The 57,671-nt window shown below is 33.7% G+C and carries 55 protein-coding genes (2 of these 55 cut by a window edge); 21 read left to right on the forward strand and 34 right to left on the reverse strand.

The window, feature by feature from the left end:
* The 10 genes from BLV35_RS17325 to BLV35_RS17370 form a co-directional block, all read left to right on the forward strand.
* Positions 1 to 1,022: the 3' portion of an AAA family ATPase gene (locus tag BLV35_RS17325; RefSeq protein ID WP_091093195.1), read on the forward strand. The gene continues 1,270 nt to the left of window position 1, outside the view; only the last 1,022 of its 2,292 coding nucleotides appear in the window; the start codon falls outside the window, past its left edge; the stop codon is at positions 1,020 to 1,022.
* A gap of 187 nt (positions 1,023 to 1,209) precedes the next feature.
* Positions 1,210 to 3,030: an ATP-binding protein gene (locus BLV35_RS17330; protein WP_091093197.1), complete on the forward strand. Its 1,821-nt coding sequence runs from the start codon at positions 1,210 to 1,212 to the stop codon at positions 3,028 to 3,030.
* A 343-nt stretch (positions 3,031 to 3,373) separates the two neighbouring features.
* Positions 3,374 to 3,832 carry a hypothetical protein gene (locus tag BLV35_RS17335; protein ID WP_091093200.1) on the forward strand — a complete coding sequence of 153 codons (459 nt, stop codon included), beginning with the start codon at positions 3,374 to 3,376 and terminating at the stop codon, positions 3,830 to 3,832.
* A gap of 220 nt (positions 3,833 to 4,052) precedes the next feature.
* Positions 4,053 to 5,264, forward strand: coding sequence for a site-specific integrase (locus BLV35_RS17340; RefSeq protein ID WP_091093203.1), 1,212 nt, complete (start codon positions 4,053 to 4,055; stop codon positions 5,262 to 5,264).
* Between the two features lie 566 nt (positions 5,265 to 5,830).
* On the forward strand, positions 5,831 to 6,205 hold the full coding sequence (locus BLV35_RS17345; RefSeq protein WP_091093206.1) for a hypothetical protein: 375 nt from the start codon (positions 5,831 to 5,833) through the stop codon (positions 6,203 to 6,205).
* A 39-nt stretch (positions 6,206 to 6,244) separates the two neighbouring features.
* Positions 6,245 to 10,630: a DEAD/DEAH box helicase gene (locus BLV35_RS17350; RefSeq protein WP_091093208.1), complete on the forward strand. Its 4,386-nt coding sequence runs from the start codon at positions 6,245 to 6,247 to the stop codon at positions 10,628 to 10,630.
* On the forward strand, positions 10,630 to 11,250 hold the full coding sequence (locus tag BLV35_RS17355) for an alpha-ketoglutarate-dependent dioxygenase AlkB (RefSeq protein ID WP_091093211.1): 621 nt from the start codon (positions 10,630 to 10,632) through the stop codon (positions 11,248 to 11,250). Before BLV35_RS17350 ends, BLV35_RS17355 begins: the two co-directional genes overlap by 1 nt.
* A 182-nt stretch (positions 11,251 to 11,432) precedes the next feature.
* Complete coding sequence (locus BLV35_RS17360; protein ID WP_091093214.1) at positions 11,433 to 11,984, forward strand: hypothetical protein; 552 nt, start codon at positions 11,433 to 11,435, stop codon at positions 11,982 to 11,984.
* Positions 11,985 to 13,139: 1,155 nt separating this feature from the next.
* Positions 13,140 to 13,565, forward strand: coding sequence for a DUF6943 family protein (locus tag BLV35_RS17365; RefSeq protein ID WP_091093216.1), 426 nt, complete (start codon positions 13,140 to 13,142; stop codon positions 13,563 to 13,565).
* Positions 13,566 to 13,588: 23 nt separating this feature from the next.
* Positions 13,589 to 13,768: a hypothetical protein gene (locus BLV35_RS17370; RefSeq protein ID WP_091093365.1), complete on the forward strand. Its 180-nt coding sequence runs from the start codon at positions 13,589 to 13,591 to the stop codon at positions 13,766 to 13,768.
* A 73-nt stretch (positions 13,769 to 13,841) separates the two neighbouring features.
* Here the strand turns inward: BLV35_RS17370 and BLV35_RS17375 are convergent, their stop codons facing one another.
* Genes BLV35_RS17375 through BLV35_RS17390 form a run of 4 tightly spaced genes read right to left on the reverse strand, consistent with a single transcriptional unit; the run spans position 13,842 to position 15,415 of the window.
* The gene (locus BLV35_RS17375; RefSeq protein WP_091093219.1) at positions 13,842 to 14,018 is read right to left on the reverse strand and encodes a hypothetical protein; all 177 of its coding nucleotides are present in this window, start codon (positions 14,016 to 14,018) and stop codon (positions 13,842 to 13,844) included.
* Positions 14,008 to 14,232: a hypothetical protein gene (locus tag BLV35_RS17380; protein ID WP_091093221.1), complete on the reverse strand. Its 225-nt coding sequence runs from the start codon at positions 14,230 to 14,232 to the stop codon at positions 14,008 to 14,010. Before BLV35_RS17380 ends, BLV35_RS17375 begins: the two co-directional genes overlap by 11 nt.
* A gap of 3 nt (positions 14,233 to 14,235) precedes the next feature.
* On the reverse strand, positions 14,236 to 14,658 hold the full coding sequence (locus BLV35_RS17385; protein ID WP_091093224.1) for a DUF5675 family protein: 423 nt from the start codon (positions 14,656 to 14,658) through the stop codon (positions 14,236 to 14,238).
* 1 nt (position 14,659) lies between these two features.
* Positions 14,660 to 15,415 (reverse strand): hypothetical protein, encoded by a 756-nt coding sequence (locus tag BLV35_RS17390; protein WP_091093226.1) that lies wholly within the window; start codon positions 15,413 to 15,415, stop codon positions 14,660 to 14,662.
* A gap of 71 nt (positions 15,416 to 15,486) precedes the next feature.
* Between BLV35_RS17390 and BLV35_RS19595 the strand changes: the two genes are divergently transcribed.
* Positions 15,487 to 15,930 carry a hypothetical protein gene (locus tag BLV35_RS19595; protein ID WP_245712098.1) on the forward strand — a complete coding sequence of 148 codons (444 nt, stop codon included), beginning with the start codon at positions 15,487 to 15,489 and terminating at the stop codon, positions 15,928 to 15,930.
* 498 nt (positions 15,931 to 16,428) lie between these two features.
* Entirely contained in the window at positions 16,429 to 17,643 is a 1,215-nt protein-coding gene (locus BLV35_RS17400) for a site-specific integrase (RefSeq protein ID WP_091093228.1), read from the forward strand.
* 195 nt (positions 17,644 to 17,838) lie between these two features.
* Here the strand turns inward: BLV35_RS17400 and BLV35_RS17405 are convergent, their stop codons facing one another.
* From BLV35_RS17405 to BLV35_RS17495, 19 genes are all read right to left on the reverse strand, one after another.
* Positions 17,839 to 18,129, reverse strand: coding sequence for a helix-turn-helix domain-containing protein (locus tag BLV35_RS17405; protein ID WP_091093231.1), 291 nt, complete (start codon positions 18,127 to 18,129; stop codon positions 17,839 to 17,841).
* 74 nt (positions 18,130 to 18,203) lie between these two features.
* Entirely contained in the window at positions 18,204 to 18,641 is a 438-nt protein-coding gene (locus BLV35_RS17410) for a hypothetical protein (protein ID WP_091093233.1), read from the reverse strand.
* Positions 18,642 to 18,669: 28 nt separating this feature from the next.
* The gene (locus BLV35_RS17415) at positions 18,670 to 18,966 is read right to left on the reverse strand and encodes a hypothetical protein (RefSeq protein ID WP_016988480.1); all 297 of its coding nucleotides are present in this window, start codon (positions 18,964 to 18,966) and stop codon (positions 18,670 to 18,672) included.
* A gap of 6 nt (positions 18,967 to 18,972) precedes the next feature.
* Complete coding sequence (locus BLV35_RS17420; protein WP_091093236.1) at positions 18,973 to 19,776, reverse strand: hypothetical protein; 804 nt, start codon at positions 19,774 to 19,776, stop codon at positions 18,973 to 18,975.
* Between the two features lie 26 nt (positions 19,777 to 19,802).
* Positions 19,803 to 20,648 carry a conjugative transposon protein TraN gene (gene traN / locus BLV35_RS17425; protein ID WP_091093239.1) on the reverse strand — a complete coding sequence of 282 codons (846 nt, stop codon included), beginning with the start codon at positions 20,646 to 20,648 and terminating at the stop codon, positions 19,803 to 19,805.
* Positions 20,649 to 20,666: 18 nt separating this feature from the next.
* A complete protein-coding gene (gene traM, locus BLV35_RS17430; protein WP_091093242.1) occupies positions 20,667 to 21,977 on the reverse strand; it encodes a conjugative transposon protein TraM in 1,311 nt (436 codons plus the stop codon).
* A 1-nt stretch (position 21,978) separates the two neighbouring features.
* Complete coding sequence (locus tag BLV35_RS17435; protein WP_016988476.1) at positions 21,979 to 22,476, reverse strand: hypothetical protein; 498 nt, start codon at positions 22,474 to 22,476, stop codon at positions 21,979 to 21,981.
* A 13-nt stretch (positions 22,477 to 22,489) separates the two neighbouring features.
* Complete coding sequence (traK, locus tag BLV35_RS17440; protein ID WP_029596577.1) at positions 22,490 to 23,110, reverse strand: conjugative transposon protein TraK; 621 nt, start codon at positions 23,108 to 23,110, stop codon at positions 22,490 to 22,492.
* Positions 23,111 to 23,128: 18 nt separating this feature from the next.
* Complete coding sequence (gene traJ, locus BLV35_RS17445; protein ID WP_016988474.1) at positions 23,129 to 24,325, reverse strand: conjugative transposon protein TraJ; 1,197 nt, start codon at positions 24,323 to 24,325, stop codon at positions 23,129 to 23,131.
* A 12-nt stretch (positions 24,326 to 24,337) separates the two neighbouring features.
* Complete coding sequence (locus BLV35_RS17450) at positions 24,338 to 24,973, reverse strand: hypothetical protein (RefSeq protein ID WP_091093245.1); 636 nt, start codon at positions 24,971 to 24,973, stop codon at positions 24,338 to 24,340.
* Positions 24,973 to 25,599, reverse strand: a complete 627-nt coding sequence (locus tag BLV35_RS17455; protein WP_091093247.1) for a hypothetical protein — start codon at positions 25,597 to 25,599, stop codon at positions 24,973 to 24,975. Before BLV35_RS17455 ends, BLV35_RS17450 begins: the two co-directional genes overlap by 1 nt.
* 12 nt (positions 25,600 to 25,611) lie before the next feature.
* A complete protein-coding gene (locus tag BLV35_RS17460; protein ID WP_016988471.1) occupies positions 25,612 to 26,301 on the reverse strand; it encodes a hypothetical protein in 690 nt (229 codons plus the stop codon).
* Positions 26,302 to 26,356: 55 nt separating this feature from the next.
* Entirely contained in the window at positions 26,357 to 28,831 is a 2,475-nt protein-coding gene (locus BLV35_RS17465; RefSeq protein WP_091093249.1) for a TraG family conjugative transposon ATPase, read from the reverse strand.
* Between the two features lie 33 nt (positions 28,832 to 28,864).
* A complete protein-coding gene (locus BLV35_RS17470; RefSeq protein WP_091093251.1) occupies positions 28,865 to 29,188 on the reverse strand; it encodes a DUF4133 domain-containing protein in 324 nt (107 codons plus the stop codon).
* Positions 29,189 to 29,200: 12 nt separating this feature from the next.
* A complete protein-coding gene (locus tag BLV35_RS17475; protein WP_091093254.1) occupies positions 29,201 to 29,539 on the reverse strand; it encodes a DUF4134 domain-containing protein in 339 nt (112 codons plus the stop codon).
* Between the two features lie 135 nt (positions 29,540 to 29,674).
* A complete protein-coding gene (locus BLV35_RS17480) occupies positions 29,675 to 30,148 on the reverse strand; it encodes a hypothetical protein (protein ID WP_091093256.1) in 474 nt (157 codons plus the stop codon).
* Between the two features lie 178 nt (positions 30,149 to 30,326).
* Positions 30,327 to 31,529, reverse strand: a complete 1,203-nt coding sequence (locus BLV35_RS17485; protein WP_091093259.1) for a hypothetical protein — start codon at positions 31,527 to 31,529, stop codon at positions 30,327 to 30,329.
* A 50-nt stretch (positions 31,530 to 31,579) separates the two neighbouring features.
* Positions 31,580 to 32,452, reverse strand: coding sequence for a helix-turn-helix domain-containing protein (locus BLV35_RS17490; RefSeq protein WP_245712099.1), 873 nt, complete (start codon positions 32,450 to 32,452; stop codon positions 31,580 to 31,582).
* 317 nt (positions 32,453 to 32,769) lie between these two features.
* On the reverse strand, positions 32,770 to 33,465 hold the full coding sequence (locus tag BLV35_RS17495; RefSeq protein WP_091093264.1) for a hypothetical protein: 696 nt from the start codon (positions 33,463 to 33,465) through the stop codon (positions 32,770 to 32,772).
* Positions 33,466 to 33,800: 335 nt separating this feature from the next.
* Between BLV35_RS17495 and BLV35_RS17500 the strand changes: the two genes are divergently transcribed.
* From BLV35_RS17500 to BLV35_RS17510, 3 genes are all read left to right on the forward strand, one after another.
* Positions 33,801 to 35,480: an AraC family transcriptional regulator gene (locus tag BLV35_RS17500; protein ID WP_091093266.1), complete on the forward strand. Its 1,680-nt coding sequence runs from the start codon at positions 33,801 to 33,803 to the stop codon at positions 35,478 to 35,480.
* Positions 35,481 to 35,568: 88 nt separating this feature from the next.
* Complete coding sequence (locus BLV35_RS17505; protein WP_091093269.1) at positions 35,569 to 35,745, forward strand: histone H1; 177 nt, start codon at positions 35,569 to 35,571, stop codon at positions 35,743 to 35,745.
* Between the two features lie 174 nt (positions 35,746 to 35,919).
* Positions 35,920 to 37,116, forward strand: coding sequence for an IS256 family transposase (locus BLV35_RS17510; protein WP_091093271.1), 1,197 nt, complete (start codon positions 35,920 to 35,922; stop codon positions 37,114 to 37,116).
* Positions 37,117 to 37,163: 47 nt separating this feature from the next.
* On the opposite strand, the gene BLV35_RS19795 is transcribed toward BLV35_RS17510, so the two are convergent.
* From BLV35_RS19795 to BLV35_RS17530, 4 genes are all read right to left on the reverse strand, one after another.
* Complete coding sequence (locus tag BLV35_RS19795; protein ID WP_143031882.1) at positions 37,164 to 37,460, reverse strand: YqaE/Pmp3 family membrane protein; 297 nt, start codon at positions 37,458 to 37,460, stop codon at positions 37,164 to 37,166.
* Positions 37,461 to 37,720: 260 nt separating this feature from the next.
* Positions 37,721 to 38,650 (reverse strand): hypothetical protein, encoded by a 930-nt coding sequence (locus tag BLV35_RS17520; RefSeq protein ID WP_091093274.1) that lies wholly within the window; start codon positions 38,648 to 38,650, stop codon positions 37,721 to 37,723.
* 178 nt (positions 38,651 to 38,828) lie between these two features.
* Positions 38,829 to 39,428, reverse strand: coding sequence for an HD domain-containing protein (locus BLV35_RS17525; protein WP_091093277.1), 600 nt, complete (start codon positions 39,426 to 39,428; stop codon positions 38,829 to 38,831).
* A 209-nt stretch (positions 39,429 to 39,637) separates the two neighbouring features.
* Positions 39,638 to 40,621 (reverse strand): putative phage abortive infection protein, encoded by a 984-nt coding sequence (locus BLV35_RS17530; RefSeq protein WP_091093279.1) that lies wholly within the window; start codon positions 40,619 to 40,621, stop codon positions 39,638 to 39,640.
* A gap of 590 nt (positions 40,622 to 41,211) precedes the next feature.
* Here BLV35_RS17530 and BLV35_RS17535 point away from each other — a divergent pair.
* On the forward strand, positions 41,212 to 41,604 hold the full coding sequence (locus BLV35_RS17535; RefSeq protein WP_074722218.1) for a hypothetical protein: 393 nt from the start codon (positions 41,212 to 41,214) through the stop codon (positions 41,602 to 41,604).
* A gap of 732 nt (positions 41,605 to 42,336) precedes the next feature.
* Here the strand turns inward: BLV35_RS17535 and BLV35_RS17545 are convergent.
* From BLV35_RS17545 to BLV35_RS17560, 4 genes are all read right to left on the reverse strand, one after another.
* Entirely contained in the window at positions 42,337 to 43,476 is a 1,140-nt protein-coding gene (locus BLV35_RS17545) for an HNH endonuclease signature motif containing protein (RefSeq protein ID WP_091093282.1), read from the reverse strand.
* Positions 43,477 to 43,537: 61 nt separating this feature from the next.
* Positions 43,538 to 44,566: a reverse transcriptase family protein gene (locus tag BLV35_RS17550; protein WP_091093285.1), complete on the reverse strand. Its 1,029-nt coding sequence runs from the start codon at positions 44,564 to 44,566 to the stop codon at positions 43,538 to 43,540.
* Between the two features lie 90 nt (positions 44,567 to 44,656).
* Positions 44,657 to 45,388 (reverse strand): DUF3800 domain-containing protein, encoded by a 732-nt coding sequence (locus BLV35_RS17555; protein WP_091093287.1) that lies wholly within the window; start codon positions 45,386 to 45,388, stop codon positions 44,657 to 44,659.
* A 269-nt stretch (positions 45,389 to 45,657) separates the two neighbouring features.
* Positions 45,658 to 45,879 (reverse strand): helix-turn-helix domain-containing protein, encoded by a 222-nt coding sequence (locus BLV35_RS17560; protein WP_091093290.1) that lies wholly within the window; start codon positions 45,877 to 45,879, stop codon positions 45,658 to 45,660.
* A gap of 558 nt (positions 45,880 to 46,437) precedes the next feature.
* Between BLV35_RS17560 and BLV35_RS17565 the strand changes: the two genes are divergently transcribed.
* The 3 genes from BLV35_RS17565 to BLV35_RS17575 are packed head-to-tail and all read left to right on the forward strand — an operon-like array spanning position 46,438 to position 53,527.
* Entirely contained in the window at positions 46,438 to 49,470 is a 3,033-nt protein-coding gene (locus BLV35_RS17565; protein WP_091093292.1) for a SusC/RagA family TonB-linked outer membrane protein, read from the forward strand.
* A gap of 16 nt (positions 49,471 to 49,486) precedes the next feature.
* The gene (locus tag BLV35_RS17570; protein ID WP_091093295.1) at positions 49,487 to 50,884 is read left to right on the forward strand and encodes a RagB/SusD family nutrient uptake outer membrane protein; all 1,398 of its coding nucleotides are present in this window, start codon (positions 49,487 to 49,489) and stop codon (positions 50,882 to 50,884) included.
* 3 nt (positions 50,885 to 50,887) lie between these two features.
* A complete protein-coding gene (locus BLV35_RS17575) occupies positions 50,888 to 53,527 on the forward strand; it encodes a S9 family peptidase (RefSeq protein WP_091093298.1) in 2,640 nt (879 codons plus the stop codon).
* A gap of 70 nt (positions 53,528 to 53,597) precedes the next feature.
* On the opposite strand, the gene BLV35_RS17580 is transcribed toward BLV35_RS17575, so the two are convergent.
* From BLV35_RS17580 to BLV35_RS17590, 3 genes are all read right to left on the reverse strand, one after another.
* Positions 53,598 to 53,861 carry a DUF6520 family protein gene (locus tag BLV35_RS17580; protein WP_091093369.1) on the reverse strand — a complete coding sequence of 88 codons (264 nt, stop codon included), beginning with the start codon at positions 53,859 to 53,861 and terminating at the stop codon, positions 53,598 to 53,600.
* Between the two features lie 128 nt (positions 53,862 to 53,989).
* Entirely contained in the window at positions 53,990 to 55,492 is a 1,503-nt protein-coding gene (locus BLV35_RS17585) for a DoxX family protein (RefSeq protein ID WP_091093301.1), read from the reverse strand.
* Between the two features lie 318 nt (positions 55,493 to 55,810).
* Positions 55,811 to 56,104: a hypothetical protein gene (locus tag BLV35_RS17590; RefSeq protein ID WP_091093304.1), complete on the reverse strand. Its 294-nt coding sequence runs from the start codon at positions 56,102 to 56,104 to the stop codon at positions 55,811 to 55,813.
* Positions 56,105 to 56,259: 155 nt separating this feature from the next.
* Between BLV35_RS17590 and BLV35_RS17595 the strand changes: the two genes are divergently transcribed.
* Positions 56,260 to 57,162, forward strand: a complete 903-nt coding sequence (locus tag BLV35_RS17595; RefSeq protein ID WP_091093372.1) for a toprim domain-containing protein — start codon at positions 56,260 to 56,262, stop codon at positions 57,160 to 57,162.
* A 280-nt stretch (positions 57,163 to 57,442) separates the two neighbouring features.
* A protein-coding gene (locus BLV35_RS17600; protein ID WP_176980652.1) for a plasmid mobilization protein crosses the window boundary here: on the forward strand, positions 57,443 to 57,671 show its 5' portion. Its footprint extends 161 nt past the window's final position; the window shows 229 of its 390 coding nt (coding positions 1–229); the start codon lies at positions 57,443 to 57,445; its stop codon lies beyond the right edge, outside the window.

The raw sequence follows: 57,671 nt of genomic DNA on the forward strand, positions 1-57,671 counted from the left end.
ACCATTTTGTAAGTCAAGCAGCAATTGAAAAAGACTTAAAAAGTATTGAAAAAGAAATCACAGATAATTTAGAATTAAAGAGAACCGAAACTACCATCTCTCATAAATTAAAAGATGCTATAAAAATATTAGCAGACGATTTGAGTACTGATACTCTAGCAATAGCAAAAATAAACGAGAACCTGCATAAGTTTTTAGGGAGAAACGATATAACATTACACCGAATAGAAGAAGGAGGTTATCAGTTACTCAGAAATGGAAGAGTAGCAAGAAATCTTAGTGAAGGCGAAAAAACAGCAATATCATTAATTTACTTTTTTTCCAAAATTAGAGAAAACGATGCTGAAATTGCAAATCAAATCATCGTTTTAGACGACCCTATTTCTAGTTTTGATAGCAATCATTTGTTTAATGCGTCAAGTTTCATAAAAAAATCAACTCAAGGTGCAAAACAAATTTTTGTGCTAACTCATAATTTTTGGTTTTTCAAACAAGTTAGAGATTGGATGAAAGACAAAAACAAAAGGCCAAAACAAGAAGACGATGGTATAAAAGCTAATTTTTATGTAACTAAATCAGGACTAATTCAAGATGCAGATAAAACGTTAACTGAAACGCATTCGGAATATCAGTTTGTGTTTAGTTCAATCCTAAAGTATCAAAATTCGGAAACAATTAGTATGTCTGAGTCTTTTAATTTAGCCAATTCAATAAGAAGAATGCTAGAAGCGTTTTCAAGTTTTAAAACTGCTAGTAATGGAGGATTTAATGCTGTTTTACAACTAGGCATAAACAAGGGGTTTGACCAACAACAAAAAGAAAGAATTTATTACTTCCTGAATAAATACTCTCATTTAGACAGAATTGAATCGTTTGATAATACTATAGAAACATTACTCGAAGAGGGTGTAAATGTCGTTAATGATGTTCTAATGGTTATAAAATTAATAGATGAAGACCATTATAAATCCATGTTAAAAGCGTGTGGTTATGAAGATAAATTGACATACTTAGAGGTGTGAATTTGAAATCTGTTACTTCTGTAACACATCAGTAAAAAATCGAAACGTAAATTTGAAATATATTTTATGAAAGTACTTTTTTGCAGAACAAGAAACTGCAAAATAGTAAACTTTCAAAACCAATTAAATTGATTAAAAAAATAAGATTATGCTTAAGTTTGCACAATCAATATAATAAAAGTACCCTATGGAATCTATCAAAGACATTTTAGAGCAATTAAATAGTACAGACGAATGCACTACAATTGAAGCTAAAAAAGGTTCCGCAATTGATACTTCCATAATGGAGACAATTTGTGCGTTTTCTAATGAACCCGGTTTAGGTGGGGGATTAATTGTACTGGGGGTTGTAAAAGATGAAACTTCATTATTTCAAAGTTATTATGTTGAAGGAATTACAAATCCTGACAAATTACAATTAGATATTGCTTCGCAAACAGCATCATTATTCAACCAACCCGTTAGACCAGAAATCGAAATCGAAAAATTGGCAAATGGCAAACTAATCTTAAAAATGTTTGTCAAAGAATTACCTGATGGGCAAAAACCATTGTATTTTAAAAATAAAGGATTACCACAAGGAGCATACAGAAGAATTGGTTCAAGCGACCAAAGATGTACTGAAGATGATTTATTCGTTTTCTATAACAAAGAAGACAGCTTAGATAGTACTATTGTAAACGATACCAGTATTGATGATATAAGCGAAGAAGCAATTTCTTTATACAAAAGTTTACGGGCTAAAGTAAACGAATACGCCGAAGAATTAGGCTACAACGATTTTGATTTATTAAGGTCTTTAGGCTGTATCAAAAAAGACAAAGACGATTGGAAATTAACTTACACCGGATTATTAGTTTTTGGTAAACGACAAGCATTACGAAGATTGCTGCCAATGGTTCGTATAGATTACATACGTGTTCCGGGTAATGAATGGGTCGAAGATCCTGAAAATAGATTTACTACCATAGATATGCGGGGACCACTTATTGAATTGGTTCAAAGAGCATTCAGCGCAATAGCTGACGATTTACCAAAAGGTTTTTTGTTAGGCGATGACAAATTACAAGCTGCTGCAATTGGTTTACCTTCAAAAGTTTTACGTGAAGCATTGGTAAATGCATTTATTCACAGAACCTATAGAGAGAACCAACCCATTCAAATAATCCGATACGGCAACAGATTAGAAATCAAAAACCCGGGATTCTCTTTAAAACCAGAGGAGCAATTGGGCGAACCAGGATCAAAAAATAGAAACCCATTTATTGCATCAATTTTTCACGAAACAAACTTGGCGGAAACAAAAGGAAGCGGAATCAGAACGATGAGAAATTTAATGGAAAAATCCTCATTAGCACCACCAACTTTCGAAAGCGACCACACCGCAAATTTATTTACCACAAGATTATTATTACATCATTTTCTTAACGAGAGCGATTTACAATGGTTGGATACTTTCAAAGAGTTCGATTTGAATACAGAACAAAAAAAGGGGTTCATTTTCATTCGAGAAGCAGGAGCAATTGACAACTCTACTTACAGACAATTAAATGCTTCGGATGTTTTAAAAGCAAGTAACGAATTAAGAAGTCTAAGAGACAAAGGACTTGTAGAGCAAAAAGGCAAAGGAAGAGCAACATATTACATAGCAGGAGCGGTTCTTAACACAGAACCTAAATTGCTTAACACAGAACCCGCATTGCTTAACACAGAACCCGTACTGCTTAACACAGAACCCCATCCACTACCACAGGAGTTACCTTCTGTTTTAAGAGAACAAATAGAAAAATTAGGGATTAGAGAAAATGATCCTAATAAAATCAAAGATGTTATATATGAACTTTGCAAGCATAACAGTTATTCAGTTAAACAAATCGCTCTAATATTGAATAGAAATGAGAATTATGTGTACCGAAATTATATAACACCAATGAAAGAAGAAGGCAAGTTGCAACACACAATCATTGATATGCCAAACCATCCAGACCAAGCATACAAATCTATTTAAACCAAAATAGTTATTTCAATGACCGAAAAAGACTTTAATGGTTTAGAATTTGAGTTGCATCAAACAAACTTAAAAACGTACTAATAGAAAAACAAGCTAACTTCTTAAAACGTATGGTATAAGTGCTGTTGAAATAGAAGAGTTATAAAAAAAGAAAAAAAGAATTTAAACAGTAATTCTTAATCATAAAGTGAATACCAAAACAAGAAAAAAAATGTTTCAAAATAACATTTCCGTTAAACATCACGAGCAAACCCTCCCTTCGGTCGTCTTTATTCTTCAATCTTACCTTTACAGCAAGATTTAGAACCTTAAAACGACAATCTTATAAAATAGAATTAGAATGAAAAACAAATCTAAGTACACAGAAAAATTAGTACGCTATTTAGAAAATGAAAATAAGCTTGGTGGCCTCATGGACTGGATTGAAACACAGCCCGCTCTAGATCAGCCGGAAATCTTAAGAGAACTTAAAAACCTTTTTATAGAAAACCATGAAAAGACAGGTGAACAGGATTGGTTAGAAAAAGCGAACATCGTCGAGGCTAGTATTGAACAATTTGAAGATTCTATTCTGGATGACAAACTCGCCGAAAACCTCTTTATTACTGAAATACAAGGGGTCTTGAATGATACTGAAAAAATAAAAGAGTTTTTAGCTTTAACCAGAACCACATTAATAAATTGTATCCTTAAGAGCAGTGATGATAAAAAAGAGATTTGGGCTTTGGTCCACAAAGCCATAAAAGCAGAAGAAGAATCCAATTTATATGATCCCGATAATTGGAGCGTAATTATGTAATTACGACATCGTATCAGAGAAAAAATTACAATAAAACACACTCCTAATTTTAATCCTTCTCAGTATAATTTTTACTGGTATTTTATGCCCTCAATTATACAATTACAAATTAAGACACCCTATTTAACTCAATAATAGTGTTTTAAAAAAACCTTCAAATTCTCCCATAGTTTTAACTTTGATTGGCACATCCACATCATTAACTTAAAACAATGGAGATATGAACCAGAATAAAATCACAATACTATTTTTAATAGTTGCAAATAGAACCAATAAAAAAGGCCTATGCCCTATCGGTTGTAGAATTACCATCAACAAGCAAAGGAAAGAATTTAGAACAGGTCTTTTTGTGAATCCTTTACATTGGGTAAATACACTTCAAAAAGTAAATACGAAGGAGCTAAATCATAAATTCATCAATACCCTACTTGAACATATTGAACTTAAGCTTTACAACATTGCATTGGTATATCAGCTTCAAGGAATACCTTGGAAATTAGATAATATCTATAATGAATATAGAGGACTACCAATCAAAAAGGAAGAGTACATAGCCTCTTATTACAGAAAATTTTTAGCTCGAATACAAAAGCTAGTCGGTATCGAAATAAAACAAAATACCTATGAAAAATTCGTTTATGTTGGAAACCACTTGGAAGCTTTTATAAAATGGAATCATAATAAAAACGATTTCCCTTTAAAAGAATTGAGCTTACAGTTCCTAAATGATTTTGATTACTATCTAAAGACAGAAAAAAAGATAAAGCAAATTACTATCAATAAAATCATTCAAAGGCTTAGAACTCCCATAAAACAAGCTATTTCGGAGACATATTTAGATAGAGATCCATTTATATTATACAAATCAAAAAAAACACATAAAGAAGTTGTATTCCTCACTACAGAAGAACTTAAATGCATCGAAGGAACCATATTCCAACTTAAGAGATTAAGCATCATTCAAGACTTATTCGTTTTCTGCTGTTATACCGGATTAGCGTATAATGAAATGAGAAGCCTTTCCATAAACAATATTCAAATAGGTTTTGATAGTATGAATTGGATCAAGATGAAACGAGAAAAAACACAACGCCAAATATCGATTCCATTGCTACCAAAAGCACAGGAAATTATCAATAAATATTTAATCGAAAGTAATTCTGTTTTCCCTCCTTTAAGCAATCAAAAATTCAATGCCTACCTCAAAGAAATAGCAATTATTACTAAAATCGAAAAAAGAATTACCCATCACACAGCCAGAAAAACATTTGCCTCTACTGTATTACTATACAACGATGTTCCAATGGAAATAGTTTCTGAATTATTAGGTCATTCCAACATGTCAATCACTCAAGAAAGTTATGGAAAAGTAGTCCAAAAGAAAGTAAGTGAAGAGATGCTGAAATTAAAATTAAAGATAAATAATAGCTGAAATATCACTAAAATCGGGTATTGTATTTAGGTTAGAGAAGTTGTTTTTTTGCTTTTACAGTTTTTAGGATGGCATTAATTGCAGTATCAGATATCACTGTATCGTTTTAGTTACGGTTTTGATAGCGTAATACTGCAATACCAGAGTTATAAATAGCCGTATAAGCTACAGCATTAAAATTCAGCATTAAGTATCATCGTATCATTTGCTTTAGTTTTTGATACTTTTTCCTTCAAATGTGGTTTTACGTAACTTAATCAACTGGATTATTACTAATGTTGTCTTATTACTTCCTCCGCTTTACTAACTAGAAAGCGTAAAATAAGGGATTTTAACATCAAATTAATAAACTTGAATCTCTAATAATAAACAATTCAATAAAAAAGTACAATTAAACCTTGAATTAATTGATAAAAAAAAACAATTAGATTATTTACCTTCTAATGCAAAATAATCAATAATTTAGCTAATGGAAGAATTATGAACATAAATAAAACCTTGCAGTAAATTGATTGACTACTTAAGGATTTTCAAAACTGAGTGAGCTATAATAAAACGAAATCAACATGAAAAATAATATCATCGATATAAAACACATCACCTGTATTATCAATTTACAGAATACTTCTGCATTTCATTATTTAAATCTGGTATTTGACATAGAACATAAGTTACTAACTAGCAGCGGTCGGGCTTATGAAGACCGCCTCCTTGATCACAAATACCTGGTTATTTATATCTTACCTAGTCCTATAGACAAGAAAATCACAACTAAGCTAATACAATTAATACAAGAAGAAAAGATAGATTATGTAATAATTGACGAACTATTTCCTGAGGATAATTCTCTTTTTTTAAATCAAAAAGAGATTCCTACAACAGCAGAATGGATTGCAAATAGTCATTTTTCTAAACACCAATCATTTATAGAAGTACTATAAGTCGTATCGAAAATAAAGTGTCAAAATTAAAGATAAAGAATGAACAATAAATCGTTAGCAATTATTTATATCGAGGAATTATCGGAAATTCATTTCGATAACATCTTGACAATTCCTGAAAAGTATAAAAAACTAAGAGACCTATTAGAAAAAATAACCAAAGAGCTGACTAAAAACGAAGTAGTTAATTTTTCCAATTTATTTTCAAGGCTAACATTTATTGTAGACAAATACCAAACAAAAAGGAATATCCACAGATTCAGAGGTACCGCAAACGAAGTAGTCTATAAACAGAAAATGGTGAGTTATGAAGAGTACAATACCCACTTCAAGTATATTGCAGAATTCATTGCTAAAGTTTTTAATTATAGTATTCCACAATTAATTCAAAACGAATTCCCAATTGAAGAGTTTAAACCGGTATACGACAAAAAATCAGGGAAGATTGTATCTGAATTACGAGCTGAAATTATCGAAATTCAAGATCGCTTCCTCATTTGTGATTTTGAAAACAATCAAGACGATAATTTCATTAAAGTAAGTATTAATGATGTAACCCATAATTCTCTATTCACTTCAGTCAATGACTTTTGGAAGCATGCTCAAGTAAATTTAGTAAATGTTATTATTGATGAAAATGGAATATATTTTCCAAAAATAATTATCCTTGAACCAGACTATCTTGTAGATGTTTCAGCAATTGCTGAGTGCTTTCAAGATTATGGGACATCAGCATTAAATTATATAAAATCAAAATTTGAGGAAACTCCAAACAATAAACATATTAGGTTAGGGAATTTTGCCAACTTAGTAATGGATAAGATGTTCGCCAAGCAAGACGATGAAATTCTAGAATTTAAAGATGTTATAAAGGAAGATTTCAGGCAGTATCCCATCGAGTATGCTACTTGTAATGATATTGAAGCAACTGCAGACATGCAAGAATATGTTAGGAACTGCCAAACCCAATTCAGCAATATCAATAAAGTTGTAGTAAATGATTTCAGTCGTGAACCAGTAAGTATTGACATAAAAAAAGCTACGTTAGAACCAACATTTCTTAATAAACGATATGGTATCCAAGGTCGATTAGATGTACTACAGAATATCGAGAAACAAAAGGGGAAATCCAAAATTATTGAACTAAAATCAGGAAGTCCACCTTTTCCGGATGATGGAGTGAGTATGAAACCAAACCATGCTACGCAACTATATTTATATTATCAATTGATTGGTTATATAAATCAGTTAGATTTTAATGAAATAAACGGGAAAATTGAAGGACATATTTTATATTCAAAACTTCCAAATAATAATATTCGATCTGATAAACCCTACTTAAAAAGAATACAAGAAATTTTTAATTTAAGAAATGAAATAGTATTAAATGAATTTCTATTATCGAAAGATGACATGAGTATTACGAGCGAAATTATTGAAAATATCACTCCTGAAAACATTATAAAATACAAAATATATCCAGCTTTTAAAGCTTTATTAGAACCTCAAATTCTCAAATTAAATTTTGTTCTACAAAACTGTTCTAAATTAGAAAAAGCCTATTTTTTTTCCTTCTTTAGTTTTGTAGCAAAAGAGCAATATTTAGCAAAACTGGGCAATGGCCAATCTGATAACAGTAATGGTTTAGCAAACTTATGGCTAAACCAATTTACTGAAAAGGCAGAAAGATTTGAAATACTTTACGATTTAAAAATTATAGAAAATTTAGCGAATCAAAAGGCTGTAGAAATTACATTTACTCGTACAAATGAAGCAAATAAATTCGTGAATTTTAGAAAAGGAGATATTTGTGTTTTATATCCTAGAGTAGTAGAAGAAGATATTGCTACAGACAATCAAATTTTTAAATGTACCATCAAGAATATTACAACGACAGAAGTAACTGTCGGTTTCAGAAACAAGCAAAATAATACTATTTTTTTTAAAAAATACAGTACATGGGCTATTGAACGTGATTTTATGGATAGTTCTTTCACAGCTATGTATCGAAATTTATTTAGTTTTATTGACGCCAATACAATTAAAAAAAACATCATTTTGGGGATTGAGCAACCCAAAATTGTTCAGGATTATAGCTTCAATAAAAAGCACTTATCAGATGAGCAAAACCGTATTATTTCAAAAGCATTATCTGCTGACGATTATTTTTTACTTAATGGACCACCAGGTACTGGTAAAACATCAATAATAATAAAAGAATTAGTAAAAGAAATAATCACAAATTCAGAAAGTACAACACTACTTTTGGCTTATACAAATAGAGCCGTAGATGAAATATGTGAAGCTGTTTCAGAAGCAACAGCAGAAATAGCACATGACGTTTTAATAGATAATATAAATACTAGTTTTATAAGAATCGGAAGTGAATTGTCTTGTAATGAAAAGTTTAAACGAAATTTAATTAATAACGTCTGTAGCAATGCACAAAATAGAAATGAAGTCCGACAAATTTTAACTTCAAAACGGATATATATTGCTACAGTTGCATCAATGTCAAGTAAATCAGAGCTATTTAAATTAATAAACTTTGATAGAGTAATAATTGACGAAGCTTCGCAAATACTAGAGCCACAAATCATAGGAATACTTACCAAAGTCAAAAGATTTATTATGATTGGTGACCATAAACAATTACCTGCAATTGTCTTACAGGATCCTTTATCTTCTTCAACAAAAAATGAAAGTTTAGAAAAAATAGGCTTAGCAAATCGCAAAAATTCTTTGTTTGAAAGATTATACAAATATTGCGAACAAAATAAAATTGAGTGTGCATATGATATTTTAACTTACCAAGGAAGAATGCATAAAGAAATTGCTTTATTTCCCAATCATATTTTCTACAATTCACTATTGAATCAGGCTTTTGACATTCCAAATTTAAAAGACTCAAGCAAAGTGAACTTAATGAGACAAGTTCTTGACTTAGACCTTAATTCAAAAACAAAAAACACCTTAGAAGATCTACTTACTAAAAAAAGAATGATATTTTTTCCTAGTAAAGTTGATGACAAAAATCATTTTAGTAAGTCCAACGAATATGAGGCTAGATTAGTTGTCAAAATAGTAAAGCAAATAATTGAAATATACAATAATAACCAATTAGAATTTTACCATTCGAAAACAATAGGAATCATAGCGACCTATCGCAATCAAATTGCAATTATAAAACAACAATTAGAAGAAGCGAAAATTCCAAATTTTGAAGATATTACGGTAGACACGGTAGAGCGGTTTCAGGGTAGTCAAAGAGATATTATTATAGTTTCATTTGCAGTTAACAATCATTATCAATTAAATGGTATTGTTAATTTAAATGATGAAGGAGATGTAGACAGAAAATTAAATGTTGCTTTAACTAGAGCCAAAGAACAATTAATTGTAATTGGTAATGATGATATTCTTTCAACAAACTTAATTTATTACAAATTAATTGAGTTTATCAAATCCAAAGGTGGATATGTTTGGGATAATATAGAAGATGTGCTTGCAGATAGCCTGAAATTCGATTATTTTGAGAGTGACATTATAATAGCTGGAAAAATTTTTATACTGGATAATGACTTTAAGACCATGTTTGATGATATAATTATTAATCCTTTGAAATTTGATAAAAGAACTATTAAATATCCTGAATTAATTTTAGGTAAAAGCAACGATTTTATTCGTAGTAATATAATTGAATACGGTAGAGCTAATTTTGATACCTCTTATACTTATCAAACTAATCTATTTACGCAAGAATTTAGTATAAAGGACAAAGTAATGTTATATTGTTTTTACAATATGAGAAAGCATTATTTTTCTAATATTTCAGTATTTGATTCCTATTTCGATCTATTCAAATTAGAATTAAAACAAAATTCAAATAGGATAACTTTTATTGATTTTGGTTGTGGTCCTTTAACTGCTGGGATAGCTTTTAATCAATTTGGAAAAAAAATAGTTGAAAATTTTAATATGAACTATTTTGGTATTGACATATCAAGTGGAATGGTAGAAATGGCTAAAGAATTTAGTAAAGAAAACATCTTTCACAATAACTCAACTTTTCATTTTAATAAAAGTTATACTGAAATTAACGAAGAATTATTAGAAGAATTATTTACTTTGCCAAATCTTGTAATTTTAAATTTTTCATATTTATTTGCAAACTTAGATTTAGAGCAAACAATTGAATTGGCTCAGCAAATAAATAATACGGTTGACAAATTTCCTTTAAACAAATACATTGTCATTTACCAAAACCCTGTACAAAGACATCATAATTTTACACGATTTAAAAAAGAATTGAAAGAAATAAATAAAAATAATATTCGTAAAACAGAAACTGTATCTTATAGAAACAAAGAAAACAGTAGTTATGATAATTCAGAAACATTTACTTACGAAATAATAACTAATTGATGCAAATAGATTTATTTAATACTGATAAAAAATCGAATCGGGAACTAACGATTGAAACCGCTAAATTAATAGAAGGTTTAAGGCTGCACTTTGACTTTATTAATGCAACTGAAGAAAAAGAACTATTGAAAATAATTGATGAGAATAGTTGGTTAAATGATTTAACAAGAAGGGTGCAACATTATGGATATAAATACGATTATCGAGCAAGGAAAATTGACAAATCATCTTATTTAGGTGATATGCCAAAATGGTTAAATGGCTTAAGTCAGAAATTAGTAAATGAAAAAATTATAGATTTCATACCAGATCAAGCTATTATCAACGAGTACGAACCTAGTCAAGGTATTGCCTCTCATATTGACTGCGAACCATGTTTTGGAGACACGATTATTTCAATATCATTAGGTTCTCATTGTGTAATGAATTATTCGAAAGAAGTCAACAGTAAAGAAAAAGAAGAACTGTTAATCGAACCTAGATCTTTAATTGTTATGACAAACGAAAGCAGATACAAATGGTACCATGGCATACCGCCTAGAAAAACTGATAAGTTCAACGATGAAATACTGAAACGACAAAGAAGAGTTTCTATCACTTTTAGAAAAATAATTATATAAAATCACTTCACTAACAGAATTATCAATAGATCAAGTGCATCAAATAATTTATTTTCATTACAAAAATCAAGATTGGTTCATAATCTAATTGGTGTAGAAATACTTTCTGGTTTTGTAGTCCCTAAAGTTAAGAGCAATTAGAATCGTCAAACTTTATATTTAATCTGCTATAATAAGTCTTTATGATAATATTTCTACTATATATCACTCTAGGTTTGGTGCTTAATTTTTGGGGTTCTCTTGCTAATTATTTAAAAAAAGAAGATGCTTCTTTACTTGAACTTAATAAAGGTGAGAGTTGGTTTTACAAATATTCTCTAATATTTTGTGTTAGGTTAGTAAGCGTGATTTTTTTTCCTATATTTTATTTTAACTTGTATATACGTAAAGTAAAACCTGAAGCTCCTGTTTCTTTTCAAGACAAAATAGATCTAGGTTTAGTGAAAAGGTTGAGAAGCATTGGGAAATTCAACAATACTGCTCCAACTGAGAAAACAACAGACAAAAAAATAGTAGAAATATATCAATTAATTTGTACATCTTTTAGAGACTTGGCAAAGAATAAAAAGGAACACATACCCGCAAATTCACTCAACACTATTGCTCTTAAATTCATGAAACTATATGAAGATATGGGTGAAGATTTTATGAAAGAGCATTTAGAATATGAGTTAGAAAAATATAATACCGAAGGATTAAGAGAAGAGTATAAAGGAGGAATTTCATTATTCTAAAATCTATTAAAAAAAACTATAATATAGAAAGGCCAGCAATGGAAACATCAGGAAAAAAGTACGCGGTTTATTCTAAATGAACTTGCAACATACAATACACGTAGAAAAAAATAAAGTTTCAAAACAACGATTACGTTAAAAATAACGTGCAATCAAGCGGTCTCCCTCCGGTCGTTCCCTTTGTTCCGCTCGGCAGTTCCAGTCGGTTCACCCTGAACTCGTTTCAGGGTCTTTATCGTGATTTTCTTTAGGGTTTCCCTCCATTCCACAGACACTACACAGCACAAAAAAATATAGCAGTCCCGCTAAAAGAAAAGGCGGGACAGCTATTTTTTTTGCGCCGTTCCGTTCCTCATCTCCACACGGTCACTTCCTGCGTTCGTCGGGGCTATTACAGCCACAATACAGCTTCATTCCGTTCCGCTACGCTGCTCTGCAGTCAGCAGTATTATGTCTGTCGCCCCTTATCTTTTCAGCGGTTGCTCCTTCGCACAGCCATCGGGGTTGGCTCCGTTCGGTGAAAAACCTCACTTTGCCCTAAATCAAGGTTTCCCTCCAAAAAAAGTCGGGAGTGTTTTATTTTTTCCCCGCCGTTTCACGCTCCTATCCGCTACGTTTCGCTCCGTTTACCCTGATAAAAATCAGGGTCTCCTCCGCTTAACTCCCGCGTCCAGGGTGGCTATTCGATTGCCGCAACCCCGCCACTGCGCTCCTCATCCGCAATAAAAAGTTCCTTCTCGTCTAAAAAGACGAGACCACTTTTTATTGCTCCTTGCGGTGCTTGGGGGTGTTTAATTGCCGCTTTCAAAAGAACGACCGCAAAAGAAGAACAGTAACGAGAATGTTTTGTGATACAAGAAAAAAAATAAAAAAAAGAAAGTAAAGCTAAGTTCCGGTTTCAAAAAGTAAAGTTCAAGCCCTCCGGGTTTTTGAAAAAAATCTCCACCCTTCAACCTGAATTCATTTCAGGTTTTTTTTTGGCTACACATGACTGCCGCTCCTCCTATTTCCTGTAGATAATCGGGTAGTATTTTTTCAAAAAAACTGGACTCCTTTTGAACCCTCCACTTCTATGAAGACTTTCTTTTTTTTCTTTTTCTTTTAAAATATTAGGGTGCCGAGCGCAGCGAGGCACATAATCTAAAACCAGAAATTATGCCAAACTTTATCGTCAAAACCCATCAGAAAGACACCATTTACAAGGGAAACCAAATCTTCATCCTTAACAAAGGAATGAACAGCGGCAAGCCGCAAAAAGAGCCATTTACCAATAGTTTTGTGATTGTTTTCTCAAACGAAAAAGATGCGGAATCAGTGTACTGGTTGGCGTATAGCCTTTGGAAAGCCAAATTCTGGCACCAATTCCTTTATGGTTCTGTAATTCCTTTTTTGCGAATTCAAGATTTCAGAAAAGATTTTTCGCATAAAGTCAACGAAATGCTACAAGATTTTGAGCAGCATCAAAAAGAAGTTGACGCACTGAGGTTGCTGGAACAACAAGAAAATCACTTTCATCAAAATATCAATCTTATCAATGAAATGCGCAGGGTTATTTTAAACCGTTACTGCAAGAAAAATTGATTATTAACTTAAAAAATACAACTATGAAACTATATATTTTATACCAAACAGATATGTGGAAAAGCAAAGCATCAAGAGTTTGCTTTGGAATTTTCGATAGCAGAATTAAAGCAATTGACAGTGCAAAATATAATGGTTTATATTGTTCTTGCGCTAAAGTGGTAGTCGAAGAGGTTACTTTGAATCAATTTGAAGAAAATTGAAACAAAAAAAGTCCAAACCTTACGGAATGGACTTTCTAAAATGCAATTCACGGTCACCACAACTTGAATTGCATTATTTTTTGTGCTTTCGAATCAAAAATTTAAGTATAATCGAAATTGTAAAACTGACAATTGCGCCCAAAGTGGCTAAAATAACAGTTTTTACAACATCTTCTGATTGCAAATTTGGCAAAATACTCAAAAAAGTACCGCCAGCAGTTCCAACCAAAGCTGAATTACTAGACTGCATTGGTTTTTGAGTCGTTTATAGTAGTCAATTGACTAACAGCTGAAATAATGCCACCAGCAACAGCAATGTATCCACCAATTGATACTATTCCAACTGGCAATACCACAGGCGCAGCCAAAATAGTTCCACCAACTGCAGCTAATGCTAAGCCAATATTTCGAAGCACTTTAAAAAATTTCGGCGTTGGAGCTTTCGCTCGTTTTATTACATTCATAATTTATTTCTTTGTCATTCCCTTTTGGGAATCTGATTGAACAATTAAACTAACTTCCTCGCCACGATCCAAAACTTTATATACCAAATCTTTCAATTTATAAAATGCCTTTCGTGACATCAGGCCTAAACCTGGTCCAGAAAACTGAGTTACGGGAGCAATACAGCCATTTAATTCTAAAAGTGCATTGTTAGCGGGATGAATCAGAATGAATTTCCTGTTTTCAACATTCATGACCTCCAAATGCCACTTAAACTTGTTGCTGTAACGCTTTCTTATAAAATATTTCCCTTCCGGAATGCAAGAAACCTTCGTTTCGTTTTTCTTCCATGGTAATTCAATGTTGTTACAAATAAATTTGCCCTCGCATTCGAGTTTGCTATTTGTTCCATTAGGGAAATAAGTTCTTGATAGTAGTAAAACCATCTTACAATCCGCTTACGCTAACCAAAGCTAACGGGTTGTAGGATCCATTTTTCAATGGGTACATCTGGCCATTTACTTGTTGGTAAAACTCAACACCTAAAGCCAAAAACAACGGTTTTGTGCTGTTTGGCGTGACCGGGTTTACATGACTAATCGCCGCTGTTGCTGTCATATCCCATGGAAGAATAGCAGTTTCAGAATTCGTTGATACGAAAGTCTCTGCCTCAAAATCAATTTCAGCACCAGCTGAAATAATTTTAAAATGTGTCGTTCCTCCTGGAGCTGCAATCATATTAGCGGGAATAAACGAATCCAAATCAACGCTGATATCTCCAGATACTCTGTCGATTATCCCTACATAGGGAGCAAACAAACTAGTCCCCAGTTTCCCTCTGATGTTGAACTCAAAACCAGCAAGCAACTCTGCTTCGCCGTCAATTACATTTCGTAACCCACGCTCGCTTATGGTATCGGCTTGAATCACTTTTACCATCGCTTGAGTCAATCGACTCACCACTCTACCGTCCGCAGAATTCAAAAGCAACGCTCTCAAAGCCGTTCTCAATATTTTCCCAGCCTTTCCCGCTCTTCCAAATTCAGAACCGTTCTCACGCGTTCTTTGAAACGCAGGATCATTCTTGATTCTGCTGGCATCAATACCTCCTTTTTCACGTGCTAAATGTCCGTCTTGGGTTTTGTAAAAAGTAATATCTCCAATAGTACCTTTCAATTTAATTATGCCTTTCTGTCTTGCCATAATTCCTAAAATTTAAGTTTATAATTTGTTTTAAATATTCTTTAAATCCACTTTCCGTTGCAACAATTCCAATGGATCCTAAAACAAATTTTAGCCAATTAAATCACATTAAAAAGACTCCCCTATTCCATATGTCCCTTTTAAGTATAAATGGCAAGAAACAGCGTAAATGTCACATCCCAGCAACCAAAAAACCGCAACAATTGTCCCTTCTGAACAAAAGAGATTTTTTACTAATTTTATGGAGTCAAATAAATTGGATTACAGGAGTTTCAAGTAAGTCAAAGCCCAATCAAAGCTATAGATACAGTATGAAAACAGAATATAAGAGATTGTGTATTTATCCAAAGGATATACAACGCATTACCGGAAAGAGTTATCGCCAAAGTATTAGACTGTTACAAAACATCAGAAAAGAACACAATAAGCTCCAAAATGAGCTTGTATCAATAGAAGAGTTCTGCCAATACACCAGCCTAAAAATGGAACAGGTTGAACTATTAATTATTGGATAAAAAATGTAATCAACTTATCCATATTTTGAACTTTTACATGTTCAAAATATAATACCTCACTAGTTCAAATTTTGATAATCAAAGGTCTTTATTATTGGTTTTTTTCGTATTTTTACACTCATCAACACAGTTGATAAACTACGAAATATTTAAAGGGGCACATTTAGGGGTACTTGAATAAATAAGACATATAACTATCAATATATCAGCTACATAGCAAAGAGCCACAAATCCCTCTTTCTCCGCCACATAGAGTTTCAAAAGAAACTTTAAAAGTCAAAAGCCTTTAAATACTAGTATTTAAAGGCTTTTTTGTTTTCTGTCAAGACTCAAAAGACACATATACTATCAAAGGCTAGTGTCCCTATTAGTGACCCTCTTATTTTTCATTAAAAATAGGGACACTAAAATTCAAGTATTCCCTGGGAATTCCCCGTGAATGCTAGATACTTTCAAAGTTTTTAAATCAATTTGATTATTAATTTAAAAACCTAAATTATGTTAAAAGTAATTTTTTTCCTAAAGGCCGGAAAAGCAAATACAAAAGGAGAATCTCCTGTCTTTGCGCGAATCTCCCACAATCAGCAATCTATTGATATGACCACCAGTAAACGTATCTCTAAAGAGAGATGGCAATTTACTAACAACCTTCGAAATGTACTTAAACTTGAAAAAGAAAAAGTACTCAAACAGGCCTTGGACATATTTGAGTTGAACCTCGAAAAAAAATTTAATGAGTTGACCAAAGTTGATCCAGAAATCTCATTAACTCAACTTAAAAATGAGTTTACTGGGAAAACAAAAACTGAAGGGACAAGCATATTACATCTCATAGAAACGCATAATAAATTTTTTCAAAAAAAGGTCAATACAGACGAGAGGTCTAAAGCATCATTCCAAAAATATGAACGCTCCAAAGAACTGCTGACCATCTTTATGAAAAAGCAATATGGAATTCAAGATATTCCATCAAATGAAATTTCCAGCGCTTTCATTTATAATCTAGAATCTTTCCTTAAATACGAAAGTGTTTATAAAGGGCGAGTTGGCATTAAAAACAACTCGGTGGTAAAATATATGAGAATGTATAAAACAGCCTGTTATTATTGTATTAGGATGGGTTTGATAGATAAGAATCCATTTGCTCTTTACAATGGAAAACTAAATATTAAGGATGCAGTTTTCCTAACTCAGCAGGAGTTAAACCGCATTGAAGATAAAAAGTTTGCTGCTGAGCGTCTAGAGAGAGTAAAAGACACTTTCCTTTTTAGTTGCTACACTGGATATGCACCTGTAGATGCATGTAATCTTACTTCAAATAATATATTCCAAGATAATAATGACGCGCTTTGGATTATGACTAACAGAACAAAAACAGCAATCAGGGCAAACGTACCTGTACTCCCTCCCACTCTTAAAATTATCAATAAATATAAAGATTTACAAATAGGATTAATTCCTAAAATATCAAATCAAAAAATGAATGCCTACCTAAAAGAAATTGCAGATTTATGCGGAATTGATAAAAACCTGACCTGGTATGTCGCAAGACATACTTTTGCAACCACTGTAACTTTAGGTAATGGTGTCAGAATAGAAAATGTTTCTTCAATGATGGGGCATACAAATATTAAACAAACGCAACATTATGCTAAGGTTTTAGATGTCAACGTAATGGAAGACATGGCAAAACTGGGGGAAAAATATATGTAATCTTTTATCACCATACCTAATAGAAGATATCTTTTAAACAAACCAAGTATACTCAACAAAAAAGGATTCCCGCAGGAATCCTTTTTTATTCTAACTATTCTATAAATGCAGCTACAATTGTTTTCGAGATCTTACATTTGGGTAATTAACTAATAACACTGTAAGAATCTTAAAATCCTTGTGTTATTACTATTATCATTGCCCATTTTTATTCAGTAATTTTTCTATTTTGCCTGCCTCATACAAAAATATATCACCAAGCTTTGTATATGGGAGTACACCTGTTTGGCGGTATTTTATAATGGTATTATTAGATAGTCCGAATATTTTCTTTAAATCCTCATTTCTATAATACTGCAATCGTGGCTTTACATCTTGACCGCTAATCTTAGAATCGATCTTTTCAAGTCTAGATTGTAAAGGCTCAAGCAAATTTTTAATTGCTGTCAGATATGCGAATATATTAGCTTTTCCTTCTTTTGACATGATCTATGAATTTTTAATGATTTAAATAGAGAATGAAGCACAACCGAATAGTCAGAAATCTTTTAGGTGAATTATCATTTAACGCTAATTTTTTCTCTTCGTTTCTGCAAGACCCTAATAATTTTATCCACAAATTTAAGATGACTATCTCCGTAGGTAAAACCCTTGGCTTCTGAAAACTGCTTGCTTATTGTACCGATACTTACTTGATTACCAAAATCACCAGAATAAGTAAAATTATCTTCAATAAACTTTTGCATCTTACTTCTGTTCTCTTTTTCGTTTATATCGTCAAAAAATAAGATTCCTTCGTCCATTAAGATATAAAATAGTTGTGCTATTTCATTTTTATTATATTGAGAAGCACATTTAAACCTACTTCCTTTTCCTATAGCGCTTTCTCTATTTAAAGTATTAGGATATCTTTGTCCAAGTAAGGATTCGAATTGTTCTATCTTGGTAAATAATACTTCTACCGAAACAGAAAGTTCGCCAACTGTTACTTTTTTCATCGTACTACTATTTTGAAATTCTTAGCTACTAACTAGGGAACGAACAAGAAAAATAAATCCTACTCCCTTGATTTCTCTTAAAAGAGGGTTCGTACTTAATATAGCCATACTCGTTTAATTCTTTGACACATTTATGATAAGTGCTTGATGCAGATATTTTTGCTATGTGCATAATTTCATAGCTAAAAACCTGGATTGGACTAGTAAAACCCCTATCCCCACTGTATTTCAACAATGCGGCATAAACACCGATATGCGTAATACTGATACGGTAATCCTTTTCAATAGCTAAAAAGAAATCAGATAAGGGTTTTAGACTTTCCATTATTTATCAAATTGAATTAGACTGCTTTTTCACTCTTTTTTTTACTTCCTTTGGTATGTCAGGCTCCTCGTTATCGGCACTTGACCGTTGTTTTTTATTGCTCTGTTTAACGGAAGGCTTTTGGCCTTCCGACTGTTTTTCTACTTTAGCTTCTCTATTATCAATACGCTTCATGTTCGTATCATATACATTAATGGTCTTGAATTGCGGATTAACTTCAATAAATTGCTTAACTTCTTTACCATCCTTCAAAAATGTAGCCGATTGTAAGTTCCCTTTCTTGAGAGAATCCATTAAATCTTCTTTGTATTTTGGAGTTTCTAATTCTTTTATAGGTAGTTTACTCAAGCTAGCTTCAAGATCGTATCCATAATTCTGATGGTATTGATTTAGTTTAAAATTTCCATTACTGTCTGTCTCCTTAAAATCCATTTGAACCCAAGAATTATAAAGCTGTCCCTCTTTATTAGTAAGTTCTTTATTAACTGCTCTACCTTCCATTAGATTGTAAGCTTCCTTCATCGTAATATTACTTCCTTTATTAATATAGAAAGTTTGCTCCAGCGATTCTTTAGAATTGTCTTTCTGCAAATCCACCTTGTAAGAATTAAAAAAATACATCTCACTCTGATCTGATTTTTTAAAACTTAGTGTTGCTTTGGCACGATCAACTCCGTACAGCACTTCATGATTCAATGTAAAATTAGAGGTTTGCTGCTGCATTTTCTCCTTTAATTCATTGTCCAATCCTTCTCCAAAACCAGTGTACTTAACCTGGTTACGCAAGTATTCAAAATTTTTCTCGTTCATGATTCTTATATTTAAATGATTACTATTTATAATTTCGGCAGAACAGTAAGCTGTAAAAGCTTTTTATTCTTCAACCTAAGTTCAAGGTGCCGACCACCATTCTTCTCTATTAGTTGAATTACTAAATGTTTCTTATCTGGAATCGTAAACTTGGGCAGCGCAAAAACCGCCGTGTTCTCAGACTCTCCTTTTATAGCATTTGGTTTATTATAACTCATTATCGGTACGATTTCCAATTCTTGGGAAGCGGTACGTTTTACCTTTTTGCTGTCCCGTATAAAAAATCGGAGCTGGTCGATATCATAATTTATTTTAGAACCGTTGAGAACTCTTGTCCTATAATACAAGACATCATCTCGTATAAAGATTCCATTTAGTTGGAATTTAATCTCATCCTTTTTTTTCTTTGCACCGGAGATCTTATTTCCATTGTAAAAAGCAACTTTGGAATATTTTTCTACCTCCTCTTCGTTCGCACCCTCCGCTGAAAAGTACATTTCTGGACTTTCTGCCTTAGTTGTATGTAGACTGAGATTTAATTGCGGTGATTCGTCATCGTAGTTTACCACAAAGGAATATAGCTTGGCATCTGAGGTGATCACCGTAAGGTTGGTAGAAATAAAGCCCTGCTGTGCCGCTTTAATATGCAATACATTCTCTAGTCCTTTCGCTTTCTGCACTAAAACATCTTGGCTTCCTCGGTCTACGGTTTTAATAGTATAAGGAAATACAATAGTCGTAGTTTTCGAATACCCGATAAAAAGTGAGTCCGACACGACTTCTTCAAAATAATTTCCTTCCGTTTGCTGTGCAAGGGCTCCATTGGAAAACATCCATAAAAAAGCCACTAGCAATACATTAATTTTTTTCATGTTTTTAAGTTTTAGATTTTAATTGGAATCATTTTGTTTTTGGTTGTCATCGAGAAGCAATACTTGATATCCAGCTTTTACAACCACTTTAACCAACTTAACTTTCTTGCTTAGTAGGCTTTTGGCAGCCTCTATTCCTGCTCCCGCAGCCTGCGCTCCCCAGGAATCGTCAAGAGTTCCCATTCCGATACTCTGCATCGAACGATCTGCAGTTGTTTTTGCAACATCTCTATTAATAGTCCCAGGGATATAAATCCCATCCAATCCATCCATATCGTAGACAGAAAGTACTACTGGAAACAAGCAGTTATTATATCTAATACTATTTATTTTGATGCTCAATCGCTCCCCTTGTAAAGAAGCTATTCCAAATAGAAAATGATCTTTTGGTATTGCGAATCCATTAATATAAATCGCATTGGTTAGCCTCAGCTTTACTGTTGCCCCAGTAACGATGGTTTGCGTTTCATGAATCACAGCCGATATCGTATTTTGCATATCGACCGTACTGGCATTTTCATCAAAAGAATAAAATCCATTACGCCTGGATTGTCCATCAGTGCCTAACGGATTTTCAGGACTGCTTTGTAATAAAGAAACCATCCCTTCCATCGTTTTGGTACTAATCGTAAATACTTGTCCCCGATTTTCTTTCGAAACTTTTCGCAGTCTCTCTTGTACTCTTTCAGGATGCTGAATATCAAGTATGTTTTCTAGCATTCCACTGAGCTGCTTCAATTCAGGATCCTGCTCTTCTTTTCGTCCATCCATAGAACTTATCATGTATTCTAACCTATTAACATCTTCAGAATGCATTTCTAAAGTAGTGGGTTTTGCATATTGATTCGAACCATGATTCTGTTCCGCAACTTTAGTTGGGCTATTAATAGCCTTTTGAAGTGCTTCCAGTTTTTTATGAATCTTTTCTTCATTTGAATCTCGATAAACCGATGTATTTAATCCACCGTTTCCATTGGTATAACTACTTCCTTTAAAAGTGGTATCCGTATCGGTTTCCGTTCCAGATACGTGAAAAGATTGGCTCAGGTAATTTGGATCATTTTTGATCAGTTCATCCAGCTTTGCCGAATCGATTGCAGCTTGTTCGTAATATTTCATCTTATCTAAGAAAAGAGCTTCTCTCCCATTTGCATCTGGAAGCTTTGTATTAAAACCTGTTTTTTCGACTGATTCTAAAGTTGCGCCATCCATTTTACCTCCTCCTAGAATCCAAAATAGAGCTGTAATAAAGGGAAGGACCAACAGCGGAAATACCATAAGCATCTTGCGCTGTCTTTGTGTTTTTAGTGATTCTGTTTTTCGTTCCATACTATTGATTTTTAAATTGTGAGCGATAATAATCCTCTACGATAACAAGGCTGTCTAGTAATCCAGGGCGTAATCTTAGCATACTGTCCTGTACTTGCTTTCCATTAGGACTCCGTCCCAAACTATCCATGTACATCTGAAAACGAGCCATTCGTTCTAAGTGGGTTTTACTTAATGATGTATTAAGCGTTGTACTTTTAGTATCTAATACTAGTGCATTGGTCGGCCTACTGATGAGACTGCGCTCTATCTTGTTTGAGTTTCCATTTAGGCCATCTACAATTAAATAAATGTTCCCTCCGACCGTAAATACTACAAAACAAAATAGGATTACGATCCAGCTTTTTGCAGATAAATGTGCCGTCTTCTGTTCCAGCCACTGAGCGCATTTATGCTGCAACAAAAAAATGGCTTCGTTGCATCGTTCTAGTAGAAAGCGTTCTTTGTACTTGACACTTTCAGGATTATTTTTGCTGTTTCTTTTAAATGTGAATTTCATAATCAGTTTTTTATCATTTTCTGTTTTTTGAACTTAAATCTCTATTTTCAATAGTGTTCCACCGCTCAATTAAAAAACCATGTGGATTGTTGTCGCTTCGTGAAACATTGCGAAGATTGCCTTCCGTTATTAGACTTCGATAAGCAATACTTGTGGGTCTTATGATATTTTGAGTCGCATAACAACGGAACTGATAGGGATATTCATTGATGTTAATTGTTACACTATCCACAGCTATCGTTTGGCTGACATTACCGGATATAATCCCAGAATAATATCCGTTTTCCTTTAAATCGTCATATATTCTTTTTGCGCTATCATCCGCCAGATAAAGCGCCTTGGTTACATTTATTTGTATCACTTTATCATCGGGATCAAGACTAAAAAACAGTCTATGAAAGGTCTTTACATGATCCTTTGCTTCAACTGAAATATTATCCTTTCTATCCGATGAGAATGCCTCCAATGCTTTACCGTTAGCCAGTATATAAACCTTATCCTGCATTTGCGAAACCAGACTAAAACTTTTGTAAAGAGCAAAGCAACAGAGAATCACACATCCAATTATAACTAGCATCGTAAAGCCTCGAACATATCGAAAAGCCGTGTCAATATTTTTCATTTTACTAAACATGATATTTCAATTTAGAGATTAAGAATTGCCTTTTAATTTATCACCCATATGACTATTCTTGTCATTGAAGTACGGAGTGGAACTACTAGAACCCGACATGCTTTGAGACATACGACTTGCTGCATTTCCCATCGCATCCGCCATCATACTGGCACCAGTACCCACACTACTTACTGCAGAATTTGTAGTATTACTAAAAATGGTGGTTACCTTTTGACTCAATGCTCCGCCACCGCCGGCATGAACTATGTAATTAGCTACTGAGGGAACTGTAAAATAACCGACAATCCCTATAATCATGAATACCAGATACGCCATATCGGTTCTGCTAAAAAAAGTATCTCCATAATCATTTACCTGAGCAATGTCCAGTTGTAACATCTTCTCCTGTATTTTACCGATGATACTACCAAAAATATTAGCAACAGGAAGCCACAGATAAATATTGATGTATCTTGCCAGCCAAACGGTCAAAGTATGTTGAAAACCATCAAATACAGCGATACCAAATACTAAGGGCCCTAATACGGAAAGAACCACCAGTTGAAATGTGCGCAGAGTATCGATACAAAGTGAAGCTGCTTCAAACAATACTCTTAGTACTTCACTCATCCATTCCTTGACCGAATTGCGAAAATTAAACGATGCCTTCGCCATAGCAAATTTGACATCGTTTCCGATCCCTTCAAGCATTCCTTCATTATCAGGATTAGCATTGTCGTGTGTATATTTATACCATCTGTCCTGATCACCACTTCCTGATTCTCCTACATACATCTGCCAAGAGTTGCTACTTTTAATAGCTTCTTCTTTCTTTTGCAACAACAATCCAATAGCCTTGTTGGATCCTTCTACCATCGCCGCTGTTGCTGTAACGGTAGGCTTCATTACTCCGTTAATCAAGTCCAAGACCGAAGGAAAAATCATAATACAGAAACCAATAACAAAAGGCCTTAGCAGCGGATAAAAATCTATTGGTTCTGCACTGGCAATATGCCGCCACACTCTTGAGCCGATATACCAAATAGCTGCAAAACCAGCAATTCCTTGACCTACCCCCAATAAATTATTACATAAAGGCATCATCTCCTCGTAGAGTTGGTCCAGTACACCATGCAAGCTATTCATGTCGTCCGCTACACTTTGCGCCTGACTCGCAAAGGGCAATAGTATTCCTAGGGCAGTAAATAATACTCCCTTACTTGTCTTTGCCATATCATTCTTTGTTTAGTTATTTGCCTTGTAAATGTTACGCATTACACGCACATCATTATGCTCTTTTGCACGCTGGATCGCTAGTACAGTAGTATTGTTATTAAAGCTTCGCAGAAATAAAACTTTGTCCTGCATATCAGCATAAATCTTGTCAATCGCTGTAAGTCTTTCCTCATCGGTCATTCTTAATGTATTAGCAGTAATAACCATGACCAATTCGTCTAAATTTCGGAGACTCTGTTTCAGCAAATTATCATATACTCTTGCGCAATAGTCGATTTCATCGGGACTAAAATTGCCACCATTTCTGAACCCTTCAAATGCGGATTTGTATTCTTTTACTAAAAGCAATTGGTATTTCACAATCTCACCCACTCTCTTATATTTACGTACCGTTGGACTTACCTGCATCAATGCGTCAAGGAATGTTTCATGGAGGCTAAAATTACCCTGAGATAAATCTTTGATCGTTTTGTACCCTCCACTAACGATTTGATACCCTTTTTTCATATCACTAAGAATCTGCTTGAATTGAGCCAATTTTTCTATGTTGAGCAGTAGTTGCTGCATTTCCTGTGATTGGGCTGAAATCCGAGGGGGGCAAAATAAACCCATCAAAAGAATCCCTATAATTATTATCTTTTTCATTAGAAATTGGAATTAATACCATACATGCTACGACTTATTTTCAGATCATTCTTCTCTTTGGCTCTTGACAAAGCCAATAATTTTGTTTGCTTATTAAAACTTTCACCAAAGCTGTAATTATCTAACATATTGAGATATAAAACGTCTATGCATTTGATTCTCTCCTCTTCTTTCATTTCAAGTTGGCCATCCATTACAATAGTCAGGAGCTCCTCCATATTAGCTTCACAATTTTCAACCAAACGATCTACTACTCTTTTGATATACGCTATTTCATCTCCGTGAAATAAATCGTCCCCTTGCACTTGCTTAATAATGAAACGAGAACTATGAATTATCTTTAGCTGTAGCGCAATAATATCGGCCACCTTGAAATAGTTTTTTATTTTCGGATTGACTGTTTTTAAAGAGCTGAAATAATTGCTGTGAAGATTAAATTCCCCTCGCTTGAAATCTCCTATTGTCGTTAGTCCATTTTTGACTACAGAATACCCCTTTTGTGCATAATCAGTATAGATCCTTAAAGCAGCAATTTGCTGCAGCAACACTTTTCTTTGCTTAGCTTGTCCTTGTAAATTATTGGCGAGCAAGCCTATAAATAATAGATATAAAAATAATTTTTTCATCGCCTTATTATTTTAGTGAGGAATTCCGTAAAGCTTCTTAATCTTCTCTGCATCATGCTTCGTTTTTGCTCTTTGTAAGCTGAGTTGCCTATTTTGACTATTGAACAGTCTAAGGTCATCATAGTTAGCATCAATTTGATCAGCGGCGGTATTGATGATTTCCAATCTTTTGGCGTCACTCATTTGGATCGTAAAAGAATCCAGAATTAGAAAAATCTGGTCTATGTTTTTTAGGCTCTCGTTTAATATACCCGAATACACTTTATGCATATACTCCAGTTCTGCCACATTAAAATGTGGGTCTTGTTTAATGAGATTCCAAGCTCTGTCATATTCATCCACTAGCCGTACTTGCTTCTGCGTAATATCCCTAATGCGCTGGTAATAACTAATTATTGATTTGACTTTCATCAGCTCCTCGTAGTAATTCTTATACAAGTCCTTTTGCTTCTGTGTCCATTGAGAAATCTCTCCTAGTTTTAGTTTGGAAAGCGTATTCTCCAGTTTCTTGTGTGCATTTTGAAGCCAGATAGTTTTATTTTGCAACCGCTGTATTCGCAAGTCTATCGCCAAAATCACTTTTTTAATTGCGGCAGTTATCACTCCAACTATAGGCAAAGCAACGACTGCTGCAGGCCTTGCTGGACTACTGACCAGCAGTAGACAAAGCAAACACAAGCTTATTTTTCTCTTTGTTTTCATAATGCATTTAATTTAGGTTTGTTTTCTCCTCTATTAGAGCGTTATAGTCTCTTTTTCATCCTTTTGCTTCCCCCCGTAAGTCAGCTGCTAATGCAGCGATTCCTTTTTGAATATCGCCTCCAAACATTTTCGAATAGGCTTGGACTTTTAGTTTTTCCGTTTCCTCGGTGGTATAAGCGAGATACTCTTCTAGCGAAACTTCTGTTCGGTAAACTTTAGATAGCATTCCTCCCAGTGAGATAAATACTTCCTTGTATTTCTTGTCTGGATCATTGGATTTATTTACAGATAATACCAATGCTTTTTCTTTTTCTGTGAGCCCCAATAGTTCTTGAATCTGCTCAAATTTATTTTGATACTTACTCTGGTCTAGTAATATCTTACAGTCACTATTATTGATGATAGCTTGCTTCACTACAGGTGACGAAATGATATCTTCCACTTCTTGAGTAACTACGATTGCCTCTCCAAAAAACTTTCGAACGGTCTTAAATAAATACTTAATGTATTCTGCCATACCCTCCTTAGCAATAGCTTTCCACGCTTCTTCTATTAGTATCATTTTACGAACCCCTTTTAGCTTCCGCATTTTACTGATAAACAGCTCCATTATAATAATAGTAACTACTGGAAAAAGTATCGGATGATCCTTAATATTGTCTAATTCGAATACTATAAATCGCTCTTGCAACAAGTCTAAATTTTGAGTAGCATTGAGCAAGTAGTCAAATTCTCCTCCTTGATAATACGGGCGCAGTACGTAGAGAAAGTTATTTACATCAAAATCCTTTTCTTTTACCTTATCCCCTTCCAATATTTTTACAAAATCCTCTTTTAGAAAATCATAAAATGTATTAAAGCTGGGAAAAAGTTGCGGATTTATAGCTAGTTTCTCATAATACAATTGTAAAGCATTCGATAAGGCTACATATTCAATCCGATTAAAAGTCTCATCGTCTTTTTTCCAAAGTGCCAAGAGCAAGGTCTTTATACTTTCTTTTTTCTCTGTATCTAAAGTATCGCCTTCACTGATGTAAAAGGGGTTGAACTTGATTGGATTCTTTTCATCATAGGTGAAATAGTATCCATTGACCATATCACACAACCCTTTGTAACTATGACCTACATCGACAAGTACAACATGGGTTCCTTGTTCGTAATAGCTTCTAACCATATGATTGGTGAAGAAAGATTTTCCGCTTCCAGAAGGTCCTAGTATAAACTTATTTCGATTGGTGCATATCCCCATTTTTATTGGTTCATCGCTGATATCTACATGTACTGGCTTTCCAGTCAAACGATCTCCTAGTCTGATCCCAATGGGACTTAGTGACGAACGATAGCCAGTTTCCATATTTAGAAAGCAGCTTGCTTGCTCCACAAACGTATCAAAGCTATCATTCATCGGAAAATCAGCGGCATTTCCAGGAATCCCTGCCCAATAAATCTGGGCTGCTCCAACTGTTTCTTGTTTTGCTGCTGCATCCATTTGTACTAACGCAGAAGAAACCTTGTTTTTAATGTCTTTCAATTCTTCTTTTCGATCCGTCCAAACCAATACATTAAAATGCGCTTTGACAGGGAGCCGTTGCTGACTAATGGCTTCATTAAGAAAATCATTTGTAGCATCGCGAGCAATTAGATTTTCCCTGCTGTATGCTGATAGAGATTGTAGTCGCAGTCTTTTACTTTCCAACTTCTTCAAGGTTTTTTGGAAATCTTCTATAAAAATGTACTGATTATAAATGTGATTACACGAAAGTAACTGACCTAGAGTAGAAGCAAAACCAATGCTAAATTTGGTCCTATCGGTTGAATACCTATCATAGTTAATTCTAGAACCACATAACGCAGGCAAATCGGCTGCATCTCCTAGAGTATAAATCTGGCAATGTTTGTCTCCCACCTGTAAACTATCCTTGAAAGCAATGTCATTGAATACAAAGGATTCCGGTTTCTCAGACAAGGAACAATAGCGTTCTATAATACCAATCTTTCTGCTGTGACTTCGTAGCTCATCATCGCTAAGACGCTGTAACTTTACAAATCCGCTGTCTTCCAATATTCGTCTGAATTGTCCAGTGCTATCGACAAAATCTTGACGCACTTGTTCATTTAAGGTTTCCTCAGGGACAATTGAATACCTAATTAAATTAGAAAATAGCGAGCTAGAGGTTTTTCTTCCCACTGGCTTTTTAGTCAAAAAAATGTAGCAAGAATGATCTAGAAATGGACGCTCATTAAAGAATCGCTCACTACAACGACTGAGAAAACTATGGTCGTCGTTGGCAAAATGTGGTTGATGCTTGCTATCAATAAACCAGTCTTGCTTATGGAAAACGCTAAACTTTGGCAATAGCTTTATAGCTTTCACCCAAGCTTGGTGAAATGCCTCGTATTCTTGATCTGATAATGTAAATATCTCTGGTAGGGCTACTTTAAACACCACGGTAACATCTCCTTGCTTTGATAGAATACAGTCGTGTTCTATATCCATTATCGGTAAAACAGCTTCGATCCTCTTTTCCATCTTCATTTAAATTTAACTGATTCTTCATTCCTTTCACTGCAGCATTCGCATTTTGTAAATCCTTCTACTTTGAGTCTTAACTACTGTAGGTAATTGTCTTTTCGCTAGCTCTTTCATCATTCCGTGCTCTCCGTATTTGTGACTCATTTTATAAATCTTTACAGACATCACCGTTCCTGCTATGCCAATAATTCCCAACGAGATAAAAGAGGGTAAACCGATAAAATACATCATCGAAAAAAGAATCATTAACACTACTATTCCTCCTCCAAAATACCAGATGTACTGCGCTTTTAACCCTTTAAATTCGATACTCTTATTAATTCCTTTATTTATATGATAGACGCTAATTCCCATATTTACCAAGCTTTAAACCCCAAAAAAGGATTTGATTACGGTGGTGACAACAACAAGAAATACACAGCTACCAAACCAGGCTGCTGCTACTTTTCCTGTATCAGGATCGCCCGCATTCCATTTCTGATAGACCTTAACAGCTCCTATCAATCCTAGTAAAGCACCAACAGCGTACATCAATTGCGTACCTGCATCAAAATAACTTCTCACTTTTTGATTGGCTTCATTAATTCCTGCGAGACCATCCTGTCCATATCCTTGATAACTAAATACCAGTAATACCACTATGCTAACGCCGATCACCTTCTTTTGTCGGCTCATTCTTTCAATGTTCCAGTCGTACTTCTTCATAATTCCTTGTTTTAAAGTTCCATTCGTTTAAAATAATGTAGAGCATGCCGCTGTCTCAATTTCTCATTCTTGTCACATTAAGCCATACCGCACTGAAATGGACAGGGGCAATTCCTCCACATTGTAACATTGTTCTTATTCATTCCACAAGTCCTCCACCTCTACATGGCTTAAACTTATAGTATCTAGTTTTTCACATTCTGAAATAATCAGTTCACTGACTGAGGATCTAAAAGGAGAGTTTTTAATACTGGAGTATTCGGTAAATAGCAAACTGAGATGTCCAATAAATTCTGATTTGATAACTTCTCTTTGACTTGCATCTTTTACTAGATTTTTTAGCTTTTCGGCGAAAGCATCTATATCAAGAATAGTTTCTTCTGTTTCTCCAAATGATGTTTTTTTGGAACTATCAGTAAAAGTTTGCGGACGAACTACATCATAATGAATTTCTAAATCATTAATTCTGTGATTCCGAAGTTTCCGCTTTCCTGTCACAATTTCTGTGATGTCAAATAAATAATATCTAAATCCAATAAATAGATACCAACTGGCTAATAGCAGTACAATCACAAAGATGTAATTGCCCCATGAAATGTTTGTAAACATAGTTTCTTAATTAAATGTTCAACTTCCTTTTTTTTACCTCAAACACAAAAACAATTGATGTTTGGTTTCATAAGTCAAAAGAACAATTAGTTAACTTTACTCACAAGTACAACTTTAAGTTGTACCCTTTAGTACCCCTGATTAAAAGAGCTATATAATCTATTTTATATATTAATAATTAGTAGCCGTTTATTTTGGTAATCATCTTCTCCAGTGTCTTAATGGCAACTGCCTTATCACGGTCTTCAGCATTGTAAGACTTGCTCCTTACTGATTGATAGGAAAGCTCTTTTTTAAACGGGGTAGACAAATAAGGAACAATACTTTTAAATACCTGACTCATAGAACGGGCTTTTACGACACGAGATTCATCTGCAGCTCTCAAAATAAGAGCAATTTGATCGCACGATAAATCACATTCCATTTTAAGATTGGAATCGATTACTGTTATGTCACTTTGAGAAGTTGTAACTACAACAGCTTCTTCTTTGGTTTTTATTTGCTGTTCCAGGTAGCGAATTTCATGTTGAAACCAAGTGTGTAAAACCTCTTTCAAATGAGGTTCCTGGGGGTCAAACATTCTTTTGGGCTTACAATAGAGCTGCCCAAATTCTTTGTAAATAAGTAAGATAGCGGCCAATCTGTCGCCAACTTTATCATAATGATCGAGTTGGAGTAGAATCCTATTCTTAAGATAAGTACTGTATTCCTGACAATTAAAATTAAAACATATGAGTATTTCATCTGCTACCGAATACGTACTGCTTTGTACAAGTTCTAGCGTATCGTTAGTTAAGGCATTCAATAATTCCTTCCTATAGACTATTTCCCTATAGGTACTCTTATTGCTGTGTTCAGATACTACTTTTTGATACAGTTTTGAGATAACAAGTTGTAAAGGTTTTTCCGTATCATAAGACATTACATTGTTACTTTTAAACCTGTCCAACTTGGCCAGCATTTCTCTTTTGGAAACTATTTGATAGGTGATTGGAACACGCACATCCAAACTAAGGTACTTGTAAAAACGATTTTCGACAAAAGATATTAAATCTTCTAAAACGGATGTAATGGTTACTCCAATATAATGAAGATGAGGTTCTTTAAAATGCTCATGTTGTTGGTTTTCTATACTACAATCTAAAAGATAAATAAAACTAGAGTGGTATTTCCGAACCAAAAGCCGAAACTGTCTCTTTTTTCGAACAGAAAAAACTTCTTGCTTAATTTGTATTTGAATCCTACGAGATTCCTTTACAATATGAGTAACCAGTTCCTTGCTTTCAGCAAGTGATATGGATCGTAGTACGCCACTCCTGGGGTTAAGTTCCTGCACTATTAAACAATCGAACCATTCTAAGGGGTATTTTGTTTGTATCATAGAATTGTTTTATTGGTTGTGAAAAACAATTAATTAAGGGAGCGGTAAATCTATTTGCTTAAACTACTACGGTATACTGACGGTGCTATTCCAACATGCTTTTTAAAAAAGGTACTGAAAGAAGAAGGACTGTTAAAACCCAACTCCTCTGATAAACGATTTATAGTAATTTGGTCGTCATCAAGCCTATTTTTTGCTTCCATGATAAGGGTTTCTTCAAGAATTTTCTTTACTGGTTTACCTGTAGTCTGCTTGACCACCTTGTTCAGATGCCCGGCCGTAACATATAAAACACCTGCGTAAAACTGTACGCTATGCTGCTCTTTAAAATGAATCGCTAGAATATTTAAAAACTTAATAGCAAGGTTTTCATTTCTTGTGAAATTCAAGTGGTACTCACTCGCAAAATGCCCATAAATACAACGGAGTTCATATAAAAAGAGATTAAAACTAATACGCTGTAGCTCTGTAGCCGCTTGCCGAATTGCGGAATCTTTGTTCACTTGATATATTAACTTGTAGATTAGGGAGACTACTAAAGAACTTTTAAGATCTAAACTAACCTTTCTAACACTTTTACCACTAAGAAAATAAAAAGCATCAAGGAGGGCTTGTTTAGTACAATTTTCTATGGCAAAGCGAGTGCTAAATGAAAGATAGAAAAGTTGTAACTGAGGATCCGTACCTAAAATGGCTAAAGAAGCTCCTTTCGAAAGCACTACTAAATCATTTTCGAATAACTCAAAAAAAACGTCACGAAACGAAAGCCTTAGACTTCCTGATTTTATAAGCAGTACAGCAGTATTGTTTATAAAGAAAGCTTCATGCTTCTCTTTCGTAAGAATACAATCTTTTAGAATTTGAACGTCTAAGCCTTTAACAGGAAGCTCATTTAAATCGATATGTAGTAAAGTCGTTAACATAAGCTCACTCATTTAAAAAAATCAAGATTTATAGTAAACTAAAGTCCTACTAATGGTTCTTATCTGATTTTTCGATAACAATCAAGAAAAAAAAATACAGATTAGACAGTGTTGTAGCAAACATCAAATAACCCATGGATTGAGTACTCACATTTTTCCTGCGACCATTAATCCAATAGCCAACTATTTCATCATAGCTTAATAAAGCTATAATGAAATAGAGACTAGTGAGGTTAAAAATGACCAACAATAAAAAAAAGTAAATGCGTAGTTTCATCAGTATAAAGATCATTTTTTGTTATAAAAAGATTCTTCTGTTATAGGTAAAAACGCAGATGAACGATTACTGAAATTAGGGAAGCCTGAAAAGGACCAAATTTTGACGGTACTTTCTTGTTTCCCACAGAAATTTCCCAATCTCGATCCTTATGCCCTCCTTCGGCATCAAGTGCGTATCTGGTTACTGAGGTAATCCCTAAAATCGTTTCCAGCTCTTGGACTGTTAGATTGGTAGAGTCCAATATACCAGCTTCATATGCTACAATGAAATCATACAATAAGCTGTACTCTGCTTCTTTATTTTGAATGAGAGAGACAAAGAAACTTAATAAACTACTTTTTGCCGTCTCGCTTAATGTGGCCGTTGCAAGTGTTGAAGTAAGCGTGTTTTCTAGATTACTCACGCTGACAGTAATACCGTCTTCCGTTATCAAAATGTTACTTTTACCAAAGACATCGTTTACCTTCAACTTTGCTCCCACATAATTTACCTGAGCAGTCAAATCATGAATAGTTTTAGAATTTCCATGAATCTGATAGTAGTCTGTAAGCCATTTACCATATCTTTTTCCAACTTCATCATAAGGATTAGCATCATTGGCGGGGCCCAATTGTTTCACTGTGCTAGCTTGAGTAGAAACATCATTACCATTTACGGCTGTTATTCCATATTCTTCCGACGAGCAGGAAATCATTACCAAAATAACAAACAAACCTAAAAATAAATTTTTCATAATTACTAGTTATAAAATGTGACTGAGAATAATTTCTCCGTTCATTTACCCGGGTAAGCAGAACCTTTATTTAGCACGATGCTAAACTTTTTGCTTTTGAATTCGTTACAAATCTATGTGCTCAAAAAATGCCTTACAACACTTTAGTAGTGGATATTCACGAATTCAAGTATGGATTTTCACGAAATCCACACTACTTTTCTCATAATAAAACTCTATTTTTCAGGAGATTATAGTATTTTTGAAATATGCTTTATTGAGAATATTCCAGTATTTACATCTTAAAACAAAAAAAGAATATTTCGCAGCTGTCCCTGAACTTAATTGATGCACTTATGAAGAAATTTTTTATTTTAGTGTTAATTGGTCCCATGTGGATGCAATCTCAGAATACCTCTTTTATAATTCCAGATTCCATCCAAAATAGAGATTTCCGTTATTTGGAAAATAGAATTGATCATTTTAACAATGACAGCGCTAGAGCTGCCGTATACCTGTTTACTTACATCCAAAAAGCGAAAAGGGAACGCAACTGGGAGGAACTAAAAAACGGCTATCAAAACATAATGCACCAGTCCCCAGCATCATTGCGTTCTGTTTACGCTGACAGCATGGTTTATGCCGCAAAAAAGACCAAAGACAATGCAACTATAGGTAGTGCGTTTTTATCCAAAGGAATTGTTTCTTTTGCGGACAAAAAACACAAAGAAGCGCTAGATGATTATCTGATTGCTAACGAGTATATAAGCAAAACTGACGACCACTATCTTATTCATAAAGTGAAATACAACATTGCACAATTAAAAAGCAGTATGGGGTTTTATGACGAAGCCATCGTTTTACTGAGGGAATGTGTAAAATATTACAAAAAGAATGACGACAGACCTTATCTCAATTCACTTCATTCTTTAGGACTTTCTTATAATAAGATAGGAAATTACGGCAAGTGTTCGCAAACTAACGAGGAAGGAATCAAAGAAAGCGCCAAACGTGCTCTTCCTCAAATGGGAGTCTATTTCAGGCATTCTGAAGGTGTCAACCAATACTTTATAAAAAATTATCAACAGGCTATTGATAATCTAAAGAGTACTATGCTTGAAATACAAAGTAACAACGATTTTGCTAATGAGTCTGTTGGAAACTTTTACATTGGCAAAAGTTATTGGGAACTTAAGAAAAAACCTAAGGCTATCCCCTATTTTAATAAAGTGGACAAGATTTTTAATAGCACTCAATTTATACGTAAGGATTTGTTAGAGACCTATGTATTATTAATCAACCACTATAAAACAAAAAAAGAGGATAAACTACACCTGTACTATATAGACCAACTTCTTAAAGCAGAAGGCGCCTTACGTGAAACCAATAATTATCTTGTCTCTAAAATTAATAAGGAATATGACAATAAAACAATTTTGTTTGAAAACCAAAAACTAAAGAAAATAGCAGATGTACAGCAATCTAAAAAATTAATTTTTATAGTCCTTGGCACTTTCATATTCTTAGCTCTACTTTTCGTAAGCTATCGCAACTTTAAAATTAAAAGTATGTACAAAAAAAAATACGACGCATTGATGAGTAAAGATCTACAGCCGAAAAAAGAATACAGTAAAACGTTACACGCTGGTATCGAAGACATGAATTCCTTTGCAGTTAGCGAATTAGTAACCCAACTTGCTAAATGGGAAAAGGCAAATAAATTCCTACAGAAAGACATCACCTTAGCAAAGTTAGCAGCTACTTTTAATTCCAATACAAAATACCTTTCTCTTGTTATCTACCATTACCGAAAGAAAAATTTCATACCCTATATAAATGATCTTAAAATAGATTATATGGTCGAGGCACTTAAAAATAGTAAACAGCTGCAGCAATATACAAATACAGCATTGGCTGAGGAAAGTGGGTTTAGTTCCACCCAACGATTTGCGACTGCATTTAAAACCAGAACGGGAATGCCTACCCCCTATTTTATTGAAGAACTTAAAAAAGAAGAAGCGAAAGTAGTAAAATAAAGAAGAAACTGCTCCAATTCTATTGCGTAAGTAGTTAAGCTAAAGACTAAATTACTATTTTTACGTCTTAACTTAATAAAAACCTATCATGAAAGATCTTATTCAAAAAATCAATGCTGAGTTTGAAACCTTTAAAACAGAATCTCAATCTCTCGTTGAGAAAGGGGTTAAAGCAGCAGGACCGAGAGCTCGTAAAGCAACATTGGAGCTTGAGAAACAATTAAAAGAGTTTAGAAAAGTTTCTGTGGAACAATCTAAAAAGTAATATTATTTGTCTAGTCCTAAATAAACGATACAGATTATTAGGCTAAAAATAATTAATTAAACACTTGCAAAAACGTTTGCAGGCACTGTCTCATAAAGTGTGTAAGTTTTAAAATCTCAGGTTATTAGTTGACCTGAGATTTTTTTATTTATTAAATTTAACTTTTATACACTTATGAAACCAGAAGACATTTTAAACGAAGATTTTTTAAAGCAATTTAGAAACGGTCCAGAACTCACTAATTTTTTAGAACAACTTCACAAACGTGGTATTGAAAAAATTCTTGAAGGTGAGTTAGATGCTCATTTAGACTATGAAAAGCATCAAAAAAGCAAGGCCAATAACTTAAGAAATGGCTATACAAAAAAGAAACTAAAAACCACTTTAGGTGAAACAGAGATACAAGTTCCACGTGATCGTGATAGCTCTTTTAGCCCCATGATTGTTAAGAAAAGAGAAAGTGCAACAGATGGTGTTGAAAATGTTATTATTTCACTGTACGCTAAATGGTTGATTAACAGTGATATTGAAAAACAGATAAGAGAACTCTACGATTTTAATATCTCTACATCCACTATTTCAAGAATCACAGATCGCATTACCGATGATATAATAGCTTGGAAAAACAGACCCCTGGAAGGCACTTATCTCATTGTTTGGATGGATGGAATCGTTTTTAAAGTTAGAGAGAATTCCAAAGTAGTAAACAAAACCATTTACATCGCAGTTGGTCTAAGAACGGATGGTAAAAAAGAAGTTCTTGGTTTATGGTTAGGAAAAAATGAATCTTCTGCATTCTGGATGAGTGTTTTAACGGATATAAAAGCCAGAGGAACAGAAGACATATTAATTACAGCAACCGATAATTTAAACGGTTTTACAGACACTATAAAAACCATTTTCCCAAACTCAGTGACTCAAATATGTGTAGTACATCAAATTAGAAACTCCTGTCGATATGTAGTTTGGAAAGATAAAAAAGAATTTAGCAGGGATATGAAACAAATCTATACGGCACCTACTAAAGAAGCGGCAAAAGCAGCCTTAAAAGACTTTAAAATTAAATGGGACTCAAAGTACTCTTATGCTATCAGAAGTTGGGAAAACAATTGGGATGAACTCACTGTGTTCTTCGACTTTCCTATCGAGATTAGAACTATTATTTACACAACAAATTTAATAGAAAACCTCAATGGAAAGATTAGAAAATACACCAAAAACAAGCTGTCGTTTCCAACAGATGAAGCTGTTATGAAATCCGTGTTTTTAGCTCTAAATGAAAGCACTAAAAAATGGACAATGCCAATTAGAAATTGGGGAGTTATACTCAATCAATTTTTAGCTATATTTGAAAACAGGATTAAACTATAAAAAATTTAACCCTGAAATTTTAAACTTACACAGATTTTAGGATAGTGTCAAAATAACCCTAAAAACACAATACTTCCTAGAGCAAAATCATATAAATCCGTCATTGTAAAAGAAGCAAAGGACTTCCTGTAACTAAAGTATTTTAATCGTTTTGTTGAAAAAGCGTCTACCAGCTTTTTATTGTGCTTGTCTTCTCTACCATTTTGTAAAGAAATAACGGCCCAAATTGCCGCTGGAATCCAACCAATAACAGTAATTTGTAAGATCAAACAAATTATAGATGTCAGTATTCTTCCTCTCAGAAAAAAGGAAACAAAGGGAAAGAAAATGGCAATTAATGTCATACTTATAATTTTAGAATTATTCTTTAAATAGAATGCTATATTACATCTAAGTCATTATAAAAGTGTACAAAATCACTGTTAATGATAGTATTTCGATACCTATTTCCAAGAAAGAACCTTTAGTAAAATCCGGTAACTTACTATTTAAAGTTAACAATTAGTCTATAAACGCTTTCAATAGTTACAGCTAGTTGTTGCATTACCCGCGATTTAATAGTACTTTAACATTTAGTCCGGTAGTTATGATACGACTAATCTAATTACCAATCTTCATACAAAAAACTTCCAATCTCTTTTGCTATTGAATGTTTTAACTTAGCCATATATTCTAGAATAATGTCTGGCAAAATCGCTTCTATTTCATTTATTCTTAAATTATGGTTAACGAGTTTCTCCCCATTTTCAAATTTATCGGTCACAATTAGAGAAATAGATTGCTTTGTGCTTGAATCAATAGCAGATAGACCATTTTTGTTAAAATGTAAATCTTCTAAAGTTAGAATTAAAGCATTTGGCAAATCTTTTGATTCTTTGATTTCTTTATTGCCAGTAATAGGAATAAATACCCAAAGAGATTTACCTAGGTTTTGCATTATCCCCGTTGTATAGGGTCTTGCTGAACAAATTAGAATTTTTTTATTCCCATCATCTAAAATGAATAAACCATTTAATAAATGCTCAGATTGCTGTAAAAGAATTTTATGCTGATTTTCTTTTTCGTGAATTGTTGTAACTTCAAGAAACAAGGAATTAATCATATTTAGATTGTGCTTCAGGGCATTTATAAGTGTAACCCCCATAAGAACTCCTGCTTCTCTATGTGCGAACCTATTTCTCCATTCTTTGGCATCTAACCACTGTTGATGTAAATGTTTAGAACAATATTTTTCCAGACGATTAAGTTTAGAATGTAAACTTTCAAATCCTTCTTTCTTTTTAAGCCCTACAACTTCAAGTTTTAGTGTAACGCTTGCTTCAAATATTCGAGTCGATTTTGAAAATGCTTCATCCAGTAAAGCATAATGAAAATAACTATAAAACAGAAGTCTTTCAACAAGTTTATAATCATCCACAATTTCTTCTGGTACTAAACAATGGAATTTTCCTTTCAACACAAATTTCTCGATAAAATCTGTTTCCGACTTCACATCAAAACTTTTCCAAATATTATCAGGTTGAAGATAATTCATCTTTTGTATTATATTACCATCCGTTTGTATAAAATATCTAAACGAACTATGTTTTTATTAATTTAAAAAGTAAATATATAGGACTTAAACTACTTCCAGCTCATTTCAACACAGCTTTCATTGTTTGTGCTGCGCACGCAACGAAACGCTAGCTGTTAGTGGCCGTTTTTCTTGGCGGTCAGTTAGTTTTTTTTATTAGAATTCCTTTGTCCACACTTTCGTTTATTAAATTCTCAGCATAATTCCAAATTGCAGACGAACCGTTTTTAATTGCTTTTTTCTTATCATAAACTTTTTGATACGGCACATTAAATTCCGTCCAAGTTCCACCATTATTTGAAGTATTTTGCAATAGTGGTTCAAATCTATCCATTGATTTTGCAAATTTTGCTTCGTCCGTACTACCTTCTTCAAATTCTTCCCAAATAGATGTGAGTTCTTCGGCTTGTTCTGATGGTAAAAGTCCAAATATTCGCTTTGCCGCAATAAGTTCTTCTTCTGTATTTGTATGACTTTTTGTAGAATCGTAAATAAAAGTGTCACCAGCATCAATTTCCACGATATCGTGGATTAAAACCATTTTCAAAACTTTAAGTACATCTATCGGTTTGTCCGAATGTTCTGCCAATACAATTGTCATCATTGCTAAATGCCAACTATGTTCTGCATCATTTTCGTGTCTATCGCTGTTAAATAGTTTAGTTTTGCGTTGAATGTATTTCAACTTGTCTATCTCTTTTATGAAGCTTACTTGTTTTAATAAATTGTCTGTCTGCATATTTATATAATTATTGAGAGAGTTTTACTGTCCTTGTAATGTCGTTTAAAATTGCCACTAAAGTCAATTCGTCTAAAAAACTTAAAACGATCTTTATTTTATTAATTAGGAAGTAAATATACAGAAATTAAACTGCCTCTAGTTTCCGTTCAACGCAGGCTTAATTGTTGCCTTTTCAACACAGCTCTCATTGTTAGGCGCTGCTTTTTTTAACTTAAAATATCTTCTCTGCTCTTTAAATTTATTCCTTCCACGTTATTATGTTTTTTATATATTAACTCTTCTTTTTGTAAGTTTTCAAGTGAATTATATTTTACAATTAATTTTTTAAATTTAGGAAAAGCTAGTGAATTATAAAATGTTAGAAATAATTCCGGCGTGGTCATTTGTGCTTGTACAAAATTTGCATATTGATAAAATTCGTTCTCAACTTTCGTCTTTTCATCTGCTTGTATTAATTGAGCTTTTTTTTCTTCTTCTGATTTGTCTATAAACAGTAAAATATGGTATATATGTCTAAAATAATGACCATAAACGTGTGAGAATTTATTAAAAAACTTAACGTAAATAAATTTGATAAGCTCCAAATCATTTAGTTTTTGAGCATTATCCCAATCTTGGTTATTAATATTATAATATTTTAAAGTATAAGCTAATTTTCTACTTTTAAACAAACTATTTTCTTCCCATTCACTTTCAGGAGCATGTAAATGTTCATCATATTCATCCCATTCTTTAAAATTTTCAAAAGGAAATTTAAGAGCTTGTTCTATTCTTTTGAGCTCAAACTTTGAGCGCATAAAAAATGTACGTCCATTAGTTTCATAATATGAATATGAGTTATATGATTTTAGATTAACAATAGTTGTTGAAATCTCATTAGCAATTTGTTGTTGTGTTTTTATTAGATTAAAAAAAGTTGTTTGAAAATTTTGGTCTTTAAATTCTTGTCTTGTGTCTGACAATTCTTTTCTCTGAAGATTTAGTTCTTTTTGTTGAAGAATTATTGAGTAAATTATAACAGCAAGTGCTAAACCCGAAAATAATGAATTAATAAAACCAAACTTATCTCCGAAGTTTGATCTTTGTTCAATTGGGACAAGTATGTCAATAAATATCCAACTCCAAACCCATATTAATGATATTGATAGCAATAAAATAATAAATTTTAAATTGCCATTTTCTTCTTTCATTCTTTCATTTTTTTAAAGTTGCGCCTAACGTCAGTCTGTGAAAAGACCTCCGTTGTATTACCACCAAATATAACAAAATACTTGCGTAAAAAGAGGATTATTCTTATTTATAAGATTACAACACATAACTGGAATTTCCCGCCTACAAATGCGCTTTTAAAGTTTAGAAGACATAAACCCTAATTTTCGGCTTCGCCTTTTGGATAGGAACCGCAAAAACAGCGAGTGGTTCCAAAACATTTTTAAAATAAAAAAAATCCATTTGTGGGTAAGGTTAGCTCTGTCTCAAAAATAGAAAAGATGGCCTCATTACTTTTGATTGCCTAACAAAAAGGTTAAAAGAAAACCTACAAGCTACTAATTCCCCTATATTAGCGCAAACCAATTAGCAGGTCTTAGACAATACCAACTAAACGAAAAAAAACCTCTCAACATTCTTGATTGACTTGCTTTTAAGTTTTTTTTACCTAGTTTGCTACATGTTTAGCGGTGTACTAAATCAAAAGTTAAGTTTCCTTTAAAAATAATTTTAAGTTTCTTTTTTTCCATATATTTGCCATATATATTTATATATATAAAACTTCAATGTTATGGCTAAATTAACAAAAATTCCTCTTGAAATTCAACCTCAAGAAGATACTATACGAATTAAAGGAGGCGATTTAACTCTGGAAGCTACTGTCGTTAGTGGCAAAGATGGAGATCATTTTATATCTATTATTCCTTCTTTAATGATTAGTGGATATGGTTCTACAGAACAAGAAGCAATTAATTCTTTAGATGAAAATGTTGAAACTTTTTGTGAAGATTTTATGAAATTGGGAGCAGAACAAAGAAAATTAGAATTAGTTAAACTTGGATTTTCACAAGTTCCTTATCATAGAAAGAATTTTTCTAAATTATTTGTTGACGAAAATGGATTGTTACAAGGATTAGAAAATGTTACCATTAGAAAAAATAAGCAATATAAAGTAGCTTGCTAATTTTTATAAATGGGAAATAATAGACCAGTAAAAACGAAAGATTGGGTTTCGTTTCTAAAAGCACACAACTGTAAATATCTTCGAACAAAAGCCTCACACGATCATTATAAATGTCCAAATTGTATTCGGACAATAACTCATCGTGAAAAAGATAAAGATATTCCAGCGTTGCATTTAAGAACTAATCTTTTTAGTATGGGATTAGCTATTGATTATTTATATAAATGGATAGAGGAAAATTGTTAGACATTTAAGCGAAATCAATCAAAATAACTGTCCTTTTTCATTTTTTCGGCGTATTACCGCTAACGTCAGTCTGTAAAAAAACGTAGCTATATTCTTTCAAATATAACGCTTAATATAAAACAAAAGCAAGAAAAGTTGTACATTTAATAATGTAACACATCACTGAAATACCGCGTACTCAGAGTGTAATTTTGAATTTAGAAGATACTCTTATACCACATAATCAAGTTCGTTTTGTATATGCTTTTTCGGATCATTTATCTTGTTCAATTAATTAAGGAAATCACGAAAAAAACTGCTCTTATAAAACTGCAAAAAAAAGAGGCGTACTAGCCTCTTAACATTCTTAAATTTACTTTATGATAACTCCATAGTATTGATGGTATGTAATTGGTTGTCCCGAAAAATCGGGACAGGCGGTTCAACCGTAGCTTTATTGTTGGCTTTTCAAGCCCAACGACCCCTTAGCTGCTAGCTGTAGACTTTTTATTTATTTTGTAATTCGTAGTCTTCGAATGATGAATAATTTTTCAAAACTCCTTTACTTTTATTCACTTTTGCTAAAATAGTTCTATCTATATTTTTTTGTAAATATGAAGTTAATTCTAAAAAACGTGTTTGTGGAATATGAAAAAAGCCACCTGATTTAAAGTCTTTTTTCACTTTACCATAAAAACTTGCGTAGTTAAATTCTTGTCCTTTAGGTTTTAGTTCAAAATTTTTAAATTCGGAATATCTATCAGCTAAATATTTTGAATAATTATACATAATAATATTTTGTCCGATTGAGCCTTCAGGATATTTTTGGATGACCTTTTTTTTCTGCATTTGGTTTTTCACAGTCAAATTCACCACATTATTGTTTCCCAAAATAGGATTGTGAAATGTACTATTTGATATTTCAATATTTGATTTATTCGCCTTATCCTCTAATAAATATTCATTTTTTAAATTCGATTTTTTTATTAGAACTTCATCTTCTGTAATTGCTTTTTCACCAATTAATGAATGACAATTGGGACAAACAGAAATTAAATTTTCTAATATTGTATTTGCTGAATTCTCATCAATATGATGAAATTGAATTCTCCCTGCATCTGAAAAGTCACAAAAGGCACATTTGTTTTTTGATTCTTGTAGAAGCCTAACTTTTTGTCTATAGGTTGGGTTTTTTCGTTTTTCTGTCATATTTCTTTTACTCGTATTTTTTTCGTAGTGAATTTTACTAAATTCAGCACATTCGCTATAATGTCTATAATTGAAATTTTTGAATTTATCATTTCTTAAATCATCCCATTCGCCACTTATACTGGCTGTATTTTGAGAATGTCTAAATCCGATTGAGTCAAATAAGTTAACTTCTGGACAAAAATTTTCATAAACCTTGTATTGTTTTCCATTTATATATGAAGGTATTTCTCCTGCCAAATTAATAGATTTTTCATCAAAATCGGATTTTAATAAATCATTTTTTTGCAGTATTTCTACGATACTTTTATTTTCGCCACCTTTCAATTCATTTAAAAAATATAGAGTATAAGCTCTTCTCGTGCAATATTCCAAAATAGGGCATCTTGCAGGAAGTTTTTTGTTTTCACTTATTTCAAAATATTCTCTTTCGTTCATTTTTTTTTAAGGTTACAGCTAACCGCGAGTTCATTGTTGGCTTTTCAAGCCCAACGAACCCTTATCTGTTGGCAGAAGTTTTTTTTAATTCTTGTGTGATTTTTTTACTATAATTAGGTTCTATAGAGTTTATAAAATGTAACCAACCAAATATTCTATCACGAGTTTTGTCTATTTCATTAATGATTAAACCTTTAATTTCTTGATGTTTTAATTGATGTTTTTTGATTTTTAATTTCCGCATAATATGTTCTTCATACCCATATTTTCCAATGTAATAAGCTTCTAATCTTAATTCTCTCTTTATTTTTTTTGGAATTCTCGGATAATTATGGTCAAATACAGAAAGTCCTGTAACATATTGTTTTTGACCTCTTTTCATTAGTTTAGTTTTGGAATTGTTAATTTCAAAACCATATTTAGTAATGATTTTAGTAATTAATTCGAGGCTCATTTGAGTTGAATCACTTGAAAAATATAAATCATCTGCGTAACGAGTATAATTAATTGTTTCATCAATATTTTTAAAGATTTCTAAATCCATTTCTATTGCAACAATATTAGCAAGAATTGGACTTGTGCTAAAACCTTGTACTAAATATCCATTTACGCAAGCGATATTTGAAATCCACTCAGAAACTTGAATGTTTATGCCCAATTTAGTAAGTGATTCAATAATTTGTTTTTGGGTGATTGTTTCAAAAAAATCTTTAATGTCTAGTGTAAGAATTTGTTTTTTTGCTAAATGCACAAAAGCATTTGTTTTAATGTTTTTTTTTAATACAAAACCTTGTACACAACCTAATGGTTTATAAATATTAGATAGTCCAGTATTTAATGTTTTTTGACAATGTTCTAATTCGTGATTTAAAGAATTATGTATAGTTCTATAACCTAAAGTTGGATTTCTTTTCTCAATATAAAATCTTTCAATTGCTATTGTGTTTTCAAGTATTTCAAAATCAACATTTTTATTTTTTTTATTATCAATTATAACATATTCTCTTAAATTGACAGAATCTAAAAAAGATTCTCTGCATCTTAAAAAATATAAAAATTCCTTTTTTGTTTCTATTTGAAGTAAATCCATTTCTAATATAATAAGTGGGCGTTAGGGTAAGGTAGATAGTAATTTATTCTAATAATCGGATACGAACTCATATCCATAATTTTACCCTAACTACCCACTATATTCTCTTTTTAAATTGATTATATTGATTTTTTTATCTTCTGTTTTTTTTCTTCCTAAAAAAACATTTTTATGCAAGATATTAATAACTCCGATTCTTGGTGAAATTAAATTGAAGTTTTTTTCCATTCGGTCATCTTTTTTATCACTTTTTAAAATACTATAAAGAATGTAATTTAGGTAATCGATTATTGATAGGTTAATTAATTCTTTACCTGTAATATGATATTCAAGGTCAAATGTCTCGTCAAAAGATTCAAAAATATCTTTCACAATGTTTTTGAAAGATTTCTTTGCAATCTCAATATCCTCAAAATAAAAGATGTTTTTGTCATTTTTATTACTTTGTATTCGGTCTTTTATTAGTTTCTTTAAAAATATTTCAAATATTTCAAAATCATCTTTTTCAGCTTTTAAATTTTTAAAATATTCAGAATTTTTATTAACGACAACAAAATATGCTCTAAAGTTAAAATAATGTAAACGCTTGTAATAGTGTTTTCTAACGTCAGGATGATTGTCTGTTGCGTGAAAACCTTGCTGTTTAATTGTCTCAATATCTTCTATGAAATAATCATCATTTAAAATTTCATCCGTTATTTCATTAATTGACTCTAATAAGGTTTCGGGAGAATCTGTTTTAACACAGCCGTGAATAAAAATAGTTGAGTTATTGTTGATATGCCCAGCTTCATCAATATAAAAATAGTTTGTTTTTTTCATCACTTACTTTCAATTTTCCCTCGGTTTTCCCAAAATTTCTGCCAACTAGTTTTTAACATCAAGAAGTACCCTTTTTTTAAGTTTTTACCATAACTCGTCCTATATGCCTTGTTGTATGTTGTAAATAAAACCTTTTCAATTTATTATTACAATACCCATATTTAGTGATATTTGACTTAAATTAAAACATAATCGAAAGTTTACATGAGACACAAGGAACCGTAAAACAGAAAAAGATACCTAAGCATCTTTTTCTTTCTATTTTAAATTTACAAATCCAATAACTTAAAAAACTCTGAAAGCTTAATATTTCTAGCTTCACAAATTTTATTTAAAGTGTAGAGAGTGATAGTATAATTTTTATCATTGTAAATTCGACGGGCTGTTTTTTCATCAATATTGTGATTTAATGCAAACTCAGTTTTTGCCTGAGTCTCACCAATCCACTCAGTGGCAACATAGTCGCATATTTTCCTATTTAAATCACCCATAAAAACAAAATAAGCCGTTAAAAATTAAATTTAATCGGACACCTGTCCGAATATGAAAAACATTTCCTATATTTGTTTTAGAATTAATATATTTGCGATTCTTCATATAAAATATTTGAAGCATTCGCTTTGAATCTCGTATCAGAAAATTGGCGTTTTAAAACCACGAGATGATAAGTAAGATGCTCACGTCCCATGGCGTGGGCTCACTTATTTGTGGTTAAGGTATGCCAATGCCTCTGATGCAATAAGCTGAGTTCCATGCCATTTTTTATGCCTATTATTTAGGCTAAACTCAACTTATATTCTTAGCACTGCTTCCTCCTTTTAATAGTCTCGCATTGACAATTACTGTTTAACCGTATAAACTTTCGCTTGCCTATGATTTAAAAAAAAGAATCTCTATTGAATGCCTGTACTGCCTTATTCTCTATTTTGAATTAGTAAAAATGCAGTACAGGCTATTAAAACAAAAAAATGGCCCTCTAACTCTTCTTGGCGGTTGACTAGAGGACCATTGCTAACAAAACTAACGTTTCTATTAACTAACCCAATATTATGAAAAATAATTCATTTTACAAGGGGAGATTGGCTTTTTGGTGCCTGATTGTTTTCGGGTTCCTCATCTCCTACACCCCTGCTTTATCAAAAACTGCCCTGAAGCCAATTCAGTATTCGCCGCAACAAAACCAAATAAGCGGCACCATCACTGATGGTACAGGACCTTTAGTTGGCGTAACCATAACTATAAAAGGACAACAAAAAGGAGCTATCTCTGACTTTGACGGGAAATTTACTATCAATGCATTACCCAACGATATGCTTATTTTTAGCTTTATGGGCTTCAAAACCCTAACTATTCCTGTTGATGGACACTCTATACTAGCTATTCGTATGCAAGAAGATGCGACTTCACTACAGGAGGTCAAAATTAATGCGGGCTACTATTCCGTTAAAGAAAGCGAACGCACTGGAAGTATCGCTAAAATCACGGCAAAGGATATTGAAAAACAGCCTGTGACTAATCCGTTAGCAGCCATGCAAGGACGTATGTCTGGCGTCAATATCACACAAGCCACAGGAGTACCTGGTGGTGGCTTTACTATCCAGATTCGTGGGATTAATAGCATCCGTGCCGAAGGCAACGAGCCACTATACATCGTGGATGGCGTGCCTTACAGCTCGCAATCGCTGGGTTTCAGTTCCGCTTCTTCAGGTATACTTGCGGGTACTACCAGTCCATTAAACGGTATTAATCCATCTGACTTAGAAAGTATAGAAGTACTCAAAGATGCAGATGCAACCGCTATTTATGGATCTCGTGGTGCTAATGGTGTTGTCCTGATTACTACCAAAAAAGGTAAAGCAGGAAAAACAAAATTTAACTTAAATGCCTACAGCAGCTTTGGAACACTAACCCGTACACTCGATTTAATGCATACGGACCAATACTTGTCTATGCGCCGTGAAGCTTTCTCAAATGATGGGATCACAACCTATCCTGGTTATGCATATGACGTCAATGGAAAATGGGATCAAACAAGGTATACCAATTGGCAAAAAGAACTAATTGGAGGGACTGCAACAACCAATAATCTACAGGCTACCTTATCTGGAGGCAGTTCTGGAACCCAATATTTAATAAGCGGTACAATGCACAAGGAAACTACCGTTTTTCCAGGAGATGCCAAGTACGGCAAAGGAGCGCTACATACCAACCTGACCCACAGAACTGAAGACGGTCGTTTCAAAATAAACTTTTCAGCAAATTACACAGCCGATAAAAACATACTTCCCCCATCTGACTTTACCTATAAGGCAGCGGTTCTTGCTCCTAATGCACCCGCTTTGTATGATGCAAATGGAAATCTAAACTGGGAAAAAAATTCTTGGACCAACCCTCTAGCTACCTTAAATGGACGATATACTGGTACTACCGCTGCGCTAATTGCCAATACATTGCTATCGTACCAAATTTTAGAAGGTTTAGAATTAAAAACGAACCTAAGTTACACGGATAACCGAGTAGAGGAAAGTCGCATCAATCCTTCTACAATGTATAATCCTGCGTTTGGAATTGGTAGTGAACGTTCTACTCTTTACCTCAACAATGCATCTAGCCATTCATGGACTATTGAACCACAACTAAATTGGCTTAAAAAAATAGGTAAAAGCGAAATTAATATCCTTGCAGGAGCTACTTTTCAGGATCAAAAGTCCAGTCAGTTAGCACAAACAGGTTCCGGATTTCCTAGTAACGGTTTGATATATAATCTTGCCGCTGCATCGCGCTTAAGTATTTCAAGCAACACCTTTTCTGAATATAAATACCAAGCTTTTTTTGGCCGAATTAATTTCAATTATAAAAGCAAATACATTCTCAATGCAACGGGCAGACGCGATGGTTCCAGCCGATTTGGACCTGGTAACCGCTTTGCTAATTTTGCCGCTGTTGGTGCCGCTTGGGTATTCTCAAAAGAATCCTTCCTTGATACTAGTACCTTTCTTAGCTTTGGAAAACTTAGAGCTAGCTATGGAACCTCTGGAAACGATCAAATTGGCGATTACCAGTTCTTAGACACCTATGATGTTACAGGAAACAATTATAATGGTATCATCGGACTCCAGCCTTCGAGACTATTCAATCCTAATTTTGCTTGGGAAACGAATAAAAAATTAGAAATTGCTATAGAATTAGGATTTGTCAACGATCGTGTTTTTTTAAGTACAGCTTATTACCGCAACCGATCTTCTAACCAATTAGTAGGTATCCCATTAGCGGGTACTACAGGGTTTTCCTCTTTACAAGCCAATCTAAATGCAACAGTTCAAAATTCGGGATTAGAACTGGAATTACGAGTCGAACCATTCCGTTCTAAAAATTTTAATTGGACTTCGGATGTCAATCTGAGTCTTCCCAAAAACAAGTTGTTGGAATTTCCTAATCTAGAAAGCTCTCCCTATGCTAATAGATACCTAATTGGGCAATCTATTAGCATTCAAAAAGTATATCACTATACGGGAATCAATCCACAAACGGGACTGTATTCTTTCGAAGATTATGATAGTGATGGACAGATTAGTAGCCCCAATGATCAGCAATGGATTGAAGACACTGCTCCCAAATGGTTTGGAGGTTTTGCAAATCAATTAAGTTATAAAAATTGGTCCATGGATTTCTTATTCCAATTTGTAAAACAAAAAGCAAGAAATTATTTATACAACACTTCTTGGGCTGGAGATATGGTCAATCAACCTGTAGCAATAGGAAACCATTGGCCCTTGGATGGATTAAACTCTCAAACGCAATTGTATACTACAGGTGAAAACGGAGAAGCGCTCGATGCTTGGTCTTCTTATAGCAATAGTAGTGCAACCATCAGCGATGCCTCTTACATCCGTTTAAAAAGTCTTAGTCTATCGTACACAATCCCTACCAAAGGATCGGCTATCAGTACGGCTAGAGTGTATTTACAGGCACAAAATCTATTGACTTTTACGAACTACAAAGGAGCAGATCCTGAAAACCAATCTTCCTTTTTCATAGCACCATTGCGTCAGATCTCATTGGGTGTGCAACTGGGTTTATAACATAAAAATTAACAAGATGAAATATTACAGACAAATACAAGTTGCATTAATAGCTGCTTTAATAGTTATTATATGCCTTTGGCTTTCTAGTTGCGATAGTTTTACTGAAACGGATCTCCCGAAGACGCAACTAATCAAAACTGCCGTTTTTCAAGATGTAAAAACAGCTACCGCAGCTCTTTCCGACTGCTATGCACAAATGCGAGATTACAGCATGATTTCAGGGAATTCTGATGGGCTTTCCAGTCTGTTAGGAAATTATGCGGATGAATTAACCTACTACGGGGTTAGTGACTCCCCCTTACAAAACTTCTATTCCCATACACTGTTACCTTCCAATAGTGGGGTTTCCGTTTTATGGAATTCTAGCTACAATCAAATTTACGCTGCAAACGCTATAGTAGAAGGTGTAGATAATTCAACAGCGATTACAGGAGATAATCGAAACCGCTTGAAGGGAGAAGCGCTGTTTATCCGTGCTTTTATACATTTTAATTTGGTGAACTTGTTTGGAGATATTCCCTATATCACCAGTACCGATTATAAAATAAACACTATGATTTCAAAGCAGACCCAAGCAGACGTCTACAACCAAATTATAGCAGACTTACTAGAAGCAAAAGAGCTATTACCCGAGTCGTATACTTCCGCTCAACGAATCCGTCCCAATAAATATACCGTTTCGGCCTTACTGGCTAGAGTATTTTTATATACAGAAAACTGGCAGTTAGCAGAGAATGAATCGAATGCAATTATTAATAAAACAGTTCTTTACCAGTGGCAGGATAATTTAGATTTAGTTTTCTTGAAAGACAGTCCTTCCACGATTTGGCAATTGCACCCTGGTGTAGCGGGCTTAAATACAATAGAAGGTCGAACTTTTATTTTTACTAGTGCGCCGCCAAATATTGAAGCTATAAGTCCGGACTTACTCAATGCCTTTGAAACTGGAGATCAAAGAAAAAATCAGTGGTTGGGTAGTGTGAATGATGGAACAGACACCTATTATTTCCCTTTTAAATACAAGCTCGATACGAATTCAGGAACATCTCAGGAGTATTCCATTATTTTTAGATTAGACGAGCAATACTTAATTCGAGCTGAAGCTAGAGTACATTTAGGAAAACTAGCTGAAGCCAAAAACGATATCAATAAGATAAGACAAAGAGCAACTTTAACAAATACGAGTTCTAGTACTCCAGAGGAACTATCACAAGCTGTCTTACAGGAGCGAAGAGTGGAATTGTTTACTGAATTCGGGCACCGTTGGTTTGACTTAAAACGTACTGGAAAAGCTGGTACTGTTTTGAGTGTAATTAAACCAGCATGGAAAGATAGAGATAATTTACTTCCACTACCTGCGTCTGAACTGCTAGCAAATAGTCATTTACTACCTCAAAATCAAGGATACTAAATTATGAAAGACACTATCTTATTAATCAAAAAACATATAATTTTACTTCTTTTTTTATTGGGATCTGTAACTATATGGGGACAGATATCAGTAAAAAGAAAAGTTTCTCCTGCTGATTACAGCCAATGGAGTACACTTAACTCCGAGAAATTAGCTGCTGATGGTAAGTGGCTGAGTTATAAATTGTCGTATGATTCAGGAAACGATACTATTTTTGTACAGCAAACTTATGGTAGCAAAAAATATACTTTCCCTTTAGCAACAGACGAAAATTTCAGTCGAGATGGAAAATGGTGGGCTGCAATAGCACCCGAAAAAGGACTTGGGATATTGAATTTAAAAACTGGAAAATGCCAATGGACTGCAGATGTTGAATCGTATGAATTTCTAGCAAATGGTAAATATTTGGCTTTCCTTAAAAAAACTGGACTGGAGCAGGAACTCTGTATTCTGAATTTGAGAACTGGACAAAAATATAGTGCAAAAGACATTGCGGAATATCGTTCTAGTCCTAATGGGAAAATTGTGGTATTTATAACAAAGCAAGAAAACGCCGTAAAATTAATTTGGATTGACGACTACTTTCGTACTGCGGAAATAATTCAGAGTTCCGCAAAACGCTTTAAAAACTTGATTTGGAATAAAGATGCAAATGCACTGGCTTTTTTACAGGAACTCCCGCAGGATCAATACCAAGGAACCAATCACAAACTGTATTTCGTCAATCATATGGATGGGGTTCCCAACCTGCATATTCTGGATCCCTTACTTGCTGAAGATATACTTAAGGGGCTGAAAATTGTAACACCGCCAGCAAAAAATCCTTTGGAGATGGCAACGGATGGCAAAAAGGTTTTCTTTTATACAACCGCTCCGAAATTGGAAAGCAAGGACAAGGAAATCGTACAGGTATGGGATGGTGCAACACCATGGACCTACCCTAGCCAAAAGAATTCAGAAAGCTGGCAATACAATTCCAAAATGGTAGTGTGGTGGCCCGAGGAAAACAAATTATTTAATATAGGAACCGAGGAGTTTCCAAAAACGCAGTTAATGGCAGATGGAAATTATGCTTTAAACCATAATCCGCTGCAATATGAACCACAGTATGAAATTGCCAGTCCTGTTGATTATGTACTAACAGATGTGCGTACTGGACAAAGCAAAAAAATACTGGAAAAACAGATCCGAAAATATGATTTTATCAAGAGTTCCGGTTCCGGAAATTTCATCAACTATTTTAAAGAAAAGCATTGGTGGGTTTACAATATTAAGGAGGATAGCCATATCAATCTGACATTGCCTTTGGGAATCCCCATAGATGAGGTGGATTATGATTGTGGAGGCACTGCCCCGCCTTACGGAAGTCCGGGATGGTCAGTGGATGAAAAATACCTGATTGTTTATGATCAATATGATATTTGGTTATTGTCTGCCGATGGAAAATCACAAAAAAGAATAACACAAGGCCGTGAAAAACGTATTCAATACAGAATCGCAGAGGACAGCTATACGGATTCACTGTTGTTAGGAAATGCTGTTTTGACTGGGAATAAATTTGACCTGTCTAAAGGGTTATTTGTGGAAGCTATTGGAGAAGACAAATCTTCAGGCTATTTTTATTGGCATCCAGAAGGAAACATAAAAAAAATGGTGTATAAAGACCTAATGATAGATCACTTGATAAAAGCAGAACAATCCGCAAGCTACATATACAGAGAACAGTCTTTTAAATTATCCCCAAGATTGATGTTTAAGACTGAGAAAGAGAAACAGCCAAAAATTTTGATACAAACCAACCTACAACAGAACCATTTTGATTGGGGGCGTAACGAACTGATTTCCTATACCGACTCTAGAGGGACTCCATTACAGGGAGTGTTATACTATCCGTCCAATTTTCAAAAAGGCAAACAATACCCCATGATCGTACATATTTACGAAAAACAATCGAATATACTACATCATTATTTCAATCCAGCAGAAAATGCCCTGGATGCATTTCCTCTTACCAATTATACTTTGGACGGTTATCTCGTCTTATATCCTGATATAGCGTATGAATTAGGTGAACCTGGTAAATCAGCTGCGGATTGTGTAGTAGCAGCAGTAAAAACAGTGACTGCAAAAGGGATAGTAGAAGAGCAACACATTGGATTGACGGGGGCCTCATTTGGCGGTTATGAAACAGCTTATATTGTGTCGCAAACCAATATTTTTGCTGCAGCGGTAGCAGGTTGTCCACTTACCGACTTTGTTAGCCAATACCTTAGTCTGGATGGTACCGGCGGTACTACTAGGATGTGGAGATACGAATCGCAGCAACAACGCATGGGAGTATCCCTCTTTGAAGATTATCAGGGATACATTGAAAACTCAGTTGTAGCACAGGCTGCAAAAATCAACACCCCTTTATTAATATGGTCTGGCCTTGAGGATACAATGGTAAGTTGGACGCAAGGACTCGAACTACACTTAGCCTTGCGTAGGCTGCAAAAGCCAAACCAATTTTTAGTATATCCAGGAGAAAACCACTCCTTTTTAAAACGGGAGACAAAAAATGACTTGACACAACGTACCAAACAATGGTTCGATCATTATCTTAAGGAGAAACCCTTTAGAGATAATTTGAGTAGCAATTAAAAACAACAATGCTGGATTTTTTTAAAATCCAGCATTGTATTACCAATAAATATTGGTATACGAACGGTTACTAAATTTTTTTAAATAGCACATCTGGACAATCAGTTCCAGCAGCATTCAGACGATAAAGCTGCTGACCACTAGAGGTGCACATTAGTGGATTGGGAGCTGTTGAACACTTTACGTTTGTTTGTTCACAGGAAGCAGGGAGATGTCCATTAACATCAATTGTGCTACTCAAATTAGAGCTTGAAACATTGTTAGCGAAAGCTCCCGCAATCGCAAAAACAACTACTGCAATGGGAAATCCCATTTTTGAAAAATTTGTTTTCATAATACTAAAATTAAAAGTTAATGATCTACTCTTTTTTACAGGTTTTCGATCGCCATCCTGATACTGCGCAGTATATTTTAATTCCTTTTTAATAAAGATCAAGGTGCATGTAAAATCTTAAATCCTCTTCATTGATAAGCATTAGTCCGTATCTTATATGTAACGATAGAATAATCGTATAGGGCTACAAAAACATCCTCAACTACCCTAAAATCAGTCATTTTTTGATTTAAAAGATTAGGAACATAAAAACTAAACAAATAGGTGTTTTTCATAAAATCATAGACATCAATAATAGATGATTTATCCCACATCTCTTCCGTTTCATAACGCCCCATTAGACCGGCATGAACAAAAAGATAATTACCAAAAGTTGCTGTTCTTTTATTTACTATGATTGGAGGAGCACTTAGCTTACTTTGATTTCTTGAATGAATAGTAGTTACTTTAATTTGCGCTCGACTAATTGTATCAATAGTATGACCTCGATGTACTAAATTTAAGCTATCATCACATACCAGATACTCATTGCGATAATAGTAAGTATAAAGGACTTTTTTTAATTGCTCATTATAAATTAAATTACCATCGGTATCAAAAACACCATCAATTTGCTTTTCCAATAGCTGCGGTGCTAATCTTACTTTAATCACATCATTAATTGTTATAGTTCCTAAAACATTTTCATGATTTTTACTGCTTACTGAACGAATAGCAAAAGACTCCTTATTTATTGGCTCTCCTTTAACAAAATAAACTTTATCGTACATCCATAAACTGGCTTTCCAATCGGTAAGATTACCTCTAAAGATGCAAGGAACGGTACCGTCGATCAAATAAAAATACGGTGATTGGACACGTACTTGTACAGAACGAAAAGGAAGGTTAGATTTGGAAAGTCTTATAACATAACTTTTTTTCGTTTGTAACCCAATGTCGATTACTATGATATGAAGAGGTGCCTCATAATTACCTAGATAAACTTTGTTCTTCTCGATTCCGGCAATATAGAAGGACGGATGTTTTAAATCTAATTCATTATTTTTTGTAATTGGATGATGCGGAAAACGACGAATAAAGTTGTTGCGATGATGAATAATATCTTCCGATAATATAAAAAGTAAAACTACAACAGCAATACTGCTCAATAAGGTGATAGAGACCGTTCTAAAAGTTCTATTATACTGATTCTTACTACCAACATATTTTGGGTTAAATAGTAACAGCATTATACCCGTAAATGCCAGTAGAACGAATAAAATATTAAACACCAAATGCTCAGTCCAATCTAAATTTTCAAGTATTCCTCCACAAGAGCAAGGAATAGAAGAACTATAATTCAAGATAATAATAATGTATGTAGTAAACATAACCATCAAACTAAAAGCAGCAAAAAGACCCACAAGACGAAATCTTGGAACAAGTAAAAATAAGGCTATGATTAGTTCCACAATTGGAACTCCCCAAGACACCCATCCTGCAAAAGCACTTAACAATGGCGACTGTCCCAGCTGCACCTGAAAGTTCTCAAAATCCAATAATTTACTCACAGCAGCATAAACAAAAAGCAGTATGTATAACAGGCAAATTATCTCAATGATTCCATTCTTTATTGTCGCACTTAAATTCATATCTGTTCCTTTTTGGGTTAAACCGAATGCATTCTAAATGTTCTCAACTTTGAAGTTTCTCTGGAAAAAGATTTTAAAGATTCAAAGTCTTGCCGATTATTTAAAACAATCATTCTTAAATACTTACCAAAATTACTGCCCTTTTTTTGGAAACATGATTTAAAAATCAAGCCAAAATATTTGAAAATCAAGCCGTTTTTCGAATAAAGATTCGAAACAGCTATTATTATTAGAAAAGGAGATAATTAAAACCAAAGAATGCCAAATACGCAGTATCCGCTTATTTGGCATTCTATTAGGTTCGCTTAATATCACATTCTACTTCGTGGTTCCACTCAACACGTTCAGTTTTTCACTTAGTTCTATCAGTCCGGCTTTTAATAGACACTCCCCACCTAGCGACCTCAACTCCTCCAAATTTTCTTCTGGAACACTGGTCAATAAGTTTGATGCTTTATCATCTACTTTAGCCAATAATCCACGTTCGATAACATGGTTTAATAACAATACATTTTTACGGGAGATTTTCAAATCAATCTTCACCAGCTCATTCATTCCAGGGATACTAAGGATCGTATCAAAAACCTGGGCTACATCATTTGTTGTTAGCATAATCTTCTCGTTTTAAATTAATATTTCAGTACTCCAAAAATAAGAAGCTTACTCCAATTTATCCCAGTCAAAATATGATGAGGATTGGTCAAGGGATTTAGCTTTTTTACTTTAGTAAGCGGAATCTGAATTATGAACCTGATAAAATGTATGTTATGAATTTCAGCAACAATAGCTTTTCAATAGAGCAAGCCAAAGCAATAGATCTAGTTAATTACTTAAAGTCCTTGGGTTTTGAACCTGAAAAAATTAGGTACAATGACTACTGGTACCTTTCGCCATTTAGAGATGAAAAAGAAGCGTCTTTTAAAATCAATTGCAGATTAAATCGTTGGTATGACCACGGCCTTGGCAAAGGCGGAAACTTGATTGATTTTGGTATCGAATTTTACAAGTGTAGCATTCCTGAATTACTACGCAACTTAAGTGGTAATCTTTCTCTTCAACAGCCACTACTTTCCTCTTTAGAAAATAGTGTTCAGCAAGAACCTAAAATTAAGATTGTGGAAGTAAATACACTGACTTCGTATTCGCTACTACGCTATCTCGAACAGCGTACTATCCCAGTTGCAATTGCTCAACAGTTTTGCAAGGAAGTTCACTACAGTTTAAATGATAATACCTACTACGGAATTGGTTTCAAAAATGATTTGGGAGGCTATGAAATTAGAAATCCCTATTTCAAAACAACAGCTTCACCAAAGGGAATAACCACCTTCGAGAATGGCAGTGATGAGGTAGTCGTTTTTGAAGGCTTCTTTGACTATTTATCCTTTAAAGCGATGACCAAAAACCTTCCTAAAAATAGTCAGGATTTTGTCATTTTAAACTCTGTTTGTTTTTTCGAAAGAGCACGTCTTTTTATGGAAAATCATGAATCCATTCGGCTTTATCTTGACCGGGATGAAACAGGTCAAAGTTATACCAAGCGTGCACTATCTCTGAGTACTAAATACAAGGATGAAAGTACGCTTTATCGAAATTATAAAGACCTCAACGATTGGTCAGTGAATTTTGGAAAGTCAAAAAAGAATAATTTGAGGCATAAAAACAGTTAGCTACTATCCCACTTCTCATAGGGAATTAGTACTATCCCATGCAATCCCCTAAAAACAACTTTAATGATCGAAGGCCATTACATGTAGCTAAAAGATTGCCACGTTCCTGCAATCGGCCAGATGTCCGGTTGTTAAACAACCGAGTCTGGCTGCCTATCACTCGGGACTCGTGGGCAGTGAAACTGAAAAGCAAAAAAAGGCCTAAACACAATGAAATGAAGTATTATCGCTCCGCAAGGACAAGTTAAAAATATTGAATTAATGAGTAAAATGATAGATAATGGAAAAAGGAAATTCAAACCGAACACGCATAATTGGGCTGCGTTTAACTCCCTCCGAATATGCAAAAATAGAGCGCAAATGGAAAGCAAGTACCTGTCGAAAGCTGAGTGATTATGTGCGCAGAAGTCTTTTTGACAAGCCTATAGTGACTACCTACAGAGACGCTTCGTTGGACGAATTTATGCTGCAAATGATTCAGCTGCGAAAAGAGCTCAATGCAATAGGAA

This window comes from Flavobacterium gillisiae (assembly GCF_900107635.1).
GTDB classification, from domain to species: Bacteria; Bacteroidota; Bacteroidia; order Flavobacteriales; family Flavobacteriaceae; genus Flavobacterium; species Flavobacterium gillisiae.

What these genes read in the sequence shown, in the direction of transcription:
- BLV35_RS17330 (WP_091093197.1), top strand. Translation starts at nt 1,210, where the DNA reads ATGGAATCTATCAAAGACATTTTAGAGCAATTAAATAGTACAGACGAA.
- BLV35_RS17335 (WP_091093200.1), top strand. Translation starts at nt 3,374, where the DNA reads ATGAAAAACAAATCTAAGTACACAGAAAAATTAGTACGCTATTTAGAA.
- BLV35_RS17340 (WP_091093203.1), top strand. Translation starts at nt 4,053, where the DNA reads ATGAACCAGAATAAAATCACAATACTATTTTTAATAGTTGCAAATAGA.
- BLV35_RS17345 (WP_091093206.1), top strand. Translation starts at nt 5,831, where the DNA reads ATGAAAAATAATATCATCGATATAAAACACATCACCTGTATTATCAAT.
- BLV35_RS17350 (WP_091093208.1), top strand. Translation starts at nt 6,245, where the DNA reads ATGAACAATAAATCGTTAGCAATTATTTATATCGAGGAATTATCGGAA.
- BLV35_RS17355 (WP_091093211.1), top strand. Translation starts at nt 10,630, where the DNA reads ATGCAAATAGATTTATTTAATACTGATAAAAAATCGAATCGGGAACTA.
- BLV35_RS17360 (WP_091093214.1), top strand. Translation starts at nt 11,433, where the DNA reads ATGATAATATTTCTACTATATATCACTCTAGGTTTGGTGCTTAATTTT.
- BLV35_RS17365 (WP_091093216.1), top strand. Translation starts at nt 13,140, where the DNA reads ATGCCAAACTTTATCGTCAAAACCCATCAGAAAGACACCATTTACAAG.
- BLV35_RS17370 (WP_091093365.1), top strand. Translation starts at nt 13,589, where the DNA reads ATGAAACTATATATTTTATACCAAACAGATATGTGGAAAAGCAAAGCA.
- BLV35_RS17375 (WP_091093219.1), bottom strand. Translation starts at nt 14,018, where the DNA reads ATGCAGTCTAGTAATTCAGCTTTGGTTGGAACTGCTGGCGGTACTTTT.
- BLV35_RS17380 (WP_091093221.1), bottom strand. Translation starts at nt 14,232, where the DNA reads ATGAATGTAATAAAACGAGCGAAAGCTCCAACGCCGAAATTTTTTAAA.
- BLV35_RS17385 (WP_091093224.1), bottom strand. Translation starts at nt 14,658, where the DNA reads ATGGTTTTACTACTATCAAGAACTTATTTCCCTAATGGAACAAATAGC.
- BLV35_RS17390 (WP_091093226.1), bottom strand. Translation starts at nt 15,415, where the DNA reads ATGGCAAGACAGAAAGGCATAATTAAATTGAAAGGTACTATTGGAGAT.
- BLV35_RS19595 (WP_245712098.1), top strand. Translation starts at nt 15,487, where the DNA reads ATGGATCCTAAAACAAATTTTAGCCAATTAAATCACATTAAAAAGACT.
- BLV35_RS17400 (WP_091093228.1), top strand. Translation starts at nt 16,429, where the DNA reads ATGTTAAAAGTAATTTTTTTCCTAAAGGCCGGAAAAGCAAATACAAAA.
- BLV35_RS17405 (WP_091093231.1), bottom strand. Translation starts at nt 18,129, where the DNA reads ATGTCAAAAGAAGGAAAAGCTAATATATTCGCATATCTGACAGCAATT.
- BLV35_RS17410 (WP_091093233.1), bottom strand. Translation starts at nt 18,641, where the DNA reads ATGAAAAAAGTAACAGTTGGCGAACTTTCTGTTTCGGTAGAAGTATTA.
- BLV35_RS17415 (WP_016988480.1), bottom strand. Translation starts at nt 18,966, where the DNA reads ATGGAAAGTCTAAAACCCTTATCTGATTTCTTTTTAGCTATTGAAAAG.
- BLV35_RS17420 (WP_091093236.1), bottom strand. Translation starts at nt 19,776, where the DNA reads ATGAACGAGAAAAATTTTGAATACTTGCGTAACCAGGTTAAGTACACT.
- traN (WP_091093239.1), bottom strand. Translation starts at nt 20,648, where the DNA reads ATGAAAAAAATTAATGTATTGCTAGTGGCTTTTTTATGGATGTTTTCC.
- traM (WP_091093242.1), bottom strand. Translation starts at nt 21,977, where the DNA reads ATGGAACGAAAAACAGAATCACTAAAAACACAAAGACAGCGCAAGATG.
- BLV35_RS17435 (WP_016988476.1), bottom strand. Translation starts at nt 22,476, where the DNA reads ATGAAATTCACATTTAAAAGAAACAGCAAAAATAATCCTGAAAGTGTC.
- traK (WP_029596577.1), bottom strand. Translation starts at nt 23,110, where the DNA reads ATGTTTAGTAAAATGAAAAATATTGACACGGCTTTTCGATATGTTCGA.
- traJ (WP_016988474.1), bottom strand. Translation starts at nt 24,325, where the DNA reads ATGGCAAAGACAAGTAAGGGAGTATTATTTACTGCCCTAGGAATACTA.
- BLV35_RS17450 (WP_091093245.1), bottom strand. Translation starts at nt 24,973, where the DNA reads ATGAAAAAGATAATAATTATAGGGATTCTTTTGATGGGTTTATTTTGC.
- BLV35_RS17455 (WP_091093247.1), bottom strand. Translation starts at nt 25,599, where the DNA reads ATGAAAAAATTATTTTTATATCTATTATTTATAGGCTTGCTCGCCAAT.
- BLV35_RS17460 (WP_016988471.1), bottom strand. Translation starts at nt 26,301, where the DNA reads ATGAAAACAAAGAGAAAAATAAGCTTGTGTTTGCTTTGTCTACTGCTG.
- BLV35_RS17465 (WP_091093249.1), bottom strand. Translation starts at nt 28,831, where the DNA reads ATGGAAAAGAGGATCGAAGCTGTTTTACCGATAATGGATATAGAACAC.
- BLV35_RS17470 (WP_091093251.1), bottom strand. Translation starts at nt 29,188, where the DNA reads ATGGGAATTAGCGTCTATCATATAAATAAAGGAATTAATAAGAGTATC.
- BLV35_RS17475 (WP_091093254.1), bottom strand. Translation starts at nt 29,539, where the DNA reads ATGAAGAAGTACGACTGGAACATTGAAAGAATGAGCCGACAAAAGAAG.
- BLV35_RS17480 (WP_091093256.1), bottom strand. Translation starts at nt 30,148, where the DNA reads ATGTTTACAAACATTTCATGGGGCAATTACATCTTTGTGATTGTACTG.
- BLV35_RS17485 (WP_091093259.1), bottom strand. Translation starts at nt 31,529, where the DNA reads ATGATACAAACAAAATACCCCTTAGAATGGTTCGATTGTTTAATAGTG.
- BLV35_RS17490 (WP_245712099.1), bottom strand. Translation starts at nt 32,452, where the DNA reads ATGTTAACGACTTTACTACATATCGATTTAAATGAGCTTCCTGTTAAA.
- BLV35_RS17495 (WP_091093264.1), bottom strand. Translation starts at nt 33,465, where the DNA reads ATGAAAAATTTATTTTTAGGTTTGTTTGTTATTTTGGTAATGATTTCC.
- BLV35_RS17500 (WP_091093266.1), top strand. Translation starts at nt 33,801, where the DNA reads ATGAAGAAATTTTTTATTTTAGTGTTAATTGGTCCCATGTGGATGCAA.
- BLV35_RS17505 (WP_091093269.1), top strand. Translation starts at nt 35,569, where the DNA reads ATGAAAGATCTTATTCAAAAAATCAATGCTGAGTTTGAAACCTTTAAA.
- BLV35_RS17510 (WP_091093271.1), top strand. Translation starts at nt 35,920, where the DNA reads ATGAAACCAGAAGACATTTTAAACGAAGATTTTTTAAAGCAATTTAGA.
- BLV35_RS19795 (WP_143031882.1), bottom strand. Translation starts at nt 37,460, where the DNA reads ATGACATTAATTGCCATTTTCTTTCCCTTTGTTTCCTTTTTTCTGAGA.
- BLV35_RS17520 (WP_091093274.1), bottom strand. Translation starts at nt 38,650, where the DNA reads ATGAATTATCTTCAACCTGATAATATTTGGAAAAGTTTTGATGTGAAG.
- BLV35_RS17525 (WP_091093277.1), bottom strand. Translation starts at nt 39,428, where the DNA reads ATGCAGACAGACAATTTATTAAAACAAGTAAGCTTCATAAAAGAGATA.
- BLV35_RS17530 (WP_091093279.1), bottom strand. Translation starts at nt 40,621, where the DNA reads ATGAAAGAAGAAAATGGCAATTTAAAATTTATTATTTTATTGCTATCA.
- BLV35_RS17535 (WP_074722218.1), top strand. Translation starts at nt 41,212, where the DNA reads ATGGCTAAATTAACAAAAATTCCTCTTGAAATTCAACCTCAAGAAGAT.
- BLV35_RS17545 (WP_091093282.1), bottom strand. Translation starts at nt 43,476, where the DNA reads ATGAACGAAAGAGAATATTTTGAAATAAGTGAAAACAAAAAACTTCCT.
- BLV35_RS17550 (WP_091093285.1), bottom strand. Translation starts at nt 44,566, where the DNA reads ATGGATTTACTTCAAATAGAAACAAAAAAGGAATTTTTATATTTTTTA.
- BLV35_RS17555 (WP_091093287.1), bottom strand. Translation starts at nt 45,388, where the DNA reads ATGAAAAAAACAAACTATTTTTATATTGATGAAGCTGGGCATATCAAC.
- BLV35_RS17560 (WP_091093290.1), bottom strand. Translation starts at nt 45,879, where the DNA reads ATGGGTGATTTAAATAGGAAAATATGCGACTATGTTGCCACTGAGTGG.
- BLV35_RS17565 (WP_091093292.1), top strand. Translation starts at nt 46,438, where the DNA reads ATGAAAAATAATTCATTTTACAAGGGGAGATTGGCTTTTTGGTGCCTG.
- BLV35_RS17570 (WP_091093295.1), top strand. Translation starts at nt 49,487, where the DNA reads ATGAAATATTACAGACAAATACAAGTTGCATTAATAGCTGCTTTAATA.
- BLV35_RS17575 (WP_091093298.1), top strand. Translation starts at nt 50,888, where the DNA reads ATGAAAGACACTATCTTATTAATCAAAAAACATATAATTTTACTTCTT.
- BLV35_RS17580 (WP_091093369.1), bottom strand. Translation starts at nt 53,861, where the DNA reads ATGAAAACAAATTTTTCAAAAATGGGATTTCCCATTGCAGTAGTTGTT.
- BLV35_RS17585 (WP_091093301.1), bottom strand. Translation starts at nt 55,492, where the DNA reads ATGAATTTAAGTGCGACAATAAAGAATGGAATCATTGAGATAATTTGC.
- BLV35_RS17590 (WP_091093304.1), bottom strand. Translation starts at nt 56,104, where the DNA reads ATGCTAACAACAAATGATGTAGCCCAGGTTTTTGATACGATCCTTAGT.
- BLV35_RS17595 (WP_091093372.1), top strand. Translation starts at nt 56,260, where the DNA reads ATGAATTTCAGCAACAATAGCTTTTCAATAGAGCAAGCCAAAGCAATA.